Genomic DNA, 56,012 nt, shown 5'->3' on the forward strand with positions numbered 1-56,012 from the left:
GAGAGAAGACGGACAAACCCCGTTTTACGGGGCATGCACATGCGGCATTTCGATTCACTCAAAACTTTCCCCGGACAGCCCTGCGTAGAACGGAAAGAAAGAAGCTAGTCGCCGCCCTTCTTCGCCGAGATGATGTTCGAGCACCGCGTGCCGGCAAGTTTCCCCGGCACCCGCATGCGCGACGGGCGCCGGCATGTTCCAGAGCGCCTACGCCGACCGCGCCTTCTACGGCCTCCAGGGCAGCATCCCCGGCTACGTCGCCGTCATGCCGCATGACCCGCTGTCTGCCCTGACCATCGCCATGACCAGCAATGTCGGCTCCGGCAACCGCCTGTCCTTCCAGGCCTGCGGGCTGCATCCCGTGGTCGACAAGGCGATCCGCATCATTCTGGGGTAAGCATCAAGGCCGCACTTGCCGCGCAGGATCGGACAGGCCGGGCACCATCTGGCTCAGCACGCGGTCGCGAAGGAAGAGATGATGGAAGATCGCCGCGGCGGCGTGCAGGCCGGCGAGCCAAAGGATGATGTCGCCAAGCGTACCATGGATTTTCGCCAGCGAAGCGCCCCAACTTCCGGGAAACGGGCCGATCGCTCCCAAGCCGTAGACCGTCACCGGGTGACCGCCGAACCAGGCGCCGAGCATCGCGGTCGCCGGAACCGCCAACAGCAGCGCGTAGAGCGCCCAATGCGTTGCCCTCGAAGCGACCTCCATCCAGCCGGGCATGGGCGGTGGATCGGGAATGCGATCGAACGGTCGCCAGACCAGGCGAATGACCAGCAACCAGAAAACGGCGAAGCCAAGAGACTCGTGCAGCAGGAGCGTGGAGGCCCTCGCCGCTGAATAGACCCGCTCCGGCGGGCCACCTGCCGAGACCAGGAAGGCGATGAGCACGAGCAGAGCCGTCAGCCAGTGCAATGCCTGGGCGAGGCCTCCGTAGCGGATTGTCGTACCGGTCAGCGACATGCGAGAGCTCCGAAACACTTGGACACGTCCTCCCGCACCGTCCCTGAACGTGCCTTCGTTTCGCTTGTTCCTCAAGTGCGTTTGATGGGTTGCCAAGGTTTTCCGTGCCGCCCGTCTGCCCTGCCGGGCATCTCGCCTACAAGGGAGGAGATTGGCAGCGTCTCCGGTAGCACACCCTCCTCTGCAACTTTCGCCGGCATTTGAATAAAAGCCGCCTGTGGATATTTACCCTCCGTTCCGCCAGGCCCGGCAAGATGGACATTAGGGCGGGATCATGGAGGGAACCATTGACCAGCGATTTTTCAGCCGCCCGCATCCACCTCGAACGTGCCTATCACTATCTGCAAGGCAATGACGAGACGAGCCGCGCTGCCTGTGACGCCCTGGATCTGTTGATCGAAGCGGTGGCGGAAGCACAGCACAGGCGACCCGAGGCTGGCGTGCTGGAGTTTCCGCGATCGACGGCGCGGCACACCGGCTGAGATGTGTCGCGTTTCAGGTGAGGCCGGGCTCACCTGAAATGCGACACGCCAGGATCAGGATGCCTTGCGGGCCATCGACGGCTCGGTCGCGCGCGAAACAATCGCCTCCAGCGGCTCCGGCCGATGCAGCAGGAACCCTTGGCCGAACGCGACGCCCATATCGCTGAGCATGGTCAGTGTATGCTGCTGTTCGATCTTCTCGGCGACCACGTCGCAGCCGAGGCTGCGGGCGATGCTGGTGATGGCCAGCACGATTTCGCGGTCGAAGCGGCTTTGCGTGATGTGCTCGATGAAGGAGCCGTCGATCTTGATCGTGTCGACGGGGAAGCGCCTGAGATATTCGAACGAACTCATGCCGGCGCCGAAATCGTCCAGGCTGACCCGGCAGTGCCGCTCGCGCGCCTTGCGCACGAATTGTTCGGCGGCGTCGAAATTGGTGACGGCGGCGGTTTCGGTGATCTCGAAGCCGATGCCCGAATGCGGCGCCCCGGTCTCTTCGATGACGCTGTCGACGAACGCCCACAGCTGCGGATCGCTCTTAGTCTGAGCCGACAGGTTGAAGCCGAGCGTCAGCGCGCCCGAGCGCAAGGCGGCACCATGCCGCGACAGCGCGGTGCGGATGATCCAGCGGTCGAGCCGCGAGGCGATGCCGAAGCGTTCGGCCACCGGAATGAACTCGCCGGGCGGCACCAGCCGGCCGTTGCCTGCGACGAGCCTTGCCAACACTTCGACATGGCGGCTTTCCTGCCAGGGCCGGCCCAGCCGATGGATTTCCTGGCCGAACAGTTTCAGTCGTCCGTCTTCCATGGCATCGACGGTGTCGGCGGCGATACGCGCCGCATTCAGCCCGCCCGAGCCAGCTTCCACTGTCGCCGAGAACACCGCGAAACGGTTGCGTCCAGCGGCTTTGGCCGCGTAGCAGGCATCGTCGGCGCATGCGAGCGCGTCGGCGACCGTGGTGTTGGCATTATCGATAAAGGCGATTCCGATCGAGGCCGCCAGCTTGCGCGTCGAGGCGGCCAGGCCGAGATCGGCCTCGCGCACAGCGCCGAGCACGCCAGTGGCGATCCGCTCGGCCTGTGCGGCATCGCAATGCGGCACCAGCAGCGCGAATTCGTCGCCGCCCAGCCGCGCCGCGTGTGCTGCCGGCGGCAGGCAGCCCCGAATGCCGGCGGCAACGCTCTTCAGTGCCAGGTCGCCGGCGGCGTGGCCGGCAAAGTCGTTGAGCGCCTTGAAGTAGTCGAGATCGACATAGAACACCGCCATCGGCGCACCCGCCGCGATATGGTCGGCGAGCTGCCGGTCGAAGGCGGAGCGGTTCCACAGGCCGGTCAGCGCGTCGTGGCGGGCGGCATAGGCGAGTTCCTGCTCGCGCAGCTTGTCCTCGGTGATGTCGCGCACCGTGCCGAGGATTTGGCCGGCAGCACCAGCGCCGGCGATGAAGCGCACCAGCGATTCAACATGCCGGACTTCGCCGTCCCGCCGGATGATGCGGTATTGCGAGGCGGTGACACCGTCCGAGCCGCGCGACGGCAAGTGAGCCTGCTCGGTGGCCTCCTTGTCGTCGGGATGCAGATAGCTGTGCCAAAGGTCGGCCGTTACCTCGTCGGTGTCGGCAACGAGGCCGAATAGGTCCCTGGTGCGGGCGTCCCAATAGCTCCTGTTGGTGGCGATGTCGTAGTGCCAGATGCCGGTGCCGCTGGCGGCGAGCGCCAGGCGGAAGCGCACATTGACCTGTTCGAGCTCGGCTTCGGCCGCCTTCTGCTTGGTGATGTCGGTCTGCACGCCCATCAGCCTGAGTGGTTTTCCGGACGCGTCGCGCTCGACGATGCCGCCGCGATCGAGCACCCACACCCAGTGGCCCTGCTTGTGCTTCAGCCGCAGCTCGGTCTCGATGGCGTTGGTCTGTCCCGCAATGTGGCGGTCGCCGCTGGCCAGCGCCCGCTCGCGATCGTCGGGGTGGGTCAGTTGCAGCCACAGGTCGCTGCTGCTGGCAAGCTCGCTCTCGTCATAGCCAAGCATCCGCGCCCAGGTCGCGGAATAGAAGCAGTCGCCGGTGCGAAGATCCCAGTCCCAGACGCCAAGTTGGGCGCGCTCCAGGGCCCTGGCCCAGAACGTTCCGTTGCGACTCTTCTTGTCCCGACCAACCATCATCTGTTTCGCTCATCCCCGCCACGGACCAATCTGCGGCAAAACCAGAGAAGAAAGCGTTACCTTGGCTGAGACAGGCGGTTGCGCCTCCTCACCTGCCATCTCTTGCCCTTTCGATTGGCCGGCAAGAACCGGAGTTTTGCGTCGGCGGATCGTCCTAGTGATCGCCCCAGGTCGTCGGCCAATCCGACGATCGCGTTGCAGAGACAAAGAGGACCTCCCAATGACCAGCCAAGAAGACAACAAGGCCGTCGTCGTCAGATGGTTCACCGATTTCTGGGGTGAAACCTATGACCTGTCCGTCGTCGACGACATCGCCGCGCCCGACATGCTGTTGAAATACTCGCTGCACGAGCCGCGTCGCGGCCGCGACGACATCAAGGCCTTCATGACCGACTTCCGCGCCGCCTTCCCGGACCTCAACTTCTGGGCCACGGCCGACCTGATTGCCGAGGGCGACTATGTCGTCGGCCAGTGGGAAGGCGGCGGCACGCACACCGGCCCGGCCTTCAATGATTTCCTCGTCGGTTCGCTGCCCGCCGCCACCGGCCGCACCATGCGCTTTACCGGCATCACCGTGCTGAAGGTGGTCGACGGCAGGGTCGTCGAGGAGATCGGGCTCGATGACGGCGTCGCCGCCCTCACCCAGCTCGGCCTTATCAAGGCCGCCTGATCGAACCGCCCGATTGGAAAGTGGCCATCGCCGCCCAAGCGATGGTCCTCTCTCGATCGTGCTCGAAGCTTGACGAGAAGCAGCCTGCAACCATTGAAAGCAGCGCGGCAGCGACGATGCGGGCGTTGCCGGCGCAACATCTTTGTCAATGAATCGTTGCCAACAAATTGTGAATTATAATCATCTAATGTAGAACTGTCTACTTGAATGCGCGTGTAACCAGATGGTAATACTTGATCTGCGAAATACTCCATAACAGTCTTTCGGGCAGCTGGCGGGATGTCCTTCGATGAATGCGCACACCGGGCAGCACGGCGATAATCGCCGCTTGGCTGCCATCGTTGACCTGGACATCGCGACAACCAGGAGGAGAGGCTGGCTGCTGACCGCGCTGTGTCTCATCTATGCCGTGACCGCTTTTTGTCTGCAGCCGGATCGCTACCTGCATCTGGCGCTATCCTATGCCGAGCCGTTTGCCTTTTTCCTGCCAGCACTCCTGGCCGCCGGCCTTGGCGTGGCGGCGCTGGCATTTGCCAGACATGCTCCGACAAGGTTCATCCTCGACACGCTCGGAAAGCGCTGGCCGACAGCCGCATCCGTGATCCTTTTGTTCTTTCTCGGCATCACCGCCTTTACCACCTTGAAGGTCGCCATTCCCGAAATCGTGCCGTTCTACGCCGACCGTATCCTGGCGGAGTTGGACCTTCAGTTGCATGGCACCGATCCCTGGGCATGGGCGCACAGCGTCGTTTCCGAACCGGTCTCGGTCGTCATTTTCGCTGGCTATGGGTATGGCTGGCTCGTGCAATGGTTCGGTACCGTACTCTTCGTCGCCTTCTGGAACGAACCGGCCAGGCGGTTGCGCTATCTATGGGCGTTCGCGCTGACAACGATCCTGTGCGGCACCGTTCTGGCGACCCTGCTGTCGTCAACCGGCCCGATATTCCACGACCAGTTCTACGGCGGTGACCGGTTTGCCGGGTTGCAAATGGCCCTGGCGCAGAATGGTTACGGCGCATCGGTCCATGTCTATGCCAACTATCTGCTTGCGGCCTACCAAAGTGGCCGCCCTGAACTTGGCGGCGGCATCTCCGCCATGCCAAGCATGCACGTCGCCATCGCCACCCTGAACGCGTTTTTCCTGGCAGGCTTCGGTCGTCGGTGGGCCATCGCAGGCTGGGCTTTTGCTGCGTTCATCCTGTTCGGCTCGGTTTACACCGGCTGGCACTATGCCGTGGATGGCTATGTCTCAATCCTTGTGGTGTCCCTGCTCTGGTACGCGACGGGACGCTTCGTCCTGCCGCAAGCGAGCCGGGATGCCATCGAGGTGGGACTGGCGCTTCCGGATCAAGCGTCATAGCGATCTATCTATCCGACGCCACCAGGAGCGAATCCAGGCAGCATAGGCGCCGCCTGGCTTCGCTGCTCGCTGGCCCGGCGCTTACTGGCTGGGAGCCATCGCGTGCTCGCATGACACTTTCGGGTTCATGTCGGCGAAAGTGCCGGTCGGGTTGCCCTTCCAGGCCCAGACATGCAGTTCGTAGAATTCACCCAGGCCATAGCGGTTGGGCGCGCTGTTGAAGTTGAACAGCTGGCCGTCCAACGATGCCGGCCCCTTCGAGGCGATGTACTCGACCGCCACCAGTTGCAGCGTGCCGTCGGCCATCGGCTCGTACATCACCGCTTCGGGACGGGCGATGTCGATCTTGTCGTCCTTCAGATACTTGCCGTTGACATAGTGGATGCCCATGGCGCCGCCGGTGACGCCGCTGGCGCAGGGAATGGGCGCATAGCCCTCCGAAGTAGCGGCTTTGACATCGAGAAACCGGCTGTTGGCGACCCGCACCTTGTCGGCCAGCGGATTGGGGGCGGACGCGGGCGCGGCCGCTTCCTGATGCGCCTGTGCGATGCTGGTGCAGACGGCCAGCATGGCCCCTGCCATGAGAAGTCTGTCGTGAAAGTTCGATATCATCTTCATTCCATTCTTCTTGAAAAAGCCCAGCTGGCCGGCCGCCGAAAATACGGAGGCCCGGCAGGCAAGCGCTGTGCCTGTTGTTGCTTGGAGATCCCGAAAACGATGCCAGGGATGCCGGTCATCCCTTCGGCAGATACGGTATCGTTCCGGCCAGATCGGTGTTGTCGATCATCTGGAAACGGCTTTCGCTGCCGCCCTGACGGGCCGAAACGAAGGGCGCATAAGCCGGATCATTGGTGAAGGCGCGGGCCGCCGCTTCCGACGGGAACGCCATCAGGGCGATCAGCGTGGTGTCGAGCGGCTTGCCTTCAAGCGTCTTCACATTGCCGCTGCGCGACAGATATCTGCCGCCATGCTTGTGGACGAGGTCGTGCACCGAGGCGGCATAGGAAGGCATCCATTGCGGGTCCTTCACCTTGATGTCTGCGATAACGTATGCGGTCATTTGTAGTTCTCCTGATTGCGGTGCACAGGGTATCCCGTGCAACCGGCCAAAGGGCTCGCATGATCGAGCGCTCGCCAACCAGTCCGCGATCTGTACCGGGGCAGTACAGTTTCCGTACTGGTCGCTTCATTCATGAGGGCCTAATGTTCGGCCCAAGCTTCGAGGGAGAGACACCAATCATGAGCCAGCACGGATACAAGCAGTTCTGCCCGCTATCGATGGCCGCCGAGGTGCTGTGCACCCGCTGGACGATGGTGCTGATGCGCGAGCTGGTGGCGGGCTCGACCCGCTTCAACGACCTGCGCCGCGGCGTCCCCAAAATGTCACCAAGCCTTCTGTCGCAACGGCTGAAGGAGCTTGAGATCGCCGGCATCGTCGAGCGCAAGGAGGTCAAGGGGGAGAAGGGGATCTTCGACTATCGGCTGACCGAGGCCGGCCGGGACTTGCGCCCGGTCGTCGAGGCAATGGGTTTCTGGGGGCAGAAATGGGTCGAGTCCCGGCTGTCGCTCAAGAACCTCGATCCGTCGTTGCTGATGTGGGACATGCGGCGCAATTTGAACCCGTCGCCGCTGCCCGAGGGGCGCACGGTGATACAATTTCTGTATCAGGATCTACCGGCGTCCAAACGCTCGTGGTGGCTGATCGTCGAGAAGCACGGCGAGGTCGATCTGTGCTGGTACGATCCGGGCTTCGACGTCGATCTCTACGTCTCGACCGACCTGCACACGATGACGGCGATCTGGATGGGATTGCTGACCGTGGAGAAGGCCGGCGGCAAGGTCGCCCTGACCGGCGACCAGGCCATCGGCAGGAAGATGCAGACCTGGCTCGGGCTCAGCCCGTTCGCGGTGGAACCCAAACGCGCGGCCTAGGAGAGCGGGGCTTCGATCGGATAATGGTCATCCTCATAAGCCTCGATCAGAGTTGCGAGAACGTCGAAGCGGTAACCATCGGGAGTGCCGACTTTCGGCTCGCTCTCGAAATAGCCGGTGATCTCAACGATTGCCCAGTCGTAATCGGCTTCGGTCTTAATGGGTCGAATGTTTTCCATCACACCTTCTCCGGATCAATCTCGTCATACTCTTTGTGCATCCCGACGAATAGGGCTGCATCCTCCTGACAGTTGGCAGGAAACGGGTGGCCGGGCCGTTTTCCCTCGGCTTCAATGCGGCCATGTTCATCACCTTGGCCAAAAATCCGAAATCCGCGCCGCTGCCGGTCGCCGACGATCCGCGCTGGGCGCGCATTGTCGCCCGTGACAAATCGGCAGACGGCGAGTTCTGGTATTCGGTGGCGACGACCGGCGTCTATTGCCGTCCCTCCTGCCCCTCGCGGCGCGCCAACCCCAGGAATGTGCAGTTGCACGGCACGCTGGAACAGGCCAGGGCGACGGGCTTTCGCCCGTGCCGACGCTGCAATCCGGACGGCCCATCGCTCGAGGCCGGTAACGCCGCGATGGTCGCCGTCGCCTGCCGCAGGATCGAGCAGAGCGAGGAAGAACCGTCACTCGCTGAATTGGCTGATGCCGCCGGCCGCAGCGCCGGTTATTTCCACCGCATCTTCAAGGCCGTCACCGGGCTGACGCCGAAAGACTATGCCGCTGCACACCGCGCCGCCAGGGTCCGCCGTGGCCTGGAAGACGGCGCCAGCGTGACGACGGCGATTTACGATGCCGGCTTCAATTCGAGCGGACGTTTCTACGAGAAATCGACCGGCATGCTCGGCATGACGCCGACGCGCTATCGCGCCGGCGGCGCCCATGAGAAGATCCGCTTCGCCGTCGGCGAATCCTCGCTCGGCACCATCCTGGTCGCCTCGAGCCAGAAGGGCGTCGCCTCGATCCTGCTCGGCGACGATCCCGACGCGCTGGTGCGCGACCTGCAGGACCGTTTCCCCAGGGCGCGCCTGATCGGCGGCGACCGTGACTATGAGGCGCTGGTAGACCGCGTCGTCGGTTTCGTGGAAGCACCATCGCTCGGCCTCGACCTACCGCTCGACGTGCGCGGCACCGCCTTCCAGCAGCGCGTCTGGCAGGCTTTGCAGGACATTCCGGTCGGCCAGACTGTCTCCTACGCCGAGATTGCAGAGCGCATCGGCACGCCAAAGGCCACCCGCGCCATCGCCGCCGCCTGCGCCGCAAACAAACTTGCCATCGCCATCCCCTGCCATCGTGTTATCCGCAAGGATGGCGCCCTGTCCGGCTACGCCTGGGGCGCAGAGCGCAAGCGCGCGCTCCTCGACCGTGAAGCGGCCGTCGGATCGAGCGTGGTGAAGACACCCACATATCGGTCTTCGCGGGCCTGACGAGGACCCGCGATGCACGCGATGGCAAGCTCTCCCGATGCGAACAGCCAGACCCAAGCTGCCGCCAGCCGCGGCATCCAAGAAGCGAAGTCACGGGTGATGGCCGCCATCGGCACGCTTGTCGCTGACGGCAGAGCCGAGTGGAGCCGCACCGCGACCGGCGAGATCGAGCTGCGGCTGTGGACCGGAGAGGTATTCGTGCTTGGCGAGATATTCGTCACGCGCGTCGAATGAGCACCATCAGCGCTCTACGGCGCCCCCCTCTGTCCTGCCGGACATCTCCCCCTCAAGTGGGGAGATTGGCAGCTTCAGCGCCTCGCTCATTCTTGCAACATTGGAGATTGGCGAAGGCCGCGATGACAGCCAATCTCCCCACTTGAGGGGGAGATGTCCGGCAGGACAGAGGGGGGCGCCGTAGGGCACCGACCTTGGCATTAATCCTCAGATCCCCGAGATTTGAATTTGAAAGCAAGCACCGGAGTGAGAGACGGAAGGCACACGGCTAGGTTCAGGCACAGACAAAGGAGTAAAGGCAATGAACCTCATGCAAACCAATATGCCGGCGACAGCCACCAACGTCGCCACCCTCGACACCATCGCCTACGCCATCGGGCAATCCGCGATCGGCAACATCCTGGTGGCACGCAGCGATATCGGCGTCTGCGCCATCCTGATCGGCTCGGATTCCGACGCACTGGGGCAGGACCTTGGCCATCGCTTCCCCGGCAAGATGCTGGTCGAAGACGAGCCCGCCCTGCGCGACGATCTCGCGGCAATCGCGCGCTTCGTCGAAACGCCGGCCGCCGGCCTCGACATGCCGCTCGACATGCGCCACGGCACGCCATTCCAGCAACGGGTCTGGGCCGCGTTGCGCGCTATCCCGTGCGGCGCTACCATCACCTACACAGCGCTGGCCCGGCGGCTCGGCCAGCCGAGCGGCGCCCGTGCCGTGGCAACGGCCTGTGCGGGCAACGCCATCGCGCTCGGCATTCCCTGCCACCGCGTCGTCCACACCGACGGCACGCTGTCCGGCTACCGCTGGGGCGTCGAGCGCAAGCGCACTCTGCTCGACAAGGAGGCTGCGATATGAACGCCCACGCCAAGGTCGCCCCATGCGTGGTCGAAGCCGCCGAGACACGCATCGCCGGTTACGACTGGCCGGCGCTTGCCGCCGAACTCGACGGCTTCGGCTGTGCGGTGATCGAGAAATTGCTCTCGCCGCAGGAGTGCCGGCAGATCGCCGGCCTCTATTCGGATGAGCAGCATTTCCGCAGCCATATCCATATGGCCAGGCACGGCTTCGGCAAGGGCGAGTACCGCTATTTCCGCTATCCCATGCCGGACTTGCTCGGCGGCCTGCGCAGCGCGCTCTATCCCAAGCTGGCCGAGGTCGCCAACCGCTGGAACGAGCGCATGGGGCAAGCCATGCGCTACCCCGCGACGCATGCCGCGTTTCTCGAACAATGCCATGCCGCAGGCCAAACGCGGCCGACGCCGCTTCTGCTGCAATATGTGCCTGGCGACTTCAACTGCCTGCACCAGGACCTCTACGGCGACCTCGCCTTCCCGCTGCAGGTGGCTATCCTGCTGTCCGAACCGGGCCAGGATTTCACCGGCGGCGAGTTCGCGCTGACCGAACAGCGGCCGCGCATGCAGAGCCGGGTCGAGGTGGTGCCGTTGCGCCAGGGCGACGCCGTTGTCTTCGCCGTCCACAACCGGCCGGTGCAGGGAACCAAGGGCAACTACCGCGTCAATCTGCGCCACGGCGTCAGCCGGCTGCGCTCTGGCATGCGCCACACGGTCGGCATCATTTTTCACGATGCCAAGTGAGCGTCATGGACGAGGGGCGCTTCATTCCGCGTCCTCGGAGACCATATCCAGGATCCACGGACATGCATAATAGTCGGCGATGCGGTCGATCAGACCGTAGGCGGCGTGGATCCGCACCAGATACGCCGGCCGCCAGACCTCGCCATGCAGCCTGTCGACGACCAGCACGATCTTCCCTTCGATCACGCCCGGCCGCATGCGCCAAGGCAGCTCGCTGCGCTCATATTCGATGAAGTAGGGCGAGCCTGACAGCAGGCCGTTGTAGCAATCCGAGACCCGCAGCCGCGCATCGGCACTGGTCAGCGCTCGCACCCCGTCCCAGTCTCGCCTGTTGAACAATTCGACATAGCGGCCGAGCAGCCGCGCCAGTTCGGGATCGTGTGCGGGTGCTGCGCCCGGTTGCGCCGGCAAGGCGGCGAGCTTGGCACGGCCACGATTGAGCGCCGACTTGACGCCACCTGACGTCGAGCCGACCAGATCGGCGATCTCCTCCAGCGAATGGTCGAAGACATCCTTGAGCAGCACGCAGGCGCGCTCCTTCGGCGGTAGGTGCATGACCAGCCGCTCGATGGCACGGCCGGCACCGGGACCGGCGGGCTCGACAGGCAGCACGATGTCGTCGCCGGCATAGCCAGCCTCGGCTCGCTGCCGCGCGCGGCGGCTTCTGATGAAGTCAATGCAGCGGTTGTGGGCGATGCGGAACAGCCAGGGCCGCAGCGCCTGCGCATCGTCGAGCCGTTCGATCTTGCGATAGGCCTCGAACAGCGCCTCTTGCATGATGTCCTCGCCATCGAGGGCCGAACCGGTCATGCGCGCGCAGTAGCGGTGCAACCTGACGCGCAGATGCGAGACGGTCGCCAGGAACGCCGCGTAGCGCAGGTCGTACAGGCCTTCGGGGTCGAGACTCGGTTGCATCCCTTGCGACGTCTGACGGGATTTGCGGATCTGCTGGTTCATCGCGGCATCACCACACCTTTGCGCAAGCGCCACGCTTCTACAAGTGAGAGTTCGACACGATCAGCTGGCGCATGGTCAGGCCGCCCTGTCGCCAGCAGCCTTGCTGGCATCGGGCAAGCCCAGTCTCGGCCGCACCCAGGCGGCCAGGCGGCCGATCGCGTCATCTGCTTCCGGCGCCCGGCCGGCCATCATCTGGAAGGAGTGCAGCATGCCGTCAAAGACATCGAGCCGCGTCTCGACCCCGGCCAGCCTGGCGCGCTCGGCGAACATGCGGCTTTCGTCGACCAGCGTCTCGTCCGCACCGGCCTGCAGGAACACAGGCGGAAAACCGGTGAGGTCGGCATAGAGAGCGCTAACCTCCGGATCGAGCCGGTCGCGGTCACCGATGAAGTTGGTCACCAGCCAGTCGACGGCGGCCTTGGCGAAGGCCGGGTCCTTGTCGCGGTTGGTCTCGTAGCTGGCGGCGGTCAGCGCCATGTCGAACCAGCCGGAGATGATCAGCGCGGCGACGGGCAGCGGCCGCCCTTGCGCACGCAGCCGCTGCAGGACGCCATAGGTCAGGATCGCGCCGCAGGAATCGCCGGCAAGCACGATGTGGCCGGCATCGAAGCCCCGATCGGCGAGCCAGTTCCAGACCTTCATCGCCGCATCGAGCTGGGCCGGATACTTGGCCCGGTGCGCCAGCGGATAGTCGTAGAGCAGCGCCCGGCAGCCGACGGCCTTGGCCAGATGCCCGACCAGCTTGCGGTGCGTATAGATCGAGCCGCCGATGAAGCCGCCGCCATGCGCATAGAGCAGCACACGCCCCTCGTCGGCGCCCTTCGGCACCGTCCACATCGCCGGCACGCCGCCGGCATCGACCTCGATATAGTCGACGCCGCCGGGTTCGCCGGTCAGTGCTGTCCAATGCGTGTCGTTGTGGTCGATGATCGCTTGCGGGCTGGTCAGCTTGCCCGCATTGGCGGCGATCGTCGCGTAGTGGTTCCTGTTCGCCTCGCTCTGTATGCTCGCCATGCTGGTCTCCCGGGTTACGGATCGCGGGCTGCGCGACCTTCAAGGACAGAGACGAACGGGCGGACAAAAAGGATACGTCAGGTCCCGGATCTTCTCTCTCCCTCACCCCACCGATGCGTAACGGTTGACCACCATGCCGCAAGCATAGTCCTTCGAGCCGAGCAGCCGCAGGTTTTGGAAACCGCCCTGGTCGAAGATCCGGCGTCCGGCCCCTAGCACCGCTGGATTGATGAACAGCTGGAACTCGTCGACTAGCCTGGCCGCGATCAGCGCGGACGCAAAGCCGGCGCCGCCGAAGACGGCCATATCGCCACCCTCGCTCGCCTTAAGCGCATTGACTTCGCGCGGCAGGTCGCCGCTGGCCACCCTCGTGCGCTCCCAGGCCGGCTCCCAAGCCGAATGCTTGAGCTTGTCGCTCAGCACCACCTTGCGGGCATCGACGACGCGTTGCGCGAAAGCATAGAACGGATCGCGCGGAAATTTCTTCGCCGCATTGCCCCAATGGGCGAGATAGCCTTCCTGCGCCATCTTGCGGCTGAGCAGGATGGTATCGATGCCGGCGAACACGGCGTTGAAGTCCTGCTTCAGTTCCTCGTCCCAGGCGCTCTCGTCACCCCATTCCCAGAGCTGCCAGGCATGGTCCTCATTGGCGCCGACAAAGCCATCGACCGACATCTGCATCTGAAGGATCAGCTTTTTCATCGTTACTCTCCTTCGGTTTGTGCCGGCTTAAAGCGGGCGCCCAGTGAGCCGTCGCGACCAGCGCTATGTGGTTTACATTTGGAACCATTGACACAGGACGAAAACGGTATCAATAGTAAAGTGATTTAAAAATGGAACCATAGATGTCGACGCGCGAAAAATCCGGCTGCCCGATAAACCTGTCACTCGAATTGCTCGGCGACCGCTGGACTCTGCTCATCATCCGCGACCTGGTCTTCGCCGGGAAAAGGCATTTTCGTGAATTCCTGCAGTCCGACGAGGGCATCTCGTCGCGCACGCTCGCCGAGCGGCTGCAGACCCTTCAGGACGAAGGCATCCTCACCCGCAGCGAGGACCCGACGCATGGGCTGAAGACAGTCTATCGGCTGACCGAGGCCGGCATCGACCTGCTGCCCGTGCTGGCCACGCTTGGCGCCTGGGGAAGCAAGCACCGCAAGGCCGACGACAAGCTCGCACGGGTCGCCGACGAGCTGGCGGCGGGCGGCGAGCCCGCTCTGGAGGCCATGAAGGCGGCGCTGCTGGCGGAGCATATCGTCTAGGCGGTCGCAGTTCCGGACTTGAGAAAAGCAGCACTGCTGCGGATGAGCTCCAAGAAACCACCTCTTGCTTGACAACAATCCCCCTTTGTTCTCTATTTGTTCGTGTCTATCAGCAACTGCGGATGTGCCTTCGGGATGGAAACCACAGCCACCATCCTGCATGCCGATCTCGACGCCTTCTATGCCTCGGTCGAGCAGTTGCTCGACCCGTCGCTACGCGGCAAGCCGATCGCGGTGGGCGGCGGCGTGGTGCTCGCCGCCTCCTACGAGGCGCGCGCCTTCGGCGTGCGCGGCGGCATGCCGGGGCGCAAGGCGCGCGAGCTCTGCCCGCAGTTGATCTTCGTCGGCGGCAATTTCAGCCACTACCAGCGGCTGGGCGACGCGGCGATCAAGGTGCTCGACGATTTCACGCCTTTGGTCGAGCGCATCTCCATCGACGAGGCCTTTGCCGATGTCGCCGGCTGCACGCATTTGTTCGGGCAGCCTGAAGAGATCGCCACGACCATCCGCCGCCGGGTACGCGCCGAACTTGGCCTGCCGATCTCGATCGGCGTCGCCCGCACCAAGCACCTGGCCAAGATCGCCTCGCAGGTCGCCAAGCCCGACGGGCTGGTGGTCGTCGAGCCCGGCACCGAGATCGCCTTCCTGCACGATCTGCCGGTCGGGCTGATGTGGGGCGTCGGGCCGGCGACCAGGGCGCGGCTGGCCGAAATCGGCGTCGAGACCATCGGAGAGCTGGCCAGGACGCACAGCGGCGCGCTGACGCGGCTGCTCGGTCCCGCCGCCGGCGAAAAGCTCGCCGCCCTGTCGTGGAACCGCGACCCGCGCAAACTGGAGACGAAGCGCCGGGCGCACTCGGCCGGCGCGCAATCGGCGCTTGGCCAAAGACCCGCCGTGGAGCGGGTCATCGTGCCCACGCTGCTGCATCTGGCCGACCGTGTCGCCAGCCGGTTGCGCGCCAAGGCTAGGCCCGGCCGCACGGTGACCGTGCGCGTTCGCTTTGCCGATCTCAGTGCCGTCACGCGCTCGATCACGCTGGACCAGCCGATCTCAGCGACAATCATGCTGGCCGAGATCGCCGGCGATCTGGTGCGCGGCGTGCTCGCCGACCACCCGCACGAGAAGCTGATCTCGCTGCTGGCGATTTCGGTCTCGCATCTCGAGGAAAGCTTCGAGCTGCAGCTCGAACTGCCGCTCGGCCTCGTCGACGACAAGCGCCGCCCGGGCTCGAGGAAGGGCCTTGCACGCTTCGACGCCGACCGCGCCATCGACAAGATCCGCGAACGCTTCGGCAAACAGGCGGTCGGCTACGGCACGGTGGCGCTTGAGGCGGCGCGCTCGGTTCCCGACGAATTCAGGGAACTGGCGGAGAAGCAATTGTGAGCGGGAGACAGCGAGGCGCTATTGCGTCTCTTCGCCGTCCCAGTAACTCCTCACCGCTGCCATATCGAAAATACCGTCGCGCCGGCGCAGGGCGTCGACAGCCATCTTGTTGGAATCGGGATAGACGCAGACTTCATTGGGATTTCTTTCGCCGATCATCAAATAACGGCACGGTCCGCTACCGCTGTTGAGGAAGGAATGACCAACCGGCCGGCCAGCGGGAAAGCAGACATAGTCGCCGGCTTTCATCTCGTGGCGCTCCTCGCCAAGCAGCAGCGTCACCTGCCCTTCCAGGATCAGCGCGTGCTCTTCTTCGAGCATATGGTAGTGCCGGGGCGCTAGGCGCATGCCGGGGGCAGGCGCCTCGATCAGCATGCCGACATGATAGTCGGATCGCCCCAAAGCGGCATAGGTCAGATGCTTGGACCGGCCGCCGAACCGCGGGCCTTCGCCCTCGACCTTCCATTCGACAGAATCGCTGGCGATCGGCGGGATCGGCGCGGCCGGGGGTCTGGTAACACCGGTCGTGCTATCCGACGGCGACGGATCGTCGGCGGCAAGGCCGGTGTCCTCGCCGTCCCAGTAGCTTCGGGTCGCCGCGAGATCGAAGATCGCGCGGCTGCCCAGCGCGCGCACCAGAACCTTGTTGGAGGCGGTGTAGACGACGACGTCGTTCGGGTTGCGCTCGCCGACGATGACATAGCGGCACGGCGCATCGCTGGTGTTGATCAGGCAATGCCCCGCCGCCGCACCCGCCGGAAAGCAGATATAATCGCCGGCCTTCATGGCATAGGCGGCGTCGCCGACATAAGTGGTGAGCGTTCCTTCGAGGATGAAGACATGTTCTTCCTCGAGAATATGGTAATGCTTCGGCGAGCTCTGCTTGCCCGCCGGCAACTCCTCGATCGCCACGCCGATATGGTGGCTTTCGCCCAGCGCGGCCAGCGACAAATGCCGGTAGCGCACGCTGAAGCGTGGCACGGCGGTCCATTCCGTCCATGGCACCTCATCCGATGCGAATGGGACGGGCGGTTTCGCTTCGTCGGCCATCGAGCCTCCTGGTCCTGCCGCCCTGCTCGCGACAGAACAAAGCTGCCAGCTTCCGGCATCATCGCCAAGCGGTGTTCGCCACACTCCTGACAAAGCCGGACAGAAGCTGCCCGTTTAACCCCTGATCGCCTTGCCGGCTTGCTGCAGCAGCTCGAAAGCGGCGAAGCGCTTGGCATGCCAGCCGGCCAGCGTAGCGTCGGGATGATAGACCTCGCCGAGTTCCGACATGCCGGCCATGGCCGCCGCGACATCCTTGTAGGTTCCCGCGGCGACTGCGCCCAGCATCGCCGAGCCGAGCAGCACAGGCTCCGGCGAGGTCGACGCGACCACCACCATGCCAGTCGTGTCGGCCAGCAACTGACGCACCAGCGGGCTTTGGCCAGCGCCGCCGCTGACGACGATGGTGTCCACCGGGATGCCTTTCTCATGCTCGGCCCGCACGATCTGGCGCGCACCGTAGCCCAGCCCGCAGACGCCGGCGACATAGAGCCCGACCAGGCTGTCGAGACTGGCGTCGAGATCGAGCCCGGCAATCAGCGCGCGTGCGTCCGGATCGGCGAACGGCGCGCGGTTGCCGAGGAATTCCGGCACGACGTGGATGCCGCCGACCAGGGCCGGCGTCGCCGCGGCGCCGTTGCGGCTTTGCGCCTGCAGAGACAGCCAGGCGCTGAGGCTGAGGCCATCGGCCTGCGCCCTCGCCGCAGCTTCGCCGCTTGCCGGGTGCATGCGCACCAGATGGTCGATGGCCGCACCCGCCGCCGATTGGCCGCCCTCGTTCAGCCACAGGCCCGGCACCATGGCCGAGAAATACGGACCCCAGACGCCGTCGACGAAGGCCGGTTCGGCGGTCGACGACATGGTGCAGGCCGAGGTGCCGAAGACATAGGCCATGCGCGACAGAACGCTGCCGAACGCGCCGCGCGCGCCGACCGTGCCGACGCCGCCGGCATGCGCGTCGATCAGGCCTGCCGCCACCGCGGTACCGCCGATGAGCCCAAGGTCCGCTGCTGCCTGCGCGGTCAGTCCACCGCCGAGTGCGGCACCTGCCGGTACGATCTCGGTGCCGATGCGGGCGAACCCGTCATCGGCAAGCGCGCCGAGGCCGATCTTGCGGAAATAGGCGTCGTCCCAGCGGCTCTCATGCGCCAGATACGTCCATTTGCAGGTCACCGTGCAGACTGAGCGCGCAAGGCTGCCGGTCGCCCGCCAGGTGAGGAAGTCGGCCAGGTCCAGGAACTGCCATGCGGCATTGAAGGTGGCGGGCAGGTTTTCGGCCAGCCACAGGAGTTTCGGCGTTTCCATCTCCGGCGAGATGACGCCGCCGACATAGTTCAGCACCGCCTCGCCGCTGCGGTTGATGCGGCGCGTCTGCTCGACCGCGCGATGATCCATCCAGACGATGATGTTGCGTTCGGCATTGCCGGACGGGCCAACCGGCAACGGCACGCCGCCCTCGCCCAGCACCACCAGCGAACAGGTGGCATCGAAGCCGATGCCGTCGATCGCCTCGGGCGCTACGCCCGATTGCGCGACGGCCGCGCGGACGACGATGCACACCGCCCGCCAGATGTCATTGCTCGACTGCTCGACAATGTCGCCGGCCTCGCGCCAGACCTCGATATCCTGCTTGGCCGAGGCAAGCAGGTTTCCCGTGTGGTCGAACACTCCGGCCCGCGCGCTGCCGGTGCCGACATCGATGCCGAGATAGTGGGGCATGGGGGAGAAACCTTTGGTTTAGCGAATAGGGAATAGGGAATAGCGAATAGCGAATAGCGAATAGCGAATAGCGAATAGGTAAGTCGTTGGATTCTTCCCTATTCGCTACTCCCTATTCGCTACTCACTTAGAGATCATTGCTCTGCGGCAAAATCACCAGATCCCGGATCGTCACGTTTCTTGGCCGGGTCAGCATGAACATGACGGCCTCGGCCACTTCGCGCGGCTGCATCAGGCCGCCTGCGGCGAGCTCTTCCTCTAGCTTGGCCTTCGGCCAGTCGTCGACCAGTGCCGTCACCACTGGGCCCGGCGCCACCGCACCGACGCGCAGCCCGTGCTTGGCGACCTGCCGACGCACGGTATGGACGAAGGCCTGCACGGCGTGTTTGGAGGCCGTGTAGATCGGCTCCCAGACCACAGGGACCAGCCCGGCGATCGAACTGGTGACGATGATGTCGCCGGTCTTTCGTTCGATCATGTGCGGCAGCACCGCCTGTATCGAACGGAAGCAGGCATTGATGTTGAGGTTGAGCATGCGATCCCAGACGTCGGGATCGCCGGTCGCCACCTCGCCGCCGACATAGGCGCCGGCATTGGCATGGAAGATGTCGAGCTGGCCGGCCTTCTCCATGATCCGCGGCATCATGGTGACGACGCTTGCGGGCTGCACCAGGTCGATCACCAGCGGGATCGCCTTGGGGCCAAGCTCGGCGCACAGTTTGTTCAGCGTCGCCTCGGCGCGGTCGACCAGCACCACGGTGGCGCCGGCCGCCAGCATATGCCTGGCGCATTCGAGACCGATGCCTGATGCCGCGCCGGTGACGGCGGCAACTTTTCCGGACAGTTCTTCGCTCATGTCTTGCTTCCTGTTGATGGGTTCAGGCCCGGCCATGCGAGACACGCGAGCGGCGTGCCAGCGAGTCGACGATGACTGCAATGGCAAGCACGGCGCCGGTGATCATGTACCGAAGCGACGAGGACAGATCGAGCAGCGTCAGGCCGCTGGCGATCGACTGGATGACGATGATGCCGAGCAGTGCCGAATAGGCGCTGCCGCGGCCGCCGAACAGGCTGGTGCCGCCGATGACGGCCGCCGCGATGGCGTTGAGGTTGACGTCGCCGGTGCCTGCCTGCTGGCTGGCCGAGGCAAGGCGGGCCGCCGACAGCACGCCGCCGAAAGCCGCAAGCATCGAGCACAGCACGAAGGCGCTCGAATAGATCAGCCGCACATTGATGCCGGCGCGCCGTGCCGCCTCGCGGTTGCCGCCGACCGCCGACATCGAACGGCCCCATTTCGTCCGCGTCAGCGCGTAATGCATTGATATGACAAGGCCGACGAACAGACCGAACATCCACGGAATGCCGCGCGCCTGGTTGAGATAGAAGACGATGAGTTCGAGAATGACCGTGATGACGACCGCGCGCGTGATGAGACCGCTCGTCGAACGCGCGGACAGATTGGCGGCGCGGCGGCGCGCAACGGTGCGCAGGCCGGTGATCAGCATGACGATGCCGGGAACGGCCGCCAGCCCGAACGACAAGAATTTAGGCATCACCAGCAGCTGGCCGAAATTCACCAGGTTCGAGCCGTAAGGCAGGTTGATCGAACCGGTCGAGCCGAGGATGTAGAGCTGCAGTCCAAGCACCGCTAGCAGGCCGGCCAATGTCGAGACGAAGCTCGGCATGCCGAGCCGGTTGAACAGCAGCGCATAGAGCGCGCCGATGAAGCCGCCGACGGCGATAGCGGCGAGAATGGCGAGCGCCACCGGCCAGCCCTGGTTGACCCACAGCGTGCCGACCATCGCCGAGGCAAAGCCGCTGATCGAACCGACCGACAGGTCGATCTCGCCAACCATCAAAACGCAGACGATGCCGAGCGAGATGACGCCGACTGTCGAGCAATCGAACAGCAGGTTGACCAAATTGCTGCTCGACAGGAAGATAGGGTTGATGCTGGCGAACACCGTCCAGATGATGACCAGCCCGACGATGACCGGCAACGAGCCGAGATCGCCGGAGCGGACCCGGTCGAAGAACCTGCGGATGGCGCCGCTTAAGCCGGCCTCGTGCTTTACGCGCACGTCGGCGCGGTCGAGCTGCGGTGCGACTGGGGCAGCTTGTTGCACGTCACGGTTCATGGGCGTGGCTCCTGGGTCTGATCCTGCCGGGGAGTTTGCTGGGACTGTCTGCGCTCGGCGCGTCGCGACACCGAATTGTTCGACGCGCCGGTGATGGCGCTGACCAGTTCCTGGTTCGAGGCATCGGGCGAGAAGATGCCGTTGTTGCGGCCGAGCCGCAGCACGACGATGCGGTCGGCGACAGCGCGCACGTCTTCCATATTGTGGCTGATGATGACGACGCCGAGGCCGCGGTCGCGCACCCGCTCGATCAGATTGAGCACTTCCGCCGTCTGCGCCACACCGAGCGCCGCCGTCGGCTCGTCAAGCAGGATAAGCTTGGGTTCGAGCAGCAGCGAGCGGGCGATCGCCACCGTCTGGCGCTGGCCGCCCGACAGTGAGGCAACGACTTCGCGGACACTGGGGATGCGCGCCGACAGCTCGTTGAGCAGCGTCCAGGCGCGGACTTCCATCGCCACCTCGTCCAGCCGCAGCGGGCTGAGTTCGCGGCCGAGGAAGATGTTGGCGACGATGTCGAGGTTCTCGCACAGCGCCAGATCCTGGAACACGGTGGCGATGCCGAGCGTCAGCGCCGCACTCGGGTCGGCCAGCGTCACCTGCTTGCCGCGATAGCTGATCGTGCCCGAGCTCGGCTGATGCACGCCGGCAAGAATCTTGACCAAGGTCGACTTGCCGGCGCCATTGTCGCCGACCAGGGCCACCACCTCGCCGGCATGGACATCGAGATCGATGTCGGTGAGCGCCGAGACGGCGCCGAAATGCTTCGAAATGCCGCGCAGGCTGAGCACCAGCTCGCCTGTCGGAACCGGTCCGTTCGGGGTGTCAATCATGCCAGAGACCTTTCAAAGACCGGTTCGAGGAAGTGCGCTGTCTGGCCACCGCGGGGTGGCCAGACAGCGGAGCGGGCAAGGGTCGCGGTCAGTTCCCGATGCCCAGCTTCTTGCAGCCTTCCGCGTAACGATCGACGCAGAGTTCGGCCGCGGTGTTTATCTTCTTGTCGATGATCTCGGCCTTCAGGTTTTCCTGCGTCACCACCGCCGGCGTGAACAGCTGCGAGGGCGTGTCGTACAGCGTCATCTCGGCCTTCGGCTTCTCGCCCGAAAGCAGCTTGATGGCGACGTTGGCGGCAGCCGCCGCCACGATCTCGCTCGGCTTGGAGATGGTGTTGTACTGGTCGCCGGCGATGATCAGCTGCAGTGCCGCGATCGTCGCGTCATTGCCGGTAACCGGCGGTACCGGGTCGACGCCGGCGGCCTTGAAGGCCGCGATGGCGCCGCCACCGGTGCCGTCATTGGCCGCGACGACGCCGAGGATCTTCGGACCGAAGCGGGTTATCTGGCCGCCGGCCCATTGCTGCGCCTTCGGCGGAGCCCATTCCGGCGTATCGTATTCGGCCAGGATTTGGTAGCCGCTGTTGTCGAGACCTTCGTGGATGCCCTTCTTGATCAGGCCGGCCGCCGCGTCGGTCGGCGAGCCGTTGATCTGCAGCACGCCGCCGGTCGCCGGATCGACCTTGAGCGCCTTCAGGTGCTCGACCAGCGAGTCGGCGATGGCCTTGCCGATGCCTTCATTGTTGAACGAGACATAGAAGTCGGCCGGTGCTGTCGGGATCGGCCGGTCATAGGCGATGACCTTGATGCCCTGGCTCTGCGCCAGCTTGACCAGCGAGGCGGCGGCGGTTGAGTCGACCGGGTCGAGCACGATCGCCTTGGCGCCTTGCGAGATCACCGAGTTGAACTGCTGCTGCTGGCGCGAGGCGTCGGCATCGGCGTTCTGGTAGAGCACCTTGCAGCCAGGGCACAGCTTCTTCATCTCGGCGGCGAAGCCGGGATAATCATGCTGCTCGTAGCGGGTCGAGGCCTGGTCGGGCATCAGGAAGGCCACGGTGGCGTCGGTGACCGGCTCGGCAAAGGCAGCCGTGCCACCGAGGAGAGAGAGTGCGAGCGCTGCCGCACCGGTCGATTTCCAAGCAAATCTGGTCATTCGAATGTCTCCGTTTCAAAAATGGTTTCACGAAACCTGATCGCCACATGGCGCCAAGCTTGACTTCAAGTCCGACTGTTGCGAGGAGTGCGACCCGCGCCCCTCTGGCGGATCTGCTCGATCCCCAGCCAGCCGTTAACGCATCCTCCTGGGCATGATCGAAGACGATCAGCCACAGTTGCTGGATTTCAGGACAAGCGATCTCCAGCACGGGACGCCTCGAGCGCATCCCGCGTCATTCCTTCCCTAAGTCTCGGCTCCTCCCGGTTCCTCCCTGTTAGGCGGCAATCTCCGCATTGATGTTTTCCGCCAGCAATATCCGGAAACGCGAAGGCGACATGCCCTTCTGCGCCAGGAACCGGCGGTTGAAGTTCGAGATATTGTTGTAGCCAGCGGCGTAGCAGATCTCGGTGATCGACATCTGGCCCTCGCTCATCAACAGCTGGCAGGCGAGGTTGATGCGCAGCCGGTTGACATATTCCACCAGCGCCATGCCGGTGTGGCGACGGAAGCTGCGCGAAAATGCGCTGGGGCTACGCCCGGCGATTTCGGCAAGGTCGCCTTCGCTGAACGGCTCGGTCAAATGACCATTGATGTAGGCCAGCGCCTTGTTGATGCCTGCCGACATGAAACCTGACGGATCGGGAAGATAACCGGCGCTGGTCAGGGTGCGCACATCGCTGGCACGGCTCAGGATATCGAGCACGCCCATGAACAGCGAGAGGCGGCGCACGCCCTGCGCCTCGACCAGTTCGGCAAGCAGCGGCGCGGCAAGCTCGGCCGTCGCCGGCGAGAACAGCGCGCCGCGACGGCTGATTTCCAGGATACCGGCGCAGGCGGCAAGTTCGGGAAGGGCCGCCGTCGATTCGGCGATGAATGCTTCCGAGAACTGGACGACACGTCCGCGCAGCGGCACAGTTTCGCCCGGCGGTACGTCGCTAACCCAGTTGTGCGGCAGATTGGGGCCGGTGAGCACTAGATTGCCCGGCTCGAACTCGCCGATAAAGTCGCCGACGAAGTAGCGGCCGGTGGTGGCGACAACCAGGTGGATCTCGTATTCAGGATGGAAGTGCCAACGCACGGTGCGGAAGGGATAGCCGTGAGCCCACGCCTTGAACGACTCACCGCGTCTGATCTGGACGACTTCCAAGTCCGGATTCATGCCCGTTCCTCCCGGCACCGGTCCAGTCATGCGACCAGTTACAGCGCCCTCTCCGCAGGCCGCGTATGCCGCTCTCTGCAGTGATCAAAGCTTAGGCGGCAATCCCTGCCGCCGCCACCACGGTCTGTCCATCTGACCGATACTTTTTTGACGTTTTTGTGGTCAAAGAGAACGGCTGTCGGGAAAAATGGCTCCGGCTGCAAAGCGCCAAGGAACCCGGAGCCCATGGTTGGGCGGTTTCTTCGAACCATTGGCAACGCCCGAGCGGCCATGCGTCGTCGTCAGCTCACCTCGTGCAGCGCACCATTCGCTACCGCTGCCGGCGGCGACGCCATATCCGGCACAAGTATGTCGTTGCGGCGCGCGAAGGTGACCAGGGTGGCCCGCACCGTCTCCGCATCGATCTCACCGGCGATGCCGGCCCTGCAAGCGTTGAGCGCGACGGCATGGGCGCCATTGCGGCTGGCGGCCGGCCAATCCTGCAGCAGGGCATAGGCTTCCATCACGCTGTCGATCTTCCTCGGAAAACCCATTCCGACCAGAAGGGTGACCGGTTCCTTGAACTGCCCATGATTCATGGCTCGTGCCTCCTCTCGATTGTGCAGGACCTGCGGCGGACCGAAGACCGAAGAGCGCTGCCCGCCGGGGCTAGGGTGGGTGGGGCTGGACGTCTTGTATCGAGGATTGAATAGCCGTTTCGGTGCCGCCGATCGCGCCCGGATCGCCGCCCAGTTCGGTCCTGGCAAGCTCGATCCGGTCAGTTCGAGCTTGGCCGGCCCGACACTGGCCGCGCCGAGCGACGGAACGCATCGGCCCGGCGCCGGCAGCGCCCTGTGCGCCTTCACCAGCGCCTCCAGCCAAGCGACGACGGCAAGCGGAGACGGATTGCGGCCATCAAGCCAGGATGCGACCTCGCTTTGCGGACGGCCAAGTTCGGCCGCCAGGTCGCCCGCCTCCCATCTCAGTATTTTCAGGCATTCACGCAACCGGCCCGCAATCACATCTCCACCTCCACAACAGCAAATGTTTTCCGTCGCATGCAACAGGACGAAGATCGCTAAACAGCGCTCGCCAGTTCAGCCGCCGGCGGACGCCTTGGCAGCGGCCGACACCTGCTGCGCGGCAAGGAACATCAGCGTCGACGCCGCGGTACGCCGGTTCCAGCCGGCGGCTTCGGCCATGTCGAGCAGTCCCGCCAGCAGCGGCTGCAGTGCGCTCCTGCATTCAGTCTCGTAGGCCAGGAATTCCTTTGCCTGATGCGTCGGCGCCGGTACGGCTCCGAGGCCAGCCATTGCATCCATGTATACCTCCACTTTTTTCCGACTGATGCCCGCTCCCCGTGGGGAGCGGGCGGATTGGCCGCGACCTCAGAAGTCCATACCGGCGCCGGCCGGCATGGCCGGGGTGGCGGCTTCCTTCTTCGGCTTCTCGGCTACCATCGCTTCGGTCGTCACGAGCAGGCCGGCGACTGATGCCGCGTCCTGAAGAGCTGCGCGTACCACTTTCGCCGGGTCGATCACGCCCTGGCTGTAGAGATCGCCGAATTCGTTGGTCTGGGCGTTCCAACCCCAGCCGAACTCGTTCCTCTCGCGCAGCTTGCCGACGATGATCGACCCCTCCGCGCCTGCATTCTCGGCGATCTGGCGGACCGGCGTTTCTATGGCGCGGCGAACGATCTCGACCCCGGTTCGCTGGTCCGCATTGTCGGTCTGCACAGCATCTAGCGCCTTGGCGGCCCTCAGCAACGCGACGCCGCCGCCGGGCAGCACGCCCTCCTCCACCGCAGCGCGGGTCGCGTGCAGTGCGTCGTCGACGCGATCCTTGCGCTCCTTGACCTCGACCTCGGTCGAGCCGCCGACCCGGATCACCGCGACGCCGCCGGCGAGCTTGGCCAGCCGCTCCTGCAGCTTCTCGCGGTCGTAGTCGGAAGTGGTCTCCTCGATCTGAGCCTTGATCTGGGCAATGCGGCCCTGGATCTCTTCCTTGCGCCCGACACCATCGACAATGGTGGTGTTCTCCTTCTCGATCACCACCTTCTTGGCGCGACCAAGCATCTGCAGCGTGACATTCTCCAGCTTGATGCCGAGATCCTCGCTGATCGCGGTGCCGCCGGTGAGAATGGCGATGTCTTCCAGCATGGCCTTGCGGCGGTCGCCGAAGCCTGGCGCCTTGACGGCCGCGACCTTCAGGCCGCCGCGCAGCTTGTTGACGACCAGCGTCGCCAGCGCCTCGCCCTCGACGTCCTCGGCGATGATCAGCAGCGGCTTGGAAGACTGCACCGCGGCTTCGAGCACGGGCAGCATCGCCTGCAGGTTGGAGAGCTTCTTCTCGTGGATCAGCACATAGGGCTCCTCGAGCTCCACGCGCATCTTGTCCTGGTTGGTGATGAAATAGGGCGAGAGATAGCCGCGGTCGAACTGCATGCCTTCGACAACTTCGAGTTCAGTCTCGGCGGTCTTGGCTTCCTCGACCGTGATCACCCCTTCATTGCCGACCTTTTCCATCGCCTGGGCGAGGAAGCGGCCGATCTCGGCATCGCCATTGGCCGAGATGGTGCCGACCTGCGCGATTTCGTCGTTCCTGGTCACGTTGCGGGCATTGGCCTTCAGCTTGGCGACGATCGCGTCGACCGCCTTGTCGATGCCGCGCTTCAAATCCATCGGGTTCATGCCGGCGGCAACGGCCTTCGCGCCTTCCTGGACGATGGCCTGCGCCAGAACGGTCGCCGTCGTGGTGCCGTCGCCGGCAATGTCGCTGGTCTTGGAGGCCACCTCACGCACCATCTGCGCGCCCATGTTCTCGAACTTGTCCTCAAGCTCGATCTCCTTGGCGACAGTGACGCCGTCCTTGGTGATGCGCGGCGCGCCGAATGACTTGTCGATGACGACGTTGCGCCCCTTGGGGCCGAGTGTCACCTTCACCGCGTTGGCGAGGATGTCGACGCCGCGCAGCATCTTCTCGCGCGCTTCGGTATGGAATTTCACCTCTTTGGCAGCCATTGGATCACTCCTTCATCTAGGCAGCATTCGTTGACTGGTTGGATCTGGAAGGAGCCGTCATGCAGCCTTCTTCACTTGCTCGGCCTGCTCGATCACGCCCATCACGTCGCTTTCCTTCATGATGAGCAAATCCTGGCCGTCGAGCCGTATCTCGGTGCCCGACCATTTGCCGAACAGGATGCGGTCGCCGACCTTGACGTCGAGCTCGGTCAGCTTGCCGCTGTCGTCGCGCGCGCCGGGACCCGTGGCGAGCACCTCGCCTTCCTGCGGCTTTTCCTTGGCGGTGTCAGGAATGATGATGCCGCCCGCCGTCTTTTCCTCGGCTTCGACGCGGCGGACCAGGATACGGTCATGCAATGGACGGAACGCCATTTCGTTCTCCTTTTGGACAAACATATTTCTACGGTTCCTCCGCGCCGGACCGGCCATATCGGACCGGCGACCGGCGCGGGGACGCTGCGACCCTTTGCAGCATCGCGCGCGCATATCGAGCTAGTTTGCCGGTTTGCGGTTTCAAGAGCCCGGCCAAAAAAATTTGGCACTCGGGCACTGCGAGTGCCAAAGCCTGTTAACGCAGGCTTATTCCGCGAGGACGCCGGGCCGCCGCTTGAATCTTCCGCCACCATCCAACAACTTATCTCCCCGCCGGCGCCATCGCGGGCGCCGGAACCGCTTACCCTCCTAAGGAGTTGTTCGCAGACGGAGCATATCGATGGAACGACAGGCTTATTCACCGATCACTTCCACCCCGGCCGCCGAAACATCCGACTACGCGCTTGACCGCCTGCTCCAGCCGGCCAGCCACTTCAACCATCCCGAAGAGGTGCTGAGCGACGACACGCTCGACCTGTGGGAAAAGCGTGCCATCCTGTCTTCCTGGGCGTCGGATGCCTGCGCCGTCTATTCCATGCCGGCACTGCGCCAACCACCGGGCGCCAGCCAACCAGTGTCGTTCGACCAGATCATGGACGCGCTGTTCAAGCTCGACGGCGACGCCTCGGCACCTCATGAGCCCGGCGAGTTCCCTGATCTCTTCGACAGGCTGGGCGCCTGATACCCGACAGAAAGGAGAAACGAATGGTCGCAAGCGTCAGCAAGGAATTCCGCCTCCAGATGGAAGGCTATGGCCTGACCACGGCAGAGATTCATTATCGCCTGCCCGACCATCCGAGCTTGCTTCAGCTCTATGTCTGGCAGGACTACGACCTTGCCCCCGACTTTCCCGAACTCCACGGGTTTTTATCCTACTGGGAGCGCGAACTCGAGGGCCCGCTGCATTCGGTTCGGGTGGCCCACCACCGGCTGATCCGGCCTTCAGAATGGCGGGCCATCGACGGCATCATCGCCATCCAGTAAGCGATTCGCACGGCTCGAGCGCCGCGCTCACGGGAGCCGATAAACGACCCCAGCATCGCCGCGCGAGCGTCCCGGCCTGAGGCTTCGCTCTATGCTCAGATCACTTGGACTATCGACAGTCCAATGACTGAGCATGGCGGTGGCCGAAGAATCGGCTTCAAAGGTTCTTCGCCTTCATGACTTAAGCAACTATATTAGTTGCTGGTGAATTATATTTCACAAACGATTTTGGCGCCAGGATAACTATTTTTGCCGGACTCCACTTCAACCATTATTTAACTGCCGTGCTTCATTCTGTGTATTGCACCCCAAGGCATGTGAAATTCAAGGATCGCTCGATGCAGATCACCTCGGACCTAACCTTCACGATACAGAAGCTGATGTCGGCCAGAAGCGGTTTTGCCGGCGCCGGCCAGCCGACCTTCGTCAAAGCGGGCACAGCGCTGCGGACCGAGGCCCCGGTCATTCGTCCGGGCGCGACCGGCAACGAGGACGGCATCGAATACGATCCGTTCAGCGGCTTCGGCCAGATCTCCAAGACCGATGTGCCGGCGACTTCGTCCATCGGCGCGGCTTCTACGACTACGGCGGACGACCCCTATATGCTGGCCGGCAAGGCCAATTATGGCGAACTCTATGCCGAGTATACGCGCTTCATCATCTCGATGGTCGAGGCGGACCGCCGGCACGAAGACTCCACCGTTGCCCGCTATTTCATCCCTGCCGGCGAGACGCGGGAAACCGTGATGGCAATGGACGAGCATGACTATATTTGGGCTGTCGAGGACGAGATGGGGGCCGCCGCCGACCGCAGCCCGCAGGCGCAGGCGAACAAGGCGATCAGCAACCAAAGCCTTAACTACGCCGACGCAAGCAGGATGACTTCCGATTCATTGTTCAGCTTGCAGCAGGCATTGCCGGTTCTGAACGCGTCGTTGGCGCGCATCAGTCCCGAGGTCGTTGAGGCGCGTCTGCAAAGTATCGGCGACGACCCGAAGCTCCAACGTCTCGCGCAACAGATGGCCAAGAACGATATTCTCTTCGCCAAGACCGACCTGCGCTACGTCGACAGGATCATCAAAGGTATCGAGAGTGGCTTCAACAAGGTTGATGGCGATATCCTGGTGAAGAATGACCAAGGCCAGTACCAGCTTGGTGATTTCTCGATCTCGCTCAAGGGCGAGGTGATGCTGACCTCCAAAGACACATTCAAAGCGTTCACGGGCTGAGTCTCGTCGCGGCGTCCGTCGCCTCGGCGTGAAATCTCCATGGGCCTTGGCCGCAAGTCGAAATAGTCGGTTTCGGTTGAGCGATGGGGCGGGAGCCAAATCTCACCGCCGATTGACACCCAAACATCATTGAGCAGACCCAAAATACTTGGTCCGCAGATCATCGATCTCGCCCGCATCATGAGCGCCAAGCACTTCTATCGTCAGGGGGCGGGTCAGGAGGCTCTGTCGCGGAAGCGCGAAGCCGTACTTGTCAGGTTCGAACAGCGGCCCGACCACCTTCACCGGTAGATCGGGATGGGTGTAGGCGTGGTATTCGAGAACGGGGGCATCGGCGATGATTGCAGCGACGTTGCCATTCACAAGACCTTCGACGGCGCGATCGAGCCCAGCGTAGGTGAGAGTTTGCAGCCCCTGTTGCCGGGCAAAATCCTCCTCGACGGTGCCCGTCAGCACACCGACCGGCCTGTCGGTCAGATCGGCGAGGCCATTGATCTTGTTTGTGAGGGAAAGGGTGGTCATCACGCTCGTCACCGACGAGGTGACATAGGCAAGGACAGCGATACCACAGACCAGCCATAGCCCCTGCCAGATACGGCCGACCCAGCCGAACAGGTTCTTTCGCGAAGGCGACTTGCCGGATGTCGCGACCGACATCACTGAATAGAAGCTCTCGGCAAAGCCGTCGCGCCATCGCTTGGGGAAAGCCTCGTCGAACCGGCGATCGAAGAAGGTGAGCAGGACCGTGGCAGCGACAATGATCAGGGCTATCCAGGCATAAGCTTTTAGGAAGCCGGCGTCGCCAAGACCCGCGATCAGGTTGCCGAAGCCCTTTCCCTGATCCGTGCTGATCATGATCCGCATGCCGCCGTCGAACCAGGGCTGGGTGAAGTCGAGCAGTTCGGCCCGGGATTGATTGATCGTCAAATTTGTGACCGCTACGTCGACTTTGCCGGAAGCGGTCGCCAGAACCAGATCGCGAATGGTGTCGAACTGGACGTAGCGATACTGGCGGCCGAGTTTAGCCGCGAGGCCCTCCCAAAGATCGACCGCCATGCCGGTGAACTGCCCCTTGTCTTTCATGACGAAGGGAGGGTTGACAAAGAGGCCGACGTTCAAGGGCTCGGAAGGCTGTTGCGCCTCGGCTGCAACTTGCGGCCACAACAACGTCAGGAGCAGAATTAAGGAGCCGGCTAGCCTGCACCAGGTCCGCATGGCGATCCTTTCCTTGTTGGCATCTCAACCCGGTCGAGGAAGGCAAGGGAATTTCGCCAGAAACCGGAAAGCCTGGCGCGTCCATGGAAGAGCGGCGACCGGCCCTCGCGCGGTGTTGCCGGGCACGTGCAGAACGGTCCGATCGGCTGTTTTGCGGCATGCGGCAGCTCGGAAAACAACCTTTCGTGCCGGCGGCTTTTCTTTCGGATGCATGCAACGGCCTGGCCAGTAACGAAAACAGGCTTTACAACATATCAGGCCATGCCCTAACCAAAAAGAAGTCATTCAGTGATACGCCATTTTTATTTTGGTATGGATTTTAAACAACAATTCGATATATTTGCGAAGAGATATGGATTACAGAAATAAGTTATATTCATATGTTTCCATGATTTTCCGACAACGTCATTTCAGCATCTGCTAAGAAATCATCGCGAATTCCAGCCTATTTTCCATATTATTAAGCATTTGCAAAATTCAACCCGCGCTATGGCGTTTTTTTCTTGCCACAGGCCGACTTCGGATGCAGCTTTTTTTGGCAACAGCATCCGCGTCCGCGGATTGCTGCATGCTTGGGCGGACGGCGCTAAGCATGGAAAGGGAAATCGACATCCGCTGATGCGGCCTCCCGTGAGCTCGATCCTGCCCGCTCTTCTTTTGAGGCTGTGGACCATCTCCATCCCAGGCTGCTCTCGGTCGTCGAGCCACACATTTGACGGACACCCGCAGCCGCCAGCCAGTCGAGGAATGAACTATGAAATTCACAGTCTACGCGATCATCGCCACTGCCTTGGTGGCGGTCGCCGGATGCACCACCGATGACTATGATGATTGTCGCGGAAACGGCTGCCTGGTCGATCGGCCTCAGCAAAAAAATTGGAAGATCGATGACCGGCCGCAATACGACAGGAACGGCAATCCGAACTTCGATACGCGCGGCCGCTACATCGGCTGCCATGGGCTGGGATGCAAGGTCGACGACCCTGATGATGGCGATCAAAGCATCGACGACAGGCCGCAATACGATAAGCAAGGCAATCCGAATTTCGATACGCAGGGCAATTACCAGGGATGCCACGGCATCGGCTGCGAGGTCGACACGCCAGCCGATGACAGCTCATCGGACGATGACGATTCCAATTGATAGGCCTCGCGGCCAACAAGGAGGCCGATTATGTCTGAATTCGACAGCCATCGACGTGCCAAGATCGTTGTGATCGGCCTCGCGGGGCTTGGAATGATGCTGACGTCCGCTTTCGCCGCGAATAGCGACTGCCACGGCGTAAAGGTCGATGTGACGAAGGCGCGCGAACAAGAGTTTGGCCCTCTCGTTGCATCGGCGATGACCAACAAGGTCAAACCCGCCCAGGTGAAATTCCAAACGATTCTGGAAAGCGGGAAATGGAGCGCCGTTTATATTTCTACGCCCGTGGCCGATGACGGCATGATGTTCTTCCAGACAGTCAATGGAAAAAGGCAGTTTCGCGAAGCATGGGGCGGATATGCGGCTCCATCGGAAAAACCTGAATTGGTATCCTGGGCAAAGAAGCTCGGAGTGCCGCAAGATCTAGCAAAGTGTTTTGCCGAGACAGTTACGGAACGAAGGTGATGGTCGCCGGGTATTGCGGCGAATGATTTCAGGCCATCGATCATGCGGAAGCCGATCAAGGTGCATCGGTTCACGGAAACGCAGCTCCATCTTCTTGTTTTGATGGGCCGTCCCTCACAGCGCCAGGCTCCCCTGCTCCGCCTCCTCGGCATTCGGGTCGCCCGGCGCGGTTGCCCAGGCCAGTTCGACCAGCGTCACGGTGCGCCGGCCGACGCCGTCGAGCTGGCAGACGATGAGGCCTTGCTCCTCGATATATGTCAAGAGGCGTCGGGCGCGGCGCAGCGAGTGGGAACCGTAGGCGCGGGCGATCGCCGCGTCGCTCGGGCACGGCCAGCCCTCCTTCGCCGCACGCGCGATCATCATGAATACGCCCTGCATGTCGTCGGGCAGCAGCGACGCGCGGACGGAAACGTCCTGCCAGGCGTCATCCCCTGCCGCCATATCGGAGCCGAGGCCGGCGCGGGCGCGCGTCAGCATGCGGCGGAACTCCGGCAGGTCGGGCACGACCGAGGCGAGGCCTTCGATGCGGCAGCGGACCACGAATTCCTGATAGAGCACGCCGATGACGCGAAAACCCGCGTCGGGCTGCGCCAGGATGGCGCGCAGCACACGGTCGACGCGCTCGCGACGCTCCGCCAGATCCTCGGCGCTGATTTGCGGCTCCACCGGTTCGGGGCGGATTTCCAGCGCCGCCGACTTCGCCGCCATCAGCTGGTCGAGCAGGTCCGGCGACGCCGTCCTCCGCTGCGGCCGCGCGGTATCGGGCGGCGGAGCGGCCAGGATGATCGCCCGTGCATCCTCCAGCGCCGCCTCCGGCATCGCCATCAGCCGCGGCGTGCCGTTGCGCGGGCTGGTGTCGGTCGGGCCGATGCGAAGCCCCAGCGGACGGCGCGACAGCGCTGGCCCCAATGCCATGAACTGCCCGCGCTCCAGGTCGCGAAACGCCTCCGCCTGGCGCCGCTCCATGCCCAGGAGATCGGCGGCGCGCGCCATGTCGATATCGAGGAAGGTGCGGCCCATGAGGAAATTGGACGCCTCGGCGGCGACGTTCTTGGCGAGCTTGGCCAGCCGCTGGGTGGCTATGATGCCGGCAAGCCCGCGCTTGCGGCCACGGCACATCAAATTGGTCATCGCGCCGAGCGAAAGTTTGCGCGCTTCGTCCGACACCTCGCCGGCTACCGCCGGTGCGAACACCTGCGCCTCGTCCACGACGACCAGCATCGGGTACCAGTGGTCGCGGGCGACCTCGAACAGCCCGCCGAGGAAGGCGGCGGCGCGCCGCATCTGGTTCTCGGCATCGAGCCCTTCGAGATTGAGCACGGTGGAAACGCGATGGATGCGCGCCCGCTCGCCGGCCGCCTGCAAGCCACGCTCGGTATGCTGCTCGGCATCGATGACCAGATGGCCGTAACGGTCGCCCAGCGAGACGAAGTCGCCTTCGGGATCGATGATGGTCTGCTGCACCCAGGGCGCGCTCTGTTCCAGGAGCCGGCGCAAAAGATGCGATTTGCCGGAGCCCGAATTGCCCTGCACCAAAAGCCGGGTGGCCAGCAATTCCTCGAGATCCAGGTTCGCCGGGGCGCCCGCTGTCGTGTGTCCCATCTCGATCGCAACGGTCATTTCGACTCAAGGCTCCTTTCGCAGACGGGCTTATCAACTGGGTCACAGCCCGTCGAGCGCGCATGGCCGCCAGTTCCGCGTTGCGCACAGCCGGCCAGACGCGATCCGTCGGGCGAACCCTGTGGATAGTAACCAGTCGTTCACCATGGGCGGGTGTTCCGATTGCAGATATCAGGCATCCGCCTAGCCTGACCGTGCATCGCGTCCCCAACGTGGTGCGTCCCAACCCCGCCCCTGGCGACCGACGTCTTCAAGTTTCTTTCACAGTATATGTCGGTCGCCAATTTCGCCTGGTCCAATCCTGTTCTGACATCATGCCGGACCGCTCCATGGCGCAAACTTTGGGTTGACCCCTTCGGACCGCGAGGCGACACTCCACCCAACGCTGCAGGTGCGAGGAGGAATTGCGATGGACGAACCCGAACGGTGGCGCCACATGTCGACGGCGCCGAGGGATGGGAGCCGGATCCTGGTCACGGTGCGCCCATCCGAACAGGGGCCGGCGGAAGTCGACCTCGCCTATTGGTCGCGCGCCGACCAGTTCGCCCCGGAAGGCTGGCGCGCATCGGACTCGTCGCCCGGGCGCGTCATCGAATACGCCGAACCTGAACTGAAATGCTGGATGCCGCTGCCGACAGCCAACCTCAGCCGTGCATCCATGCCGGCGCCGTGGGAAGGCGAAGACGCCCAGCAGTTGGATGGCTCGGGGATTTGAGGGGCTGGCCGTACCCAATCGCTGCAGCTGGAGATTAGCCGATCTCCACCCTTGCGGGGGAGATTGGCAGCTTCACGGTCGGCTCCCCTCAAAACAAAAACGCGGCCGTGGCGGGGTTCGGTCCGGTGCGGCCGGAGGCTGAATCCATGCCGCGGATCGTCTGCAGATCCTGCGCGTCCAGCTCGAAATCAAAGACGTCGAAATTGGCGGCGATGCGGTCCTGGTGGATCGATTTTGGAATGACGATCAGCCCCTCCTGAAGGTGCCAGCGGATGATTGTCTGCGCCGCGGACTTGCCGTGCTTTCGGGCGATGCCGGCAATGGTCGGATCGTTCAGCAGCCGACCGCTGCCCAGCGGGCTCCAGCTTTCGATGCGGATGTCATGCCTGGCATGGAAGTCCCTGATACCGCGCTGCTGAAACTGGGGATGCAGCTCGATCTGGTTGACGACAGGCGTCACGCCGGTCTCGCCGATGATCCGCTCGAGATGGTCCTGGTTGAAATTCGAAACGCCGATCGACTTGATGCGGCCGGACTGCCTGAGCTCGACCAGCGTCTTCCAGGCCTCGACATATTTGCCCTGGCTGGGCACCGGCCAGTGGATCAGGAACAGGTCGATCTGCTCGATAGCGAGCTTGTCCATCGTCTCGTCGAAGGCGCGCAGCGCCGCATCGCGCTGGTGCGCGCCGTTGCGCAGCTTGGAGGTGATGAACAATTCGCCCCTCGGCACGCCGGAGCTGCGGATCGCCTCTCCGACCCCCTCTTCGTTCCGGTAGCCTTCGGCGGTGTCGATCAGACGATAGCCGGCCTCGATCCCCCAACCCACCACTTGCGCCGTGATGCCCTGATCGACCTGCCACACGCCAAGGCCGAGTTGGGGAATGGCGGAGCCGTCGTTCAACGCAATTTTTCCAGGCATGGTGGGCTGTTCAGGCATGGCGGGAATCCTTTGCAAAGATGGTCCAGGCGGTTCGCCCGGTGCCCGCCCTATCTAGGTTCGATGGGGGGCGGCGGCCAGTCGGCAGGGGACAAATTTGCCACATGCGATCTGCGTCCCGATCTTTGCGTCGAAGGATACGTCCTCACCGCGGCCGGCGCACCGCCCGCACCACCCCGGCAGAGGTGCTGCCGCAGAAGAGCCGGTCGCCGCCATCGGATTCCAGTCCCGAGACGCCCATGCCGGCCGGCATGTCGAGCTTCTCCAGAACCTTGCCTGATTGCGGGTCGACGCGGCGCAAATCGCTCTGGTCGCCTTCCCAGGTGGCGTGCCACAGCTCGCCATCGACCCAGGTCACCCCGGTGACGAAACGGTTGGATTCAATGGTGCGCAGGATTGCCCCGGTCTCAGGGTCGATCTGGTGGATTTTGCGCTCGCGGTATTGCCCTACCCATAGCGTCCCTTCGGCCCAGGTCAGCCCGGAATCGCCGCCGCCGCCGGGCGCCGGAATGGTCGCCAGCACCTGGCCGGTATCAGGGTCGATCTTCTGTATCAGGTCGTTGGCAAGCTGGAAGAAATGCCGGCCGTCATAGGCGGTGCCGGCATGTGCCGCGACATCGATCGAGCGCAGCGCCTGCCCGTTTGCCGGATCGAAGGCGTTCAGCTTCTCACCCGAGGCAAACCAGACATTGTTGCCGTCAAAGCTCACTCCATGCACCCTTTCCACACCGGGAAAAGGTCCGTACTCGTGCAGGACTTCGGCCGCTGAATGTCTCATATCTTGATCCTCAATGTTTGGTCGTCATCCCGCCGGTCATGTTCGAAGGTGTGTCGAACGTGAGCACCGGAAGCGCAGGAAGCCACCATTTGCAGGCCGGCCCTCACCTGAATATCAACACACCTTAGCCGTTCGACAGCGGGGACGGGAGTAACAAGGTCGTCGTGAATCCAGCCACCGGCGGCGTCATCCAGCGGCGCGCCCGCCCATGTCCGAAAAACTGCACCTTGCCCGCCTCGCCAAGCTGCTCCAGCGCCCGCTGCACGCTACGCTGGCCGATGCCAAGCGCCAGTGCCAGCGCAGAGGTCGCCCAGGCTTCACCATCGGCAAGGAAGGCCAGCACCGCAGCGTGCCGCTCCTCGATCGGCCGCGCCAGCACCAGCACCTCGTGCTCGTGGCGCGGCGCCAGTGCGAAGCCTTGGCTGGTCGCGCCGATATCGGCCAGCCCCCGCAGTTCGACCCGCAGCCGGCCGATCTCGACCCGCAGCCGCGCCCGATGCGATTCATCGGCGTGCCTGCCGCCGAAGGCTTCGGCGATCAGTCTCGCCCGCGACACATCGCCAGGCCAGGCTTCGGCGAGTGTGCGTGCCAGCGCAAACAGCACCGGGCGCGTGGCCAGCGAGACGGTTGCTTCCCGCTGGCGCACGACATAGCGGAAGCTATCAACTACCAGCGCCGGCGACGCCTGCAACGCCTCGACGTCCTCGAGCAGCAAGGGGCGCTGCTCACCACCAGCGATCAGCCGCGCCGCCGGCGTGTCCAGCGCCAGGAAAGCACTGTCGACCTCTGCGATCAGGCCCGTAATGCCGGCCCGGCGGGCGGCATGGCGGGCCCACTCCAATGCCCTGCGCGCCCGCTTCGTTTTCAGGCGCCGCATCGCGATACCGGCGACGGCGAGCTCGTGCGCGGCTCGCGCGGCCGGCGGAAGCGGCGCCGGGTCGAGCCCGGCCAGCACGTCTTCGGCCTCGTCGAGACGACCGATCAAGAGCAGGCGCCGTACCTTGAGGTGGCCGGCATGCGCGGCGTTCAGCCGGTCGCCGTGCTTTTCCAGCGTTGCGCGCGCCGCGTCGAGCGCCTTGTCCGGCCATCCCAGATCACGCGACACCAGTGCGATCTCGGCCTCGGCGACGACGCATCTGGCCCGCGCCACCGCCTCTTTCGGGCCGAAGCCACGCGCGGCCCGCCGCAGCAGCGCCTTGGCGCGATCGAGATCGCCGAGCTGCGCCATGGCAATGCCGCGCAGCGCCAGCGCCGGCGGATCTTCGCGCAAGGCGACACGATCCAGCGCGCCGAGCGGATCGCCGCCGGCCAGCGCCAGTGCCGCCGCGGTGATCAGCGAGTCCATTCAAATCCCGTCACACTTGTAACTCCCACCCCTGCGTTGCACGCCCTAATTTAAGTCACGGCCGCCAACCAGCAAGCCGTATCGGCAGCGGCACAACAAGGGAAAACCACGCGATGAACGACACTGTCGAGGGCACTGAGCGGATGCGCCACCCCTGCTGCGGCGGGCCGGCTCTTTCAAATCCCGTCACACTTGTAACTCCCACCCCCGCGCTTGACCGACCTATTCTGCCTGACAGCAAGCAACCACACGTCGCAACGGCGCGACAACAGACTGGCAAAGGAGACGACCAATGACCAAGCAGACCGCAATGAAGACCCCGCCGATCGTCTCTAGACAGGATTGGGAAGCCGCCCGCGAACAGATGCTGGTGAAGGAGAAGGCCACGCTGCGCGCCAAGGATGCTTTGGCCGCCGAGCGCCGGCGCATGCCGTGGATGGAAGTCGACAAGGCCTACGTGTTCGAGGGGCCGAATGGCAAGGCCAGCCTGCTCGATTTGTTCGAAGGCCGCCGACAATTGATCGTCTACCGCGCCTTCTTCGAGCCCGGCGTGTTCGGCTGGCCCGAACATGCCTGCCGCGGTTGTTCGCTCGGCGCCGATCAGGTCGGCCACCTCGCCCATCTCAATGCACGCAACACCACGCTCGCCTACGCCTCGCGCGCCCCGCAGGCCGACATTGCCCGGCTGAAGCAGCGGATGGGCTGGGAGATGCCCTGGTACACCATCACCGACAGTTTCGACAAAGACTTCGGTGTCGACGAATGGCATGGCCACAACGTGTTCATCCGCGATGGCGACCGCATCTTCCGCACCTACTTCATCAACAGCCGCGGAGACGAGGCGATGGGCACCGTATGGAGCTATCTCGACGCGACGCCGCTTGGCCGCCAGGAGATCTGGGAGGATTCGCCCGAAGGCTATCCGCAGACCCCGCTCTACAGCTGGTGGAACTGGCACGACAATTACGACGCCGCGCCAGACAAGACATGGGAAGAAGTGTCGGCAGCCGGCGAAGCGGCGTTCCGGGACAAGGGCGAGTAAGGGCTCTCCAGCTTGGTTCCTCGCCCCACGAAAGTGGGGAGAGGAACCCAAATCCTGGAAGGTCGCGCGCGCCCCACCACATGCGACGCCCCGGCGCGCACCCATGCGACGCTGGCATCACAATTTAAGGATGAGGACCATGCACGATATCCATACAGCCACCAGCGAAGCGATCCCCGAAAACATCAATGCGTCCACCCTCGGCATCGCCGATTGGCTATGCCTTACCGCAGCCCCGACCTTTGCCGTCATGGCGCTGCTTACCTGCATCTTCAGCGGTGATGCGGCCATGCTGTGCACGGGCTCCTCGCCGCTCACCGGCATGGCCCCGATGTATCTGCTGATGAGCGCCTTCCATCTGGCGCCCTGGCTGCGGGTGATTTCCGGCCGGCAGGTCCGATAGGTCGAGCGCGTCGCCCCAATTTTAGACACCCCACAGGTCGGAGAAAGACAATAAGACTGGTCAGGCTGAGAGCGCCGGGCGGCGGGATCTCCATCGGCAGCCGGGCGGACCAGCATCGCCGCCGTGTTCACGCACTACGAATCCCGGAAGCATTTCGGCTAGGTGTGCCTCGAAGTTTGAGGCGCCAGCAACTCCGACGGCGGGACGACAGGACACCCACTATCCATCAGCAGAAGCTAATTGACAGTCCAAGAGAAACGGCGCTCACTGGCTGGTACAGGTGGATCGCAGCATCAGGCGGGCGACATCGACCGCAGGCATCACCTGAAGCAAATCCCGGGAAAAAGCGCATAGCGCTTTCCCTTGAGAATTGCGCAAAACCAGGGAGGACGCCATGCCAACCGTTATCGGCCATCACAACATCACGAAAGACAGCAAGCACTGGCTCAGTTCACCCAAGCGTAAGGAGCTTTTCGGCTCGCTTGGGATCACTAACATCCGCACTTTCGTCGATCCGCAGAACCCGAAACACGTGGCCGTGATGATGGACGTTCCGGACATGGATAAGATGGCCGCTTTGATGCAGAGTAAGGCAGCAGCCGATGCGATGGCCTATGATGGCGTAGCGCCGGAGTCGCTGGTGATCCTGGTCGAAGCGAAAGGCTAGTCGCTTCGTTCGCTCCAGGGTGCGCGATTTGCAACGGTGCCGGCCGCTGCGAGCTGTTGTGCTCACGGAATTGCCCGGGCGAGCGCCGATCACGCGCCGCGCTGTCCACCTGGAAGGACGTGGCGGTGGTCGGCTCCGACCTGATATTCGAAGAGCATGGCGAGATGGAAGCGAGCGGGCTGCCGGGCGTGCTTCAATTTTTTTCCGTCAAAGGAGCGGACGCGTCCTGACGGCTCCTGTTTCCTTGCCCGGTAACAGCCTAATGCAGGTGTCGGGCATCATACAGATTGCCGCAACGAAGCGCTTCAGGTCGCGATGTCATTGACCGGCAGCCAGGGGTTGGGAAGATCAACCTCCCCAAGCCCGCTGCGCAACTCGATCTCGATGTCGCGGCAGATCTGCGAGATCGGAACATCGTTGGCATTGCCCTCGAAGGGATTGGCGCTGCTTTCGCCGACCTGGTCGAGCGACATGTAGGCCCAGCCCAGGAGCGTGCTGAACGGGATCGTCAGCCAGATCGCGATCGGGCCGAGCATGCCGCCCAGTTTGCCCATGTCGGCAAAGACCGGAACCACCCCGAACGGCAACAGAGTGCAAAAGATCATGACGAACATGGAACTGACGATGGCGTATTGCCTTGGATAGGGATTGTTCTTGATACGATCGCAGCGCGCCTGCTGATCATGGAAATCGCGGATCAGCTTGATAAGTTCGACATAGACCTGCGGAGGAATTTTTGCGTCCTTGAGCAACGCATTGACCTGGACCGACTGCATTTCCAAAAGCGCTATCGCCGGCTGAGGCGACTTCAGGACGTCCTCGGCCTGTTCGGCCAACAACGGACGCAGTTCCTCGGCGACCGAACTCGCATCCTCATGGATGCGGTAGCGACGCCGGTATTCGACATTGGCGGCCCGCGCCATGGATTCCCACGGCATCGGCCGCCGCAGGGCGAAGCGCAACGCCGTCATCCAGGCGATATGGCGGTAGATGAGCTGCTTTGCCGTCGGCGCATCGATGAAGTCCCTGCAGAAATTAGACCACAACCGGCTGCTCGCCGTAATTTGCGTAAAGGCCTGCAGCGCATCACTGCTGCGGGTGAACACCTGCGAATTCTTGAACCCGGCAACGAGCGACACGGTGGTGCCGAGCACGAGCACCACCGGCCATGGCACCGAGAAGCCGGCAATCCCCGGTAGACGGTAAGCAGCGACAGCCAGTCCGCTCACAACCACCATGTAGATGACGCTGCGCCGCGACCAGAGCGCGAAATCTATCAACTTGTAGGAACGGCCCACATACATCTCATGCCCCTCAAATCATGGACAGGTCTGGTTGTCGCGCGGCCGGAATCCGGCCGCTCTCACCGTCCCTTTACAGCTCCGAACCGCAACCCGTCCATCAAGAGCTTGACCAGCCGGCGCGAACGGTCACGCCATTCCGGCGTGTCGGGCGCCGAGTAGATGCCGGACAGCGCATGCAGCACATCGGATGCGTCGACGTCGCCGCGGATGGTGCCGTCGGCCACCGCGGCTTCGACCAGTTGCCGAAGCGCCTGCGAGACCCGGCCGGACGTGTCGGAAAACAGCGTCGAATTGGTGTTGAGCAGGATGCGCAGGCTGGTCGCCAGGCCGCGCTTGGTGGCGATGTAATCGACGAAGCGCTGCATCCACTGTTCCAGCGCGACATCGGACGGGTGTTTTTCGGCGAGCTCGCCGGCGGCCGCGCACAGCGCCTCCACCTCGCGCCGGTAGACCACTTCGACAAGGTGCTCGCGCGTCGGAAAATGTCGGTAGAGCGTGCCGATGCCGACGCCGGCCTGGCGCGCTATCTCTTCCAGCGAGGCATCGATACCGTGCTCCGCAAAGACGGCTGCCGCCACCTCGACCAGCCGGTCGCGGTTGCGCTGTGCATCGGCGCGCAACGGCTTTGCCTCGGTGCCTTCGGCCTTCTCTTCAACGATGACGGACGGCTCCACGGCCACTTTTTTCTCCACTGCCGAAATATGGGGCTTGAACCCATCCGGGTCAGCCCCCACGTAATAAACGGAGGCACCTCCGTTTTAGTGGAGCGCCTTTATCATATAATCAGGGGAACCGATATGTCACGTCTGCAAAATGCCGAGCGTGTAATCTCCCCCCTCGAGGGGGAGATTACGCCGAAGGCGACAGAGGGGGTCGGCTCGACTGGGCGCGACCTCCTGCGGCAGATGGAAGTTAGCGCTTTACGTCCGGCGACCCCCTCTGGCCTGCCGGCCATCTCCCCCTCAAGGGGGGAGATCACGCCCTTCGCGCCCTTGCCCTCGCCCGACCCAACACCAATTCATCCCCATCCGCGTCAAGCAACTGGAGCCAGACGCCCATGACCAAGACAACAATTCCCGTCCATCTCGATATCAACGGACACCATCACGAGTTGCAACTCGAGCCGCGCGTCACGCTGCTCGACGCCTTGCGAGACCGGCTCGGCCTGACCGGCACCAAGAAGGGCTGCGATCACGGCCAGTGCGGCGCCTGCACCGTGCATGTCGACGGCGAGCGCGTGCTGGCCTGCCTGACGCTGGCCGCGCAAGTCGAGGGCCGCACCGTCACCACCATAGAGGGGCTTGCACGCGAGGGCGAACCGCATCCCGTGCAGGCTGCCTTCCTCGAACAGGATGCCTTCCAGTGCGGCTATTGCACGCCAGGCCAGATCATGTCGGCGGTGGCTTGCATCCGCGAGGGGCATGCCGGCTCGGATGACGAGATCCGCGAATACATGGCCGGCAATCTCTGCCGCTGCGGCGCTTATCCGCATATCGTCGCCGCCGTTCGCCAGGCTGCATTGGAGGTCGCATCATGAGGGATTTTTCCTACCTGCGCGCCGGCTCGGTCGATGCGGCAAGACAGGCGGCCGCCCTACCCGGCGCCATGCTGTTCGCCGGCGGCACCACGCTCATCGACCTCGCCAAATGCGGCGTCGCCGAGCCCGAGACACTGGTCGACATCACCCATCTCAAGGGGCTGAACGGCATCGAGCTGGACGAGAGCGGAGCCACCATCGGCGCGCTCGCCAAGATGAGCCACGTCGCCGACCACGACGGCATCAAGAGCCGCTTCCCAGCCGTCTCGGAAGCGCTGTGGCAGGCGGCTTCCGCACAGATCCGCAACATGGCGACTATCGGCGGCAATCTGATGCAGCGCACGCGCTGTCCTTACTTCCGCGATCCGGCGAATTTCCCCGCCTGCAACAAGCGGGAACCCGGGAGCGGCTGTTCGGCCATCGGCGGTGTCACACGGGGCCATGCGGTGCTCGGCACCAGCGAAGCCTGCATCGCCATGTATCCGGGTGACCTCGCCGTCGCGCTGGTCGCCTTCGATGCGATCGTGCATCTCGGCGATCGCCAGGTCCCCGTGGACGACTTTTTCCTACTGCCCGGCACAACGCCGAACAAGGAACACGCTATCGAACCGGGCGAGATGATCACCGCCATCGAGATCCCCGGCTCGGCCTCTGCCCGGCGTTCGACCTATCTGAAGGTCCGCGATCGGCAATCCTATGAGTTTGCCGCGGCCAGTGCCGCCGTCGGCATCGAATTCGAGGCCGATGGGCGCACCGTCGGTGACCTGCGCGTCGCGCTTGGCGGCGTCGCGACCAAACCTTGGCGGGCGCGAGCCGTGGAGGACGCGCTGAAGGGCAAGGTGCTGGAGCCAGATGCCGTCCGCGCTGCCAGCCTGCTCGCGATCGAAGGCGCCGTCGACCATGGCGCCAACCATTACAAGCTTGAACTGGCGCCGCGTGTCGTCGCGCGCGCCATCCTCAAAATGGGAGAGACGGCATGACCGTTCACAACATCAGACATGGTGATGCATCCGACGGCGCGCTGGCGGAAGTCGTCGGCGGCCGGCTGTCGCGCGTCGACGGCCCGGCCAAGATCACCGGTGCTGCCAAATACGCCGTCGAGCAGCAGCTCGAAGGCCTCGCCTACGCCGTGCTGGTCGAAAGCACGATTGCCTCGGGCAAGGTGCGCTCGATCGACACCGCGGAGGCACAGGCGGCATCCGGCGTGCTGCACGTGCTGACGCCTGACACCATCCTCAGCCTGAGGACCGCCTCGGACTGGTTCGGCACGCCGCCGCCCGACAAGCCCTATTGCCCGCTGGCGCGCGACATCACCTTTTCGGGCCAGCATGTCGCCGCTGTCGTCGCCGAAACCTTCGAGCAGGCGGTCGCCGCGGCAGCCCTCATCAAGGTCAGCTATGACGAGACGCACGCCATCGTCGACCTTAGCGACGCCAAGGCCGGCGACGGCATCCCGATCGACGCCATGACCAAGGAATGGGGCGACGCGCAAGCCGCTTTCGCCTCGGCCCCGGTGCGCATCTGCGCCGCCTATAACACGCCGCGCGAGTACCAGGCGCCGATGGAGCCGCATGGCCTGATCGCCCGCTGGGAGGGCGACCGCCTCACCGTATGGGAACCGAGCCAGTGGCTGGACGGCATGGCGCGCACCTATGCCGAATGGTTCGGCGTGCCGTTCGAAAATGTGCGCCTGGTCTCGCCCTATATTGGCGGCGGCTTCGGCTCCAAGGCACTGGCGCTCAGCCATGGCGCGGTGGCGGCGTCTGCAGCAAAGATGCTCGGCCGGCCGGTGCGGCTGGTGATGACGCGGCCGCAGACCTTCACCGGCTATGGCGGCCGCGCCGCGACGCGGCAGACGGTGACGATCGGTGCCGACCGGCAAGGAAAAATCCAGTCGATCGTGCATCGCGGCGTCAATGAAACATCCATCGACGGCATGTGGGTCGAGCCGCTCGGATCGGTCACCTCGATCATGTACGCGACGCCGAATTTCTCGTCCAGGCAGAATGTCGTGCGGGTGAATTCTGTAGTGCCTGGCCCCATGCGCGCGCCGGGCGAAAACCCCTCTGCCTTCGGCATTGAAAGCGCCATCGACGAGCTCGCTTACGAGGTCGGCGTCGATCCGCTGGAGATCCGGCTGAGGAACTATGCCGAACAGGATCCGGAAGCGAAAAAAGCCTGGTCGACCAGGCAGTTGCGCGAGGCTTTTGCCGCCGGCGCGGAACGCTTCGGCTGGTCCAGGCGTACGCCCGAACCGCGCTCCATGCGCAACGGCAATCAGCTGATCGGCTGGGGCGTTGCGGCGGGCACCTATCCCGTGCGGCGCGCCTATGGCGAGGCGATCGTGCGCATCCTGGCCGACGGTTCGGTCGAGGTCGAAAGCTCCTCGATCGATATGGGCCAGGGCACCTACACCATCTTGGTGCAGACCGCCGCTGAAACGGTCGGCGTGCCGGCCGACCATGTCGTGGTGAAGCTAGGCGATTCGCGCTTGCCCCGCGCCGGCGTCGCCGGCGGCTCGCGGCTGGCCGGCGTGATGACCGGTGCGGTCCATAAGGCGGCGATCTCGGCGCTCGACCAGCTGATCGGGCTGGCGATCAGCGATCCACGCTCACCCTTCCACACGCTGCAGGCCAACACTTTGGTTGTGGCCAACGGCCGTATTTCGTCGCCACGCGGCGACGGGCCTGACGTCTCGATCTCCGAGCTGCTCAAAAGCGTCGGCCGCGACCATATCGAGGCCACCGGCGACACCATGCCGGCCCATTCGACGCCGGAGGATCGCTACAAGAACTACACCACCATCGCCATGGCGCTGCCGCACACCGAAGGCGACTATTCCCGCCACTCCTGGTGCGCGCATTTCATCGAGGTGCGCGTCGATGAGGATTTCGGCACGGTGCGGGTGTCGCGCGTGGTGTCGGCGCTGGATTCCGGCCGGCTCTACAACCCGAAGCTCGCCGAAAGCCAGTGGAAGGGCGGCATCATCATGGGCATCGGCCAGGCGCTGCTCGAAGAAGGCATCGTCGACCGCCGCCATGGCCGCATCGTCAACAACAACCTCGCCGATTATCTGGTGCCGACCAATGCCGACATCCCCGACATCGAGGTGATCTCGGTCGGCATCCCCGACCTGCATTCCTCGGTGCTCGGCGGCAAGGGTGTCGGTGAACTGGCCATCGTCGGCGTCGCCCCCGCGATCGCCAACGCGGTGTTTCATGCGACGGGCAAGCGAGTTCGGGATTTGCCGATCACGCTGGAGAAGCTGATCTGAGAGTGAGAGCGTGATCTCCCCCCTTGAGGGGGAGATGGCCGGCAGGCCAGAGAGGGTCGGTTCGACTGGGCTCGGCCCAATGCAGCAGATCAGGTTGGCGCTTCACGCGAGACGACCCCCTCTGTCGCCTTCGGCGACATCTCCCCTCGGGGGGAGATTATCCGCTTCACCACCACTCCAACCCGAACACCAGCTTGCCGAAGTGCAAGCCGCCGGCGGCCATGTGGGCGTAGGCTTCGGCCGCTTCATTCTGCGAAAACACCTTGTCGACGACCGGGTTGATCCTGGCCGCACCGATGGCGCGGACGGCGTCGCGGAGGTCGGACACCGATCCGGTGTTGTTGCCGACCACTTTCAGCGCCTTGATGATGATCGGCAGCAGATTGATCGTGGCCTCGGCGCCGGTGACGAAGCCGATGGCGAACAGCGTGCCGCCGGGCGCGGTGGCGTTGATGGCGCGGGCAAAGGTGGCCGTGCCGCCGGTCTCGACGACGAGGTCGGCGCCGAGGCCGTCCGTCAGTTCCAGCACCTTGCCGTCCCAGTCGGGCGTCGCGCGGTAGTTGATGAGATGATCGGCGCCCAGTGCCTTCGCCCGCTCCAGCTTCTCGTCCGACGACGAGGTGATGATGACGGTGGCGCCGGCAGCTTTCGCAAGCTGCAGGGTGAAGATCGAGACGCCCCCGGTGCCGAGCAGCACGACGACCGAGCCCGGTCCGACATCGGCGGCGCGGATGGCGTTCCAGGCGGTGGTGCCGGCGATCGGTAGCGTCGACGCCGCCTCGAAGGAGAGATGCGCCGGCACCGGCACGACCGAATTTGCGGGCAGCGCGACATATTCGGCCAGCGACCCCGGCAGCGAGATGCCGCGCATCTGCCTCATCTCGTAAGGCCGCGGCCGGCCGCCGATCCAGCGGGGCTTGGCATGGGCGACGACGCGATCGCCGGCGGCGAATCCCGTAACCCCCTCGCCCAGTGCGACGATCTCCCCGGCGCCGTCGGCGACGGGGACGAGCGGAAAGCTCGGTCCGGGATAATTGCCGCTCGCCACCGCGACATCGACGAAATTGAGGCTCGCCGCACGCTGGCGGATCAGCACTTCGCCGCGCTGCGGTTCGGGGGTGGCAATGGTGGCGGCGCGGAAGGCGTCCAGCCTGGGATGGCTCAGCTCGATGGCTTTCATGGTTTCACTCCTGTGGGACGATTGATGGCTTGAGTGCATCTAGCTGCTGCGGTATTTCTGGATAATCCCTGCTTTTTACATTTGAGTACTGTAAGTCATGCAGCAATCTCGCGAACCACTGACCCTTGCCGAAATGGCGGCTTTCGCGGCCATCGCCGAGGCGCGTTCCTTCACCAGGGCGGCGGCGCGTGTCGGGCGCGACGCGACCATCCTGTCGCGGCGCCTGCAATCGCTGGAGGAGCGGCTGGGCGTCAGGTTGCTCCATCGCACGACGCGCAGCGTGTCGCTGACCGAGGCGGGTGCCGAATTCATGGTGCGGGTGCGCGCCATCCTCGCCTCCGTGGACGAGGCCGAGGCTGCCGCGTCGGCGTATGCCCGCGGCGGCCCGCGCGGCCTGCTGAGGCTGGCGCTGCCCGGCACGTTCGGACGCATGTGGATCGGGCCGCTGCTGCCGCAATTCCTTGCCGAGTTTCCCGATGTCCGCATCGAGGCCGAATTCTCCAACCGCTTCGCCGATCTGGTCGCCGAGAATTTTGATGTCGCCGTGCGGCTCGGCGCTCTGGAGGATTCCCGCCTGGTGGCCCGCAAGGTGGCGACACGGCGGCGACTGCTCTGCGCCGCCCCCTCCTATCTCGCCCGAAGGGGCAAGCCGGAGACCCCGCAGGCGTTGCTCGAACATTCCTGCCTGGGCTTCAGCGGTTTTCAGACCTTTCCAGCCTGGGAGATGACCAACCGCGAGGGCCGAAGCGTGCGCGTCGAGGTATCCGGCCCGTTGGTCACCGATGATGCCGAGGTGTTGGTCGATGCCGCCGTGCAAGGCGTCGGCCTGATGATGAGCACGGACTGGCTGGTCGGCCGCGAACTCGCCGACGGACGGCTGGTGCCAATCCTGGAGGATTGGACGCTGGCCGACGAAGGCGCGATCTACGTCGTCACGCCCTCAGCCAAGGGACAAGCCGCCAAGACCCGCGCCTTTGCCGACTGGATCGGCAAGCGCTTCGCGCCGGAACCGCCCTGGCGGCGGTGAGAGTTGGCAAAGTGATTGGCCGGCAGGCAGAAGGGGGCGCCGTCCGGTGCAGGCGCAGTACCCTTGCCGCATTGCGCAACGTCGAGCAGATCGGCGGGTACGGGTGGCGTTCGAGCGCGACCACCTTATCCGATCTCCTGTCCGGATCGCACCATTTGGCTAACCGGCCCCGAAATGGGGCGCCGTCACTGAGGTGCAAGCGGCGTGCCTATGTCCGAAACGAGCTTGACGAGATCCGCTTGGCGTCTCGTGCTGGTTTTGGCGAAGATACGGTTGAGGTGGGTCTTCAAGGTGTTTTCGCCGATGCCGAGCGCCAGCGCGCTCTTCGACGCGGACAATCCGCTGCCGATGCGCAGCAGAACCCGCGCCTCCGCGGGCGTCAGGTCGAACAGCGCGGTGAGAACGGCTTCCGGAAGTGGAGAAGAAGACGTCGTGGTCGAAACGAAGACAGCGGCACATGCCGGCCGGAAGGCCGCGCGCGGTTCCCTCGGTCAGCGGCAATACGTAGGCGACGGCGGGCGGCTGACCGGGGGCCGAAATGGGCAGGCCTATGCCGCGGGAGCCGAGCGAAGCGTCCTCGCTCGCGGCACTGGCGATTGCCTCCAGCAGGGCGCGGGCTGTCACCAGGTTCTGCACCTGGAGCAGGCCGTGCTTGGAAAGAATGGGGCCTTGCGCCGAAAACATTCGATCGGCCGCCCCATTGGCATGGAGGATCTTTCCGTTGGCGCCGGTAAGAACGACGGGCACAGCGAGATGGTCGAGCGCTTGGCGATAAAGGTTGGCGGTAACGCGGGCCTGATCGAGCAGGTCTCCAATCATCGAAGCGCGGCGCAGATGCGGCGAGAGCAATGCCAGGAAACGCTGTTCTTCGATTGAGATGACCTCCCTGCTGGCCCGCGTGGTGCAACCCATCAGCCCGATCCGGTCCGGCGTATGAACGAATTTGGTGATGCAGGCCTCGCGCAATCCCTGCGGTTTGGCCCAATTCTGGAAAAATGGCGTCTGCTGGAGTTCGGCTTCGCTCATATGCGACAGCGTCGCAACAGGCGTGTCTATGTCGCCGACGATCGCGGCCCTCAGTCCGGGAATTGCGTCAAAATCATAGTCCTCCTGGAGCACGCGCATTTGCACGGGATCCCAGGGCGATTGAGCCGCGAAGCGGCCACGATTGCCGGCAGTGCTGGCAAGCGCGATGGTGGTGTAGGCGGCGTCGACCGCCTCTGTGATCCGGGCCATTACCCCGGCCCAGCCGTCGGGGTTCAAAACGCAATCGTAGATATCGCCGATAATCGAGGAAAGGACGTCGCTGCTCAGCCTCTCCATCATGCCTCCTGCACGCCCCGATCTCGCTTCGGAGGATTTCGCGAAGTCACACTTTCGGGTGACGCCACGCGTGGTTGAACTCGATTAAGGATATAAATCCGACCAGTTGACACCAGGCGGCCATTGTCGCTGGTTATTCTTGAAATGGAAAGCATCGCGCTCGCTATATTAGAGAACGCAAATATATCGGGTACACAATTGCCACAAAAGACGGTGTTTTCATCGGCTCAATTGCCCTCGCATCTCAGTGATCGCGATCGATTTTCCCTCTGGCAAGACATCCACCTCGCGGAGATATGGTCGGTCGAATACGGCATGTCGGACAACCTGCCTTTCGAAGCCGCGATCGAAGCCACGGCTGTCGGATCACTGGTTCTTGGTCAGATGTCCGGAACGATCAAGCATGCAACGAGGAAGGCAAGCAATATCGCCGACGACGGCAACGACGGTTATCTGCTGCTGATCAACAAATCCGACACGCTGCTGACCGGCGCACAGGCCGGCCGCGACTATGGTGTCGGACAGGGCGAAGCGGTCCTGGTCACGGCATCGGAAGCGCTGAAAATGCACGGTTCCGACAGCAATGTGTGGACAAACGTGGTGGTCCCCCGTGCAGTCCTCACCCAGGCCTTCCCGCAGATCGACGACAGGCTGGCGTTGAAGATCGGCGCCGAGAACGAAGCTCTCGATTTTCTCAAGCGCTATTGCCAACTTCTTGAAACCGGCCGCCCTCTCGTCTCGCCCGATTTGATAGCGCACGCGACGCAGACAATCGTCGATCTGATCGGCCTGGTGACAGGCGCCAAGGGTGAGCCCGCCGAACTGGCCGGCTTGCGCGGGTTGCCAGCGGCCAGGCTGCAGGCGGTGCTGGCAAAGATTGCCGAGAATTTTTCCAACCCCGGCATCTCGGCGCAGGGCGTCGCGCAAGAACTCGGCCTGTCGGCGCGCTATGTTCAAGATCTCCTGCAGGAGACCGGCATCAGCTTTTCCGAGCGCATTCTCGAACTTCGCCTGCAGCGCGCTCATAAGCTGCTCTCGCAGAGACAGAATAGCGAGATGCGCGTCAGCGAAATCGCCATGATCAGTGGCTTCAGCGATGTGTCGTATTTCAACCGCTGCTTTCGCCGCCGCTTCGGCTACACGCCAACGAGCGCCAGGTAGAATCCGGATACCGGAAACACGACGCGATTTCCGAATCCCTCTCCGTCAAAAGCCGAGATCCCGCGGCGATCGATGGCGCCAAACTGCCACAGTGCGCGGAAAAAGCACGGCACTTCGCTCCAGTCCAATTCCATTGCGGTCCTGCCCAAGACAACAGCTGGGCTCCAATGACATGTCAGGCTCAGGGTGAAACGACTATCATGTCAGGGGTTTGGATGCCGCAGAACACATTTGGAGGCCGCAAGGCGACGCTGGCTTCGACCGTGCCGACGAAATACGTCAATCCGTTGCGCGATCATCGCCACATGGCCAGCGTCAGTTCGCTCGCGCTGATGCTTGGCGCCGCCGGCATCGTGGCGACGACCCTGCCGGCCTCGGCCGCCGACGTGACCTGGACCGGTGCGATTTCGACCGACTGGTTCGACCCCGGCAACTGGACCCCGGTTGCGGTGCCTGGCGCCACCGACTACGCCAACCTCACCACGCTCACGCCGAATCCGACGGTGATAAGCGGCGCCAACGCCAATGGGCTTGTGGTTTTCGTGGGCAGGAATGCCGGCGATGTCGGTTCGCTGGCGATTTTGAACGGTGGCACGCTCAGTGACAGTCAAGGCTATTTGGGCACCTTCGTAGGGTCGACTGGCACAGCGACCGTCGATGGTGCGGGGTCTTCGTGGAACAGTATCGACGATTTCTATGTTTCCTATCAGGGTGTCGGCACGCTGACGATTTCCAACGGCGGTTCGGTCAACAATGTCAACGGCTTCTTAGGCGACTACTACGATTCGCTCGGCACCGCGACTGTCGACGGCACGGGCTCGACCTGGACCAACAGCGGGGGATTGACTGTCGGCGACTGGGGCCATGGCGAGTTGACAGTCTCGAATGGCGGTGCCGTCAGTAACGCCGTTGGCTACTTCGGTACCGGTGCCTATCTCGGTCGCCGGGAGGGTTCCATTGGCGTAGCTACCGTCACCGGTGCGGGCTCGACCTGGACCAACAGCGGGGATCTCACTGTCGGCGATCTCGGCACCGGCGCTCTGGCGATCGTCAACAGCGGCGCAGTTAGCAACAAGGCGGCCTATCTCGGCATGAATGCAGGCTCCACCGGCGCGGCGACAGTCGACGGCGCGGGCTCGACATGGACGAACAGCGGGGATCTCTACGTCGGCTATAGCGGCACCGGCACGCTCGATGTCACCAATGGCGGCGCGGTGACAAACAGCGATGGGTATTTGGGCTACATTTCCGGTTCCACCGGTACCGCAACGGTCGATGGTACAGGTTCGACCTGGCACGGGAACCACCTTTATATCGGCAGCCAAGGTGCGGGCGCTCTAACTATTTCAAACGGTGGCGCCGTTTCGCTTGGCAATTCCGGCATTATCGCCGACGGTTTGGGATCGAGCGGTTCGCTGACGGTGGACGGCGCGGGCTCGACCTGGACAAGCAACGGATATCTGGTTGTCGGCAATTCAGGCGCCGGAACGCTAAGCATTACAAATGGCGGCAAGGTCAGCGATCAATACAGTTCCATAGGCGTCAACACCATGTCGACCGGCACAGTTTCCGTCGACGGTTCGACATGGACCAACAGCGGTCCTCTCTTCATTGGCGAATCCGGCACTGGCACGCTCGATATCACCAATGGCGGTGTGGTCACCAATAGCGATGCCTATCTCGGCATGAATGCAGGCTCCACCGGCGCGGCGACAGTCGACGGCGCGGGCTCGACATGGACGAACAGCGGGGATCTCTACGTCGGCTATAGCGGCACCGGCACGCTCGATGTCACCAATGGCGGCGCGGTGACAAACAGCGATGGGTATTTGGGCTACATTTCCGGTTCCACCGGTACCGCAACGGTCGATGGTACAGGTTCGACCTGGCACGGGAACCACCTTTATATCGGCAGCCAAGGTGCGGGCGCTCTAACTATTTCAAACGGTGGCGCCGTTTCGCTTGGCAATTCCGGCATTATCGCCGACGGTTTGGGATCGAGCGGTTCGCTGACGGTGGACGGCGCGGGCTCGACCTGGACAAGCAACGGATATCTGGTTGTCGGCAATTCAGGCGCCGGAACGCTAAGCATTACAAATGGCGGCAAGGTCAGCGATCAATACAGTTCCATAGGCGTCAACACCATGTCGACCGGCACAGTTTCCGTCGACGGTTCGACATGGACCAACAGCGGTCCTCTCTTCATTGGCGAATCCGGCACTGGCACGCTCGATATCACCAATGGCGGTGTGGTCACCAATAGCGATGCCTATCTCGGCATGAATGCAGGCTCCACTGGTGCGGCGACAGTTGCCGGCGCTGGATCGAAGTGGACGAACAGCGGCGACCTCTATGTCGGCTATAGCGGCACCGGCACGCTCGATGTCACCAATGGCGGCCACGTTCTCAACCAGGCAGCGATCCTCGGCGAGTCCGATACCGCAACGGCGACCGTGACTGTGGATGGGGCGGGATCTTCGTGGAGCACGGATGACGGTCTCACCGTAGGCTTGGCCGGTCACGCGACGCTTGCAATCTCCAACGGCGGTTCAGCAGATGCCGATACCGTTAGTGTCGGCCAGGGAGCAACAGCCACTGGTGCCGTTACCGTCGACGGCATGGACTCGAAGTGGACCAACAAGAACGGCCTATACCTTGGCTTTCTAGGAAGCGGCACTCTTGCCGTCACCAATGGCGGCATCGCCTCCGGCGGCCTCACCGTCATGGCGATCGGTGCCGATGCCACGGGCCAGGCAACGGTCGACGGCCCGACTTCGCTGTGGGAGATGCACGGCGACCTGGTGATCGGTGTAGGCGGCACCGCTTCGGTGACGCTCTCCAACGACGGCACCGCTCTGGTGGACTTCGCTACCGTGATCGCCAGCCAGGCCGGCTCGACCGGCACGCTTAACATTGGCGGCGCGGCAGGCGCCGCGGCGACGGGCGCCGGCATCCTCGACTCTGCCACGTTGCAGTTCGGCCTCGGCACCGGCGCGCTCAATTTCAATCATACCGAGGCAAACTATGCGTTCGGCGCCGCTATCAGCGGACTGGGCACGATCAACCAGATCGCCGGCAACACCAACCTGACCGCCGATTCGAGCGGCTTCACCGGCGCCACCAACGTGAGCGGCGGACGGTTGGCGGTGAACGGTTCGCTGGCCAACTCTCTGGTGACGATCATGGGCGGCACTCTGGGCGGCAACGGCACGGTGGGCGGCATCGTGGCGCAGTCGGGCGGCATCATCGCGCCGGGCAATTCGATCGGCACGCTCGATGTCGCCGGCAACGTCGCGCAGACGGCGGGGTCGATCTACCAGGTCGAACTGACCTCGACCGGTAGCTCCGATTTCCTGCATGCGACGGGTGCGGCAACGATCGACAGCGGCGCGCTGATCGACGTGGTCAAACTCGACGGCGCGCCTTATGTGGCAGGCACGCACTATACCGTGTTGCAAGCCGATAGCGGCGTCACCGGGACTTACACGGTCGCCGGCGACACCGGGACGGTTTTCCTCGGCCTGGTCGATAGCTACGACGCCAATCACGTCTATCTCGATGTTGTCCAGAAGTCCTTCGCCTCGGTCGGTCTGACGCCCAACCAGATCGCCGCCGGCGCCGGCACTGAGAGCCTCGGCAGCGGAAATCCCGTATACGACGCCATCCTGCAACTGCCTTCGGAGGCGGCTGTTCAGGACGCCTTCGACCAGCTCTCGGGCGAAATCCATGCCTCGGCCAAGGGCATGCTGCTGGAAGACAGCCGTTTCATCCGCGACGCCGCCACCAGCCGCATCAGCGCCGCCTTCGGCGATGCCGGCAGCACTGTTGCCCTGCCCGTCATGGCCTATGGCGAGGGCGGCCCGGAAATGGTCGCCGCCGACACCGACCGTTTCGCCGTCTGGGGCCAGGCTTTCGGCTCCTGGGGAAATACCGACAGCGACGGCAACGCCGCCGCCTTCGACCGCTCGACTGGCGGCTTGCTGGCCGGCGCCGACACCCAGCTCGGCACCTGGCGCGTCGGCCTGATAGGCGGCTACAGCCATTCGTCCTTCGACGCCGATGACCGCAATTCATCGGGCAAGAGCGACAGCTACCATCTCGGTCTCTATGGCGGCACCAATTGGGGCGCCATCGCCTTCCGCACCGGTGCGGCCTACAGCTGGAACAGCCTCTCGACAAAACGCGCCGTCGCTTTCAATGGTTTCACTGACGGGCTGTCCGCCGACTACGATGCCGGCACGGCGCAAGCGTTCGGCGAACTCGCCTACAAGGCCGATGCCGGGCATTTCAAGGTCGAACCCTTCGCCAACCTCGCCTATGTCAGCGTGCACACCGATGGCTTCACCGAAACCGGCGGTGCGGCGGCGCTGACCAGTGCCGGCTCAACCACCGATGCAACCTTCACAACGCTCGGCCTGCGTGCTTCCACCGATTTGGGCCTCGGCCAGATCAAGGCCACGGCGCGCGGCATGCTCGGCTGGCGCCATGCCTTCGGTGATGACACCCCGGCCTCAAGCTTCGCCTTCGCCGGCGGCGATCTCTTCACCATCGCCGGCGTGCCTGTCGCCAGGGACGCTGCTGTGGTCGTGGCCGGCCTCGACCTGAACATGTCGGCCAATGCCACGCTGGGGCTCTCCTACACCGGACAGTTCGGCGGCGGCACGGTCGACCAGGGTGCGAAGGTCAATCTCGGCTTGAGGTTCTGACCAACGCGAAGGCTGGGGGCAATTCTCGAAGGGCGGTTGGGAGGCGCCGGAGAAGCACTCGCGGCATGAGCCTCTACGTCCGTCGCCCCTACTCCGGCGACGGCACCGGCGGCTGCGATGTCAGCGCAGTACCGAAAGCCGCGGCGACGACGGCCGCGATGCCGGCCAGTTGCGTCATGGTCAGGCTCTCGTGCAGGAACAGGAAGCCGGCCAGCGCGCCCAGCCCCGGCTCCAGGCAGGTCAGCGTGCCATAGATGCGGGCCGGCATTCGAGTCAGCGCCACCATTTCCAGAAAGAACGGCAATGCGCTGGAAAACAGGCCGACGAGCAAGGCACTGACCAGGATCGATGGCGCGAGCAACGCGGTTCCCGCTTGCGCCACGCCGAAGGGCAGCACAAGCACGGCGGCGATCGCCATTCCGTAGGCCGTGGTGCGAGTGCCGAGCTCCGCACCCGCCTTCTGGGCGAGCACGATATAGAGGGCCCAGAATCCGCCCGCGGCCAGCGCCAGCATCACCCCGGTCGGGTCGAGCGGTGCGAGTGAATGAACGAACGGCGACAACAGCACGATGCCGGCCACCGCAAGCGCGATCCAGGCAAAGTCGCTGGCGCGCCGCGACGCCAGCGTAGCCACCAGCAGCGGCCCGGAAAATTCGAGCGCTACCGCGATGCCGAGCGGGATGGTGGCGAGCGCGGCATAGAACAGAAGGTTGAGCGCACACAGCGTCACGCCATAGGCGACCAACCACGGCATGGTGGCGCGCGAGGGCCGCATTTGCCAGGGCCGCAGCACCGCGATCAGCATCAGCGCGCCCACGACGAGCCGCAGCGTCGTCGTGCCCTGCGCGCCGATCAGCGGGAACAAGCCCTTGGCGAAGGTGGCGCCAATCTGGATCGACACCATGGCGCCCATCAGGGCCGCGATGGGCAGCGACGCCGCCTCGCGACGGGCAATTGACGTCGATGTCACTTGGGTCGTCCTCCCTGTCGCCCGGCGCAAACTCGCCTGGCGGAACAGGAATACGGGGAACCGGCCCGCCTGTCGTGAGGCAGCGCCGGCGGCTTGGTGGGGCAGGACAGCGGATCGTTCGGGCTA

General features: G+C 63.9%; 55 protein-coding genes. 26 read left to right on the forward strand and 29 right to left on the reverse strand.

What is annotated here, in order from left to right:
• Nucleotides 1-193: 193 nt before the first annotated feature.
• On the forward strand, nt 194-397 hold the full coding sequence (locus NKI20_RS16915; protein ID WP_352832112.1) for a hypothetical protein: 204 nt from the start codon (nt 194-196) through the stop codon (nt 395-397).
• Nucleotides 398-400: 3 nt separating this feature from the next.
• Here the strand turns inward: NKI20_RS16915 and NKI20_RS16920 are convergent, their stop codons facing one another.
• The gene (locus NKI20_RS16920) at nt 401-964 is read right to left on the reverse strand and encodes a cytochrome b (protein WP_352832115.1); all 564 of its coding nucleotides are present in this window, start codon (nt 962-964) and stop codon (nt 401-403) included.
• A 287-nt stretch (nt 965-1,251) separates the two neighbouring features.
• On the opposite strand from NKI20_RS16920, the gene NKI20_RS16925 reads away from it, so the two are divergent.
• Nucleotides 1,252-1,446, forward strand: a complete 195-nt coding sequence (locus NKI20_RS16925; RefSeq protein ID WP_023761065.1) for a hypothetical protein — start codon at nt 1,252-1,254, stop codon at nt 1,444-1,446.
• Between the two features lie 54 nt (nt 1,447-1,500).
• On the opposite strand, the gene NKI20_RS16930 is transcribed toward NKI20_RS16925, so the two are convergent.
• A complete protein-coding gene (locus tag NKI20_RS16930) occupies nt 1,501-3,597 on the reverse strand; it encodes an EAL domain-containing protein (RefSeq protein ID WP_352832296.1) in 2,097 nt (698 codons plus the stop codon).
• 223 nt (nt 3,598-3,820) lie between these two features.
• Between NKI20_RS16930 and NKI20_RS16935 the strand changes: the two genes are divergently transcribed.
• The gene (locus NKI20_RS16935) at nt 3,821-4,270 is read left to right on the forward strand and encodes an ester cyclase (protein WP_352832119.1); all 450 of its coding nucleotides are present in this window, start codon (nt 3,821-3,823) and stop codon (nt 4,268-4,270) included.
• A 289-nt stretch (nt 4,271-4,559) separates the two neighbouring features.
• Entirely contained in the window at nt 4,560-5,630 is a 1,071-nt protein-coding gene (locus NKI20_RS16940) for a phosphatase PAP2 family protein (RefSeq protein ID WP_352832122.1), read from the forward strand.
• Between the two features lie 81 nt (nt 5,631-5,711).
• Here the strand turns inward: NKI20_RS16940 and NKI20_RS16945 are convergent, their stop codons facing one another.
• Both NKI20_RS16945 and NKI20_RS16950 read right to left on the reverse strand, forming a co-directional pair.
• The gene (locus NKI20_RS16945; protein ID WP_352832125.1) at nt 5,712-6,248 is read right to left on the reverse strand and encodes a hypothetical protein; all 537 of its coding nucleotides are present in this window, start codon (nt 6,246-6,248) and stop codon (nt 5,712-5,714) included.
• Between the two features lie 115 nt (nt 6,249-6,363).
• Nucleotides 6,364-6,690 (reverse strand): DUF1330 domain-containing protein, encoded by a 327-nt coding sequence (locus NKI20_RS16950; protein ID WP_352832128.1) that lies wholly within the window; start codon nt 6,688-6,690, stop codon nt 6,364-6,366.
• Nucleotides 6,691-6,869: 179 nt separating this feature from the next.
• On the opposite strand from NKI20_RS16950, the gene NKI20_RS16955 reads away from it, so the two are divergent.
• Entirely contained in the window at nt 6,870-7,562 is a 693-nt protein-coding gene (locus NKI20_RS16955) for a winged helix-turn-helix transcriptional regulator (RefSeq protein WP_352832131.1), read from the forward strand.
• On the opposite strand, the gene NKI20_RS16960 is transcribed toward NKI20_RS16955, so the two are convergent.
• Nucleotides 7,559-7,741 carry a transcriptional regulator gene (locus NKI20_RS16960; RefSeq protein ID WP_352832134.1) on the reverse strand — a complete coding sequence of 61 codons (183 nt, stop codon included), beginning with the start codon at nt 7,739-7,741 and terminating at the stop codon, nt 7,559-7,561. The two genes, NKI20_RS16955 and NKI20_RS16960, sit on opposite strands and share 4 nt — an antisense overlap.
• Nucleotides 7,742-7,863: 122 nt before the next feature.
• Here NKI20_RS16960 and ada point away from each other — a divergent pair, with 122 nt between their 5' ends.
• From ada to NKI20_RS16980, 4 genes are all read left to right on the forward strand, one after another.
• Nucleotides 7,864-8,994 (forward strand): bifunctional DNA-binding transcriptional regulator/O6-methylguanine-DNA methyltransferase Ada, encoded by a 1,131-nt coding sequence (gene ada, locus NKI20_RS16965; protein WP_352832298.1) that lies wholly within the window; start codon nt 7,864-7,866, stop codon nt 8,992-8,994.
• A 12-nt stretch (nt 8,995-9,006) separates the two neighbouring features.
• Nucleotides 9,007-9,228, forward strand: coding sequence for a hypothetical protein (locus tag NKI20_RS16970; protein WP_352832136.1), 222 nt, complete (start codon nt 9,007-9,009; stop codon nt 9,226-9,228).
• Between the two features lie 301 nt (nt 9,229-9,529).
• The gene (locus NKI20_RS16975; protein ID WP_352832138.1) at nt 9,530-10,084 is read left to right on the forward strand and encodes a methylated-DNA--[protein]-cysteine S-methyltransferase; all 555 of its coding nucleotides are present in this window, start codon (nt 9,530-9,532) and stop codon (nt 10,082-10,084) included.
• Nucleotides 10,081-10,824, forward strand: coding sequence for a 2OG-Fe(II) oxygenase (locus tag NKI20_RS16980; protein ID WP_352832141.1), 744 nt, complete (start codon nt 10,081-10,083; stop codon nt 10,822-10,824). The genes NKI20_RS16975 and NKI20_RS16980 overlap by 4 nt, the downstream gene beginning before the upstream one ends.
• Nucleotides 10,825-10,845: 21 nt before the next feature.
• On the opposite strand, the gene NKI20_RS16985 is transcribed toward NKI20_RS16980, so the two are convergent.
• The 3 genes from NKI20_RS16985 to NKI20_RS16995 form a co-directional block, all read right to left on the reverse strand.
• Nucleotides 10,846-11,781: a sigma-70 family RNA polymerase sigma factor gene (locus NKI20_RS16985; RefSeq protein WP_352832143.1), complete on the reverse strand. Its 936-nt coding sequence runs from the start codon at nt 11,779-11,781 to the stop codon at nt 10,846-10,848.
• Nucleotides 11,782-11,856: 75 nt separating this feature from the next.
• The gene (locus NKI20_RS16990) at nt 11,857-12,795 is read right to left on the reverse strand and encodes an alpha/beta hydrolase (protein ID WP_352486093.1); all 939 of its coding nucleotides are present in this window, start codon (nt 12,793-12,795) and stop codon (nt 11,857-11,859) included.
• Between the two features lie 102 nt (nt 12,796-12,897).
• Entirely contained in the window at nt 12,898-13,497 is a 600-nt protein-coding gene (locus NKI20_RS16995) for a dihydrofolate reductase family protein (RefSeq protein ID WP_352832146.1), read from the reverse strand.
• A 143-nt stretch (nt 13,498-13,640) separates the two neighbouring features.
• On the opposite strand from NKI20_RS16995, the gene NKI20_RS17000 reads away from it, so the two are divergent.
• Together NKI20_RS17000 and dinB are read left to right on the forward strand one after the other, a co-directional pair.
• Nucleotides 13,641-14,057, forward strand: coding sequence for a winged helix-turn-helix transcriptional regulator (locus NKI20_RS17000; RefSeq protein WP_352832149.1), 417 nt, complete (start codon nt 13,641-13,643; stop codon nt 14,055-14,057).
• Between the two features lie 135 nt (nt 14,058-14,192).
• Nucleotides 14,193-15,440: a DNA polymerase IV gene (dinB, locus tag NKI20_RS17005; RefSeq protein ID WP_352832152.1), complete on the forward strand. Its 1,248-nt coding sequence runs from the start codon at nt 14,193-14,195 to the stop codon at nt 15,438-15,440.
• Nucleotides 15,441-15,458: 18 nt separating this feature from the next.
• Here the strand turns inward: dinB and NKI20_RS17010 are convergent, their stop codons facing one another.
• The 11 genes from NKI20_RS17010 to NKI20_RS17060 form a co-directional block, all read right to left on the reverse strand.
• The gene (locus tag NKI20_RS17010; RefSeq protein ID WP_352832155.1) at nt 15,459-16,490 is read right to left on the reverse strand and encodes a cupin domain-containing protein; all 1,032 of its coding nucleotides are present in this window, start codon (nt 16,488-16,490) and stop codon (nt 15,459-15,461) included.
• A 114-nt stretch (nt 16,491-16,604) separates the two neighbouring features.
• A complete protein-coding gene (locus NKI20_RS17015; protein WP_352832158.1) occupies nt 16,605-18,206 on the reverse strand; it encodes an FGGY-family carbohydrate kinase in 1,602 nt (533 codons plus the stop codon).
• Between the two features lie 127 nt (nt 18,207-18,333).
• The gene (locus NKI20_RS17020; protein ID WP_352602069.1) at nt 18,334-19,062 is read right to left on the reverse strand and encodes an SDR family oxidoreductase; all 729 of its coding nucleotides are present in this window, start codon (nt 19,060-19,062) and stop codon (nt 18,334-18,336) included.
• Between the two features lie 22 nt (nt 19,063-19,084).
• The gene (locus NKI20_RS17025) at nt 19,085-20,344 is read right to left on the reverse strand and encodes a sugar ABC transporter permease (protein WP_023761084.1); all 1,260 of its coding nucleotides are present in this window, start codon (nt 20,342-20,344) and stop codon (nt 19,085-19,087) included.
• A complete protein-coding gene (locus NKI20_RS17030; protein ID WP_023761085.1) occupies nt 20,341-21,174 on the reverse strand; it encodes an ATP-binding cassette domain-containing protein in 834 nt (277 codons plus the stop codon). The genes NKI20_RS17025 and NKI20_RS17030 overlap by 4 nt, the downstream gene beginning before the upstream one ends.
• Before the next feature lie 88 nt (nt 21,175-21,262).
• The gene (locus NKI20_RS17035; RefSeq protein WP_352728864.1) at nt 21,263-22,327 is read right to left on the reverse strand and encodes an ABC transporter substrate-binding protein; all 1,065 of its coding nucleotides are present in this window, start codon (nt 22,325-22,327) and stop codon (nt 21,263-21,265) included.
• Between the two features lie 277 nt (nt 22,328-22,604).
• Nucleotides 22,605-23,489, reverse strand: a complete 885-nt coding sequence (locus tag NKI20_RS17040) for an AraC family transcriptional regulator (RefSeq protein ID WP_352602073.1) — start codon at nt 23,487-23,489, stop codon at nt 22,605-22,607.
• Between the two features lie 281 nt (nt 23,490-23,770).
• Nucleotides 23,771-24,490 (reverse strand): DUF982 domain-containing protein, encoded by a 720-nt coding sequence (locus NKI20_RS17045; RefSeq protein ID WP_352832164.1) that lies wholly within the window; start codon nt 24,488-24,490, stop codon nt 23,771-23,773.
• Nucleotides 24,491-24,565: 75 nt separating this feature from the next.
• Nucleotides 24,566-24,790, reverse strand: a complete 225-nt coding sequence (locus NKI20_RS17050) for a hypothetical protein (protein WP_023761089.1) — start codon at nt 24,788-24,790, stop codon at nt 24,566-24,568.
• Between the two features lie 66 nt (nt 24,791-24,856).
• The gene (groL, locus tag NKI20_RS17055) at nt 24,857-26,488 is read right to left on the reverse strand and encodes a chaperonin GroEL (RefSeq protein ID WP_352832167.1); all 1,632 of its coding nucleotides are present in this window, start codon (nt 26,486-26,488) and stop codon (nt 24,857-24,859) included.
• A 57-nt stretch (nt 26,489-26,545) separates the two neighbouring features.
• Nucleotides 26,546-26,860: a co-chaperone GroES gene (locus NKI20_RS17060; protein ID WP_023761091.1), complete on the reverse strand. Its 315-nt coding sequence runs from the start codon at nt 26,858-26,860 to the stop codon at nt 26,546-26,548.
• A 340-nt stretch (nt 26,861-27,200) separates the two neighbouring features.
• Here NKI20_RS17060 and NKI20_RS17065 point away from each other — a divergent pair, with 340 nt between their 5' ends.
• From NKI20_RS17065 to NKI20_RS17075, 3 genes are all read left to right on the forward strand, one after another.
• Entirely contained in the window at nt 27,201-27,542 is a 342-nt protein-coding gene (locus NKI20_RS17065) for a hypothetical protein (protein WP_352832171.1), read from the forward strand.
• Between the two features lie 23 nt (nt 27,543-27,565).
• Nucleotides 27,566-27,844 (forward strand): usg protein, encoded by a 279-nt coding sequence (locus NKI20_RS17070; protein ID WP_023761093.1) that lies wholly within the window; start codon nt 27,566-27,568, stop codon nt 27,842-27,844.
• A gap of 338 nt (nt 27,845-28,182) precedes the next feature.
• Nucleotides 28,183-29,073 (forward strand): hypothetical protein, encoded by an 891-nt coding sequence (locus NKI20_RS17075; RefSeq protein ID WP_352832174.1) that lies wholly within the window; start codon nt 28,183-28,185, stop codon nt 29,071-29,073.
• Nucleotides 29,074-29,199: 126 nt separating this feature from the next.
• On the opposite strand, the gene NKI20_RS17080 is transcribed toward NKI20_RS17075, so the two are convergent.
• On the reverse strand, nt 29,200-30,192 hold the full coding sequence (locus NKI20_RS17080; RefSeq protein WP_352832177.1) for a transporter substrate-binding domain-containing protein: 993 nt from the start codon (nt 30,190-30,192) through the stop codon (nt 29,200-29,202).
• A gap of 850 nt (nt 30,193-31,042) precedes the next feature.
• On the opposite strand from NKI20_RS17080, the gene NKI20_RS17085 reads away from it, so the two are divergent.
• Complete coding sequence (locus tag NKI20_RS17085; RefSeq protein ID WP_352832180.1) at nt 31,043-31,432, forward strand: hypothetical protein; 390 nt, start codon at nt 31,043-31,045, stop codon at nt 31,430-31,432.
• Nucleotides 31,433-31,462: 30 nt separating this feature from the next.
• Nucleotides 31,463-31,897 (forward strand): hypothetical protein, encoded by a 435-nt coding sequence (locus tag NKI20_RS17090; RefSeq protein ID WP_352832183.1) that lies wholly within the window; start codon nt 31,463-31,465, stop codon nt 31,895-31,897.
• 114 nt (nt 31,898-32,011) lie between these two features.
• Here the strand turns inward: NKI20_RS17090 and NKI20_RS17095 are convergent, their stop codons facing one another.
• Nucleotides 32,012-33,517, reverse strand: coding sequence for a helicase HerA domain-containing protein (locus NKI20_RS17095; RefSeq protein ID WP_352832186.1), 1,506 nt, complete (start codon nt 33,515-33,517; stop codon nt 32,012-32,014).
• Nucleotides 33,518-33,926: 409 nt separating this feature from the next.
• Between NKI20_RS17095 and NKI20_RS17100 the strand changes: the two genes are divergently transcribed.
• Entirely contained in the window at nt 33,927-34,232 is a 306-nt protein-coding gene (locus tag NKI20_RS17100) for a hypothetical protein (RefSeq protein WP_352728854.1), read from the forward strand.
• A gap of 88 nt (nt 34,233-34,320) precedes the next feature.
• On the opposite strand, the gene NKI20_RS17105 is transcribed toward NKI20_RS17100, so the two are convergent.
• The 3 genes from NKI20_RS17105 to NKI20_RS17115 form a co-directional block, all read right to left on the reverse strand.
• A complete protein-coding gene (locus tag NKI20_RS17105; protein WP_352832190.1) occupies nt 34,321-35,169 on the reverse strand; it encodes an aldo/keto reductase in 849 nt (282 codons plus the stop codon).
• 145 nt (nt 35,170-35,314) lie between these two features.
• On the reverse strand, nt 35,315-35,947 hold the full coding sequence (locus tag NKI20_RS17110) for a Vgb family protein (protein WP_352602094.1): 633 nt from the start codon (nt 35,945-35,947) through the stop codon (nt 35,315-35,317).
• Nucleotides 35,948-36,071: 124 nt separating this feature from the next.
• The gene (locus tag NKI20_RS17115; protein ID WP_352832195.1) at nt 36,072-37,292 is read right to left on the reverse strand and encodes a helix-turn-helix domain-containing protein; all 1,221 of its coding nucleotides are present in this window, start codon (nt 37,290-37,292) and stop codon (nt 36,072-36,074) included.
• 292 nt (nt 37,293-37,584) lie between these two features.
• Between NKI20_RS17115 and NKI20_RS17120 the strand changes: the two genes are divergently transcribed.
• The 3 genes from NKI20_RS17120 (at nt 37,585) to NKI20_RS17130 (ending at nt 39,404) form a co-directional block, all read left to right on the forward strand.
• On the forward strand, nt 37,585-38,334 hold the full coding sequence (locus NKI20_RS17120) for a DUF899 domain-containing protein (protein WP_352832198.1): 750 nt from the start codon (nt 37,585-37,587) through the stop codon (nt 38,332-38,334).
• 139 nt (nt 38,335-38,473) lie between these two features.
• Nucleotides 38,474-38,737: a hypothetical protein gene (locus tag NKI20_RS17125; RefSeq protein ID WP_352734808.1), complete on the forward strand. Its 264-nt coding sequence runs from the start codon at nt 38,474-38,476 to the stop codon at nt 38,735-38,737.
• A gap of 394 nt (nt 38,738-39,131) precedes the next feature.
• Complete coding sequence (locus tag NKI20_RS17130; protein WP_023763192.1) at nt 39,132-39,404, forward strand: hypothetical protein; 273 nt, start codon at nt 39,132-39,134, stop codon at nt 39,402-39,404.
• 305 nt (nt 39,405-39,709) lie between these two features.
• Here the strand turns inward: NKI20_RS17130 and NKI20_RS17135 are convergent, their stop codons facing one another.
• Entirely contained in the window at nt 39,710-40,708 is a 999-nt protein-coding gene (locus NKI20_RS17135) for a bestrophin family protein (protein WP_352832203.1), read from the reverse strand.
• Nucleotides 40,709-40,767: 59 nt separating this feature from the next.
• The gene (locus NKI20_RS17140) at nt 40,768-41,388 is read right to left on the reverse strand and encodes a TetR/AcrR family transcriptional regulator (RefSeq protein ID WP_352602104.1); all 621 of its coding nucleotides are present in this window, start codon (nt 41,386-41,388) and stop codon (nt 40,768-40,770) included.
• Between the two features lie 377 nt (nt 41,389-41,765).
• Between NKI20_RS17140 and NKI20_RS17145 the strand changes: the two genes are divergently transcribed.
• From NKI20_RS17145 to NKI20_RS17155, 3 genes are read left to right on the forward strand one after another with little or no spacing between them, the layout of a single operon-like run.
• Nucleotides 41,766-42,245, forward strand: a complete 480-nt coding sequence (locus tag NKI20_RS17145) for a (2Fe-2S)-binding protein (protein WP_023760152.1) — start codon at nt 41,766-41,768, stop codon at nt 42,243-42,245.
• Nucleotides 42,242-43,225: an FAD binding domain-containing protein gene (locus NKI20_RS17150; protein ID WP_352832207.1), complete on the forward strand. Its 984-nt coding sequence runs from the start codon at nt 42,242-42,244 to the stop codon at nt 43,223-43,225. The genes NKI20_RS17145 and NKI20_RS17150 overlap by 4 nt, the downstream gene beginning before the upstream one ends.
• Nucleotides 43,222-45,519 (forward strand): xanthine dehydrogenase family protein molybdopterin-binding subunit, encoded by a 2,298-nt coding sequence (locus tag NKI20_RS17155; RefSeq protein ID WP_352832210.1) that lies wholly within the window; start codon nt 43,222-43,224, stop codon nt 45,517-45,519. The genes NKI20_RS17150 and NKI20_RS17155 overlap by 4 nt, the downstream gene beginning before the upstream one ends.
• A 166-nt stretch (nt 45,520-45,685) precedes the next feature.
• Here the strand turns inward: NKI20_RS17155 and NKI20_RS17160 are convergent, their stop codons facing one another.
• Nucleotides 45,686-46,699 carry a zinc-dependent alcohol dehydrogenase family protein gene (locus NKI20_RS17160; RefSeq protein ID WP_352832213.1) on the reverse strand — a complete coding sequence of 338 codons (1,014 nt, stop codon included), beginning with the start codon at nt 46,697-46,699 and terminating at the stop codon, nt 45,686-45,688.
• Between the two features lie 97 nt (nt 46,700-46,796).
• Between NKI20_RS17160 and NKI20_RS17165 the strand changes: the two genes are divergently transcribed.
• On the forward strand, nt 46,797-47,726 hold the full coding sequence (locus tag NKI20_RS17165; protein ID WP_352832216.1) for a LysR family transcriptional regulator: 930 nt from the start codon (nt 46,797-46,799) through the stop codon (nt 47,724-47,726).
• Between the two features lie 159 nt (nt 47,727-47,885).
• Here NKI20_RS17165 and NKI20_RS33745 read toward each other — a convergent pair whose 3' ends face one another.
• Nucleotides 47,886-49,052 (reverse strand): PAS domain-containing protein, encoded by a 1,167-nt coding sequence (locus NKI20_RS33745; protein ID WP_502898131.1) that lies wholly within the window; start codon nt 49,050-49,052, stop codon nt 47,886-47,888.
• Nucleotides 49,053-49,364: 312 nt separating this feature from the next.
• On the opposite strand from NKI20_RS33745, the gene NKI20_RS17185 reads away from it, so the two are divergent.
• Complete coding sequence (locus NKI20_RS17185; RefSeq protein ID WP_352832227.1) at nt 49,365-50,210, forward strand: AraC family transcriptional regulator; 846 nt, start codon at nt 49,365-49,367, stop codon at nt 50,208-50,210.
• Between the two features lie 215 nt (nt 50,211-50,425).
• Nucleotides 50,426-54,916, forward strand: coding sequence for an autotransporter outer membrane beta-barrel domain-containing protein (locus NKI20_RS17190; protein ID WP_352832231.1), 4,491 nt, complete (start codon nt 50,426-50,428; stop codon nt 54,914-54,916).
• 88 nt (nt 54,917-55,004) lie between these two features.
• Here NKI20_RS17190 and NKI20_RS17195 read toward each other — a convergent pair whose 3' ends face one another.
• Nucleotides 55,005-55,886 carry an EamA family transporter gene (locus NKI20_RS17195; protein WP_352832235.1) on the reverse strand — a complete coding sequence of 294 codons (882 nt, stop codon included), beginning with the start codon at nt 55,884-55,886 and terminating at the stop codon, nt 55,005-55,007.
• Between the last annotated feature and the right edge of the window lie 126 nt (nt 55,887-56,012).

The sequence above is a fragment of the Mesorhizobium sp. M0830 genome, from assembly GCF_040319965.1.
Classification (GTDB): domain Bacteria; phylum Pseudomonadota; class Alphaproteobacteria; order Rhizobiales; family Rhizobiaceae; genus Mesorhizobium.

Bases quoted from the DNA above. Each gene is read 5' to 3' on its own strand.
- NKI20_RS16940 (WP_352832122.1), top strand. From the start codon at position 4,560: ATGAATGCGCACACCGGGCAGCACGGCGATAATCGCCGCTTGGCTGCC.
- NKI20_RS16920 (WP_352832115.1), bottom strand. From the start codon at position 964: ATGTCGCTGACCGGTACGACAATCCGCTACGGAGGCCTCGCCCAGGCA.
- NKI20_RS16990 (WP_352486093.1), bottom strand. From the start codon at position 12,795: ATGGCGAGCATACAGAGCGAGGCGAACAGGAACCACTACGCGACGATC.
- NKI20_RS17095 (WP_352832186.1), bottom strand. From the start codon at position 33,517: ATGACCGTTGCGATCGAGATGGGACACACGACAGCGGGCGCCCCGGCG.
- NKI20_RS17050 (WP_023761089.1), bottom strand. From the start codon at position 24,790: ATGGATGCAATGGCTGGCCTCGGAGCCGTACCGGCGCCGACGCATCAG.
- NKI20_RS17000 (WP_352832149.1), top strand. From the start codon at position 13,641: ATGTCGACGCGCGAAAAATCCGGCTGCCCGATAAACCTGTCACTCGAA.
- NKI20_RS17090 (WP_352832183.1), top strand. From the start codon at position 31,463: ATGTCTGAATTCGACAGCCATCGACGTGCCAAGATCGTTGTGATCGGC.
- NKI20_RS16995 (WP_352832146.1), bottom strand. From the start codon at position 13,497: ATGAAAAAGCTGATCCTTCAGATGCAGATGTCGGTCGATGGCTTTGTC.
- NKI20_RS17165 (WP_352832216.1), top strand. From the start codon at position 46,797: ATGCAGCAATCTCGCGAACCACTGACCCTTGCCGAAATGGCGGCTTTC.
- NKI20_RS17105 (WP_352832190.1), bottom strand. From the start codon at position 35,169: ATGCCTGAACAGCCCACCATGCCTGGAAAAATTGCGTTGAACGACGGC.
- NKI20_RS17085 (WP_352832180.1), top strand. From the start codon at position 31,043: ATGAAATTCACAGTCTACGCGATCATCGCCACTGCCTTGGTGGCGGTC.
- NKI20_RS17185 (WP_352832227.1), top strand. From the start codon at position 49,365: ATGTCGGACAACCTGCCTTTCGAAGCCGCGATCGAAGCCACGGCTGTC.
- NKI20_RS33745 (WP_502898131.1), bottom strand. From the start codon at position 49,052: ATGATGGAGAGGCTGAGCAGCGACGTCCTTTCCTCGATTATCGGCGAT.
- NKI20_RS16930 (WP_352832296.1), bottom strand. From the start codon at position 3,597: ATGGTTGGTCGGGACAAGAAGAGTCGCAACGGAACGTTCTGGGCCAGG.
- NKI20_RS17015 (WP_352832158.1), bottom strand. From the start codon at position 18,206: ATGCCCCACTATCTCGGCATCGATGTCGGCACCGGCAGCGCGCGGGCC.
- NKI20_RS16950 (WP_352832128.1), bottom strand. From the start codon at position 6,690: ATGACCGCATACGTTATCGCAGACATCAAGGTGAAGGACCCGCAATGG.
- dinB (WP_352832152.1), top strand. From the start codon at position 14,193: ATGGAAACCACAGCCACCATCCTGCATGCCGATCTCGACGCCTTCTAT.
- NKI20_RS16985 (WP_352832143.1), bottom strand. From the start codon at position 11,781: ATGAACCAGCAGATCCGCAAATCCCGTCAGACGTCGCAAGGGATGCAA.
- NKI20_RS17060 (WP_023761091.1), bottom strand. From the start codon at position 26,860: ATGGCGTTCCGTCCATTGCATGACCGTATCCTGGTCCGCCGCGTCGAA.
- NKI20_RS17135 (WP_352832203.1), bottom strand. From the start codon at position 40,708: ATGTATGTGGGCCGTTCCTACAAGTTGATAGATTTCGCGCTCTGGTCG.
- NKI20_RS17145 (WP_023760152.1), top strand. From the start codon at position 41,766: ATGACCAAGACAACAATTCCCGTCCATCTCGATATCAACGGACACCAT.
- NKI20_RS17130 (WP_023763192.1), top strand. From the start codon at position 39,132: ATGCCAACCGTTATCGGCCATCACAACATCACGAAAGACAGCAAGCAC.
- NKI20_RS17010 (WP_352832155.1), bottom strand. From the start codon at position 16,490: ATGGCCGACGAAGCGAAACCGCCCGTCCCATTCGCATCGGATGAGGTG.
- NKI20_RS17040 (WP_352602073.1), bottom strand. From the start codon at position 23,489: ATGAATCCGGACTTGGAAGTCGTCCAGATCAGACGCGGTGAGTCGTTC.
- NKI20_RS17100 (WP_352728854.1), top strand. From the start codon at position 33,927: ATGGACGAACCCGAACGGTGGCGCCACATGTCGACGGCGCCGAGGGAT.
- NKI20_RS17035 (WP_352728864.1), bottom strand. From the start codon at position 22,327: ATGACCAGATTTGCTTGGAAATCGACCGGTGCGGCAGCGCTCGCACTC.
- NKI20_RS17075 (WP_352832174.1), top strand. From the start codon at position 28,183: ATGCAGATCACCTCGGACCTAACCTTCACGATACAGAAGCTGATGTCG.
- NKI20_RS17190 (WP_352832231.1), top strand. From the start codon at position 50,426: ATGCCGCAGAACACATTTGGAGGCCGCAAGGCGACGCTGGCTTCGACC.
- NKI20_RS16945 (WP_352832125.1), bottom strand. From the start codon at position 6,248: ATGAAGATGATATCGAACTTTCACGACAGACTTCTCATGGCAGGGGCC.
- NKI20_RS17110 (WP_352602094.1), bottom strand. From the start codon at position 35,947: ATGAGACATTCAGCGGCCGAAGTCCTGCACGAGTACGGACCTTTTCCC.
- NKI20_RS16935 (WP_352832119.1), top strand. From the start codon at position 3,821: ATGACCAGCCAAGAAGACAACAAGGCCGTCGTCGTCAGATGGTTCACC.
- NKI20_RS17030 (WP_023761085.1), bottom strand. From the start codon at position 21,174: ATGATTGACACCCCGAACGGACCGGTTCCGACAGGCGAGCTGGTGCTC.
- NKI20_RS17155 (WP_352832210.1), top strand. From the start codon at position 43,222: ATGACCGTTCACAACATCAGACATGGTGATGCATCCGACGGCGCGCTG.
- NKI20_RS17065 (WP_352832171.1), top strand. From the start codon at position 27,201: ATGGAACGACAGGCTTATTCACCGATCACTTCCACCCCGGCCGCCGAA.
- NKI20_RS16915 (WP_352832112.1), top strand. From the start codon at position 194: ATGTTCCAGAGCGCCTACGCCGACCGCGCCTTCTACGGCCTCCAGGGC.
- NKI20_RS17115 (WP_352832195.1), bottom strand. From the start codon at position 37,292: ATGGACTCGCTGATCACCGCGGCGGCACTGGCGCTGGCCGGCGGCGAT.
- groL (WP_352832167.1), bottom strand. From the start codon at position 26,488: ATGGCTGCCAAAGAGGTGAAATTCCATACCGAAGCGCGCGAGAAGATG.
- NKI20_RS17025 (WP_023761084.1), bottom strand. From the start codon at position 20,344: ATGAACCGTGACGTGCAACAAGCTGCCCCAGTCGCACCGCAGCTCGAC.
- NKI20_RS17070 (WP_023761093.1), top strand. From the start codon at position 27,566: ATGGTCGCAAGCGTCAGCAAGGAATTCCGCCTCCAGATGGAAGGCTAT.
- NKI20_RS16980 (WP_352832141.1), top strand. From the start codon at position 10,081: ATGAACGCCCACGCCAAGGTCGCCCCATGCGTGGTCGAAGCCGCCGAG.
- NKI20_RS16960 (WP_352832134.1), bottom strand. From the start codon at position 7,741: ATGGAAAACATTCGACCCATTAAGACCGAAGCCGATTACGACTGGGCA.
- ada (WP_352832298.1), top strand. From the start codon at position 7,864: ATGTTCATCACCTTGGCCAAAAATCCGAAATCCGCGCCGCTGCCGGTC.
- NKI20_RS17120 (WP_352832198.1), top strand. From the start codon at position 37,585: ATGACCAAGCAGACCGCAATGAAGACCCCGCCGATCGTCTCTAGACAG.
- NKI20_RS17150 (WP_352832207.1), top strand. From the start codon at position 42,242: ATGAGGGATTTTTCCTACCTGCGCGCCGGCTCGGTCGATGCGGCAAGA.
- NKI20_RS16975 (WP_352832138.1), top strand. From the start codon at position 9,530: ATGAACCTCATGCAAACCAATATGCCGGCGACAGCCACCAACGTCGCC.
- NKI20_RS16970 (WP_352832136.1), top strand. From the start codon at position 9,007: ATGCACGCGATGGCAAGCTCTCCCGATGCGAACAGCCAGACCCAAGCT.
- NKI20_RS17020 (WP_352602069.1), bottom strand. From the start codon at position 19,062: ATGAGCGAAGAACTGTCCGGAAAAGTTGCCGCCGTCACCGGCGCGGCA.
- NKI20_RS16955 (WP_352832131.1), top strand. From the start codon at position 6,870: ATGAGCCAGCACGGATACAAGCAGTTCTGCCCGCTATCGATGGCCGCC.
- NKI20_RS17160 (WP_352832213.1), bottom strand. From the start codon at position 46,699: ATGAAAGCCATCGAGCTGAGCCATCCCAGGCTGGACGCCTTCCGCGCC.
- NKI20_RS17125 (WP_352734808.1), top strand. From the start codon at position 38,474: ATGCACGATATCCATACAGCCACCAGCGAAGCGATCCCCGAAAACATC.